This is a genomic window from Micromonospora sp. NPDC005806 (genome assembly GCF_042871425.1).
Classification (GTDB): Bacteria; Actinomycetota; Actinomycetes; order Mycobacteriales; family Micromonosporaceae; genus Micromonospora.
Window position 1 is genome coordinate 57,135 of record NZ_JBIAIL010000025.1, and the last position, 46,581, is coordinate 103,715.

The window sequence follows — 46,581 nt, forward strand, 5'->3', positions numbered from 1 at the left end:
TGATGGAGTATGCCCACCGCCACCCGGAGCACTTCGCCGCCCGGACCGCCGGGCTGGTGTTCGTCTCGACCACCGCCGAGGGGCACACCCACACCGTCTACGGGCTCTCGCCCCGCATCGCCCGGCTGATCCGGCTGGCCGAGACCACCGGCGCCGGGGTGCTCGCCCGGTGCGGCTCCTGGCGTCCGCCGCGCGCCCTGCTCCGCGCGCTGCGCCCGAGCATCCGCTGGATGCTCTTCGGGGACCGCTGCGACCCGGCCGACATCCGGCTGGTCACCTCGGCGGTGGCCCACGCCTCGCTCCGCTCGATCGGCGGGTTCCGCGCCTCGATCGGCGCCCAGCACCGGCTGGACACCCTGGCCGCGGTCGGCCACCTGCCGGCCGCCGCGCTGGTCGGCGAACGGGACCGGCTCACCCCGCCGCCCTGCGCCCAGTCGATCGCCGCGGCGCTGCCCACCACCGAGCTGACCGTCTGCCCGGGCGCCGGGCACATGCTCATGATGGAACGCCCGGACGAGGTGAACGTGGCCCTCGCCGCGGTGCTCGACCAGGCGCTGGCCCGGCCGGCCGCCCCGTGCGGAGCGGAGAACCGGTCGGCAGCGACGGCGGGAACGCCCGGACAAGGGGTGGGAACGGCCGGATAACGGGCAACCGGCACGGGCGGGCCACGGGCACCGGCATGGCCCCGAGAGGGGCCGGGGCGGCGGCCCGTACCCTCATTCAGCCCGTCGTGCCCGCCACGTGACCCTCAGGAGCCTCCGCGTTGAGCGACCAGACCACCCTGGACCGGGAGATCGCCGTCGAACAGCGGCATCTCGACCGGGTGTACGCCCGGCTCGCGGAGCTGCGTCGCGCGGCCGCCGAGGCCGAGCGGGAGGGCTACCGGCTGGCCCGGGTGGGCAACTTCGGCGCGCTGGTGGAGCGGGACGCGATGGTCTTCCACGCGGCCCAGCGGCGGCACGTGCTGGACGCGGAACACGAGGGGCTGGTCTTCGGCCGGCTCGACCTGCGGACCGGGCAGGTGCTGCACGTGGGGCGGCTCGGGGTGCGCGGCGAGAACGCCGAGACCCTGGTGGTGGACTGGCGGGCGCCAGCCGCCGCGGCGTTCTACCAGGCCACCCCGGCGGAGCCGATGGGCGTGGTGCGCCGGCGCACCATCCAGTCGTCGGCGGAGCAGGTCACCCGGATCGAGGACGACCTGCTGGACCCGGAGTCGGCGCCGCCGGACCTGGCGGTGGTCGGCGACGGCGCGCTGCTGGCCACCCTGTCCCGGGCCACCGGCCGGGGCATGCGGGACATCGTCGCCACCATCCAGCGGGAGCAGGACGAGGCGATCCGCTCTCCCGGCAACGGCGTCACGATCGTCTCGGGCGGCCCGGGCACCGGCAAGACGGCGGTGGCGCTGCACCGGGCGGCGTACCTGCTCTACTCCGACCGGGCCCGCTACGCCGGCGGCGGCATCCTGGTGGTCGGCCCGTCCGGGGTGTTCGTCGAGTACATCGCCTCGGTGCTGCCCTCGCTGGGCGAGGAGACGGCCACCCTGCACTCGCTCGGCTCGCTCTTCCCGGGTATGTCGGCGACCCGCACCGATCGGCCGGAGGTGGCGGCGGTGAAGGGCTCCCTGCGGATGCGCCGGGTGCTCGAGCGCGCGGTCCGGGACGCGGCGCCGGACGCCCCCACCGAGCTGCGCCTGCTCTACCGGGGTGAGCTGCTCCGGCTGGGGCGGGACGAGCTGGACGCGATCCGGGACCGGGCGCTGCGCCGCGGGGCGCGCCGCAACGAGGTGCGCCGGGCTGGCTTCGACGCCGTGCTGGCCGCCCTGTACGCGCAGGCCCGCACGCTGCGGATCGGCCGGCTGCCGGAGCAGCCCGCTTTCGAGGACGAGATCATCGACCGGCCGGAGTTCCGGGAGTTCCTGAAGGGGTGGTGGCCGCGGCTGCACCCCCGGCACGTGCTCGGCTGGTTGGCCCGCCCCGAGCGGCTACGCCGGTACGCCGGCGGCGTGCTGTCCGGAGCGGAGATCCGGCTGCTGTCCGAGGCGTACCGGAGCCTGGACGGCGACGGGCTGACCATCGCCGACATCGCGCTGCTGGACGAGTTGGACGCGCTGCTCGGCAAGCCGGTCCGGCGGCCGAAGCCGAAGCGCGACCCGTTCCAGCTCGCCGGGGGCGTCCGGGAGCTGAGCACGTTCGCCGATCGACAGCGGGCGGCCCGGGCCGCCGCCCGGGAGCGGCCGGAGGACTACCGCGACTACGCCCACGTGGTGGTCGACGAGGCGCAGGACGTCTCGCCGATGCAGTGGCGGATGATCGGCCGGCGGGGTCGGCTGGCCTCCTGGACCGTGGTGGGCGACCCTGCGCAGACCGCCTGGACGGGCGACCCGGAGGAGCTGACCCGGGCCCGTGACCAGGCGTTGGGACGGCATCGCCGGTACCGCTACGAGCTGACCACCAACTACCGGAACTCGGCGGAGATCTTCGCGGTGGCGGCGGCCGAGATCCGCCGCCTCGACCCGGACCTGCCGCTGCCCACCGCGGTGCGCTCCACCGGCGTCGATCCCGTCGAGCTGACCGTGCCCGCCGCCGAACTGGCGCCGGCCACCGTGGCGGCGTCCCGTGCGCTGCTGGCCGAGGTCGAGGGGACGGTAGGTGTGATCACGCCGGTGCCGCGCCGGGACGAGGTGGCCGGCTGGCTGGGCGCCCTGGGCGGCTCCCGGCTCCAGGTGGTGACCAGCCTCCAGGCCAAGGGCCTGGAGTACGACGGCGTGGTGCTGGTCGCCCCCAGCGAGATCCGCGCCGACCCGGGTTCGGGCGTACGGACGCTCTACGTGGCGCTGTCCCGGGCCACCCAGCGCCTCACCACGCTGGACCCGGCCGGCTGACGACGGCTCCGGGCCGCTCACTTGCACACATAGCGATGTGAGCATAGATTGAGCCCAGCCGGGGCGGGGAACGAGAGGGTGTGGGCGTGGGCGCAGGTCATGACCACAGCGGCACGGTGGCCAACGCCGCGCAGCGCCACCGGGGTCGACTCTGGGCCGCGCTCGGGCTGCTCACCGCCCTGATGCTGGTCGAGGCGGTGGCCGCGTTCGCCACCGGGTCACTGGCCCTGCTCTCCGACGCCGGGCACATGTTCACCGACGTGCTCGGCATCGGGATGGCCCTCGCCGCGATCACCGCCACCCGCCGCGCGAACACCGACCCGCAGCACACCTTCGGGCTCTACCGGCTGGAGGTGCTGGCCGCCCTCGCCAACGCGGTGCTGCTCGGCGCGGTCGCCGTCTACGTGCTCGTCGAGGCGGTGCGCCGGTTCGGCGAACCGCCGGAGGTCCTCGCCGGACCGATGCTGGCCGTGGCGGTGCTCGGCCTGCTCGCCAATCTCGCCGCGTTCGCGCTGCTGCGCAGCGGGGCGCAGGAGAGCATCAACCTGCGCGGGGCGTACCTGGAGGTGCTCGGCGACCTGCTGGGCTCGCTCGGCGTGATCGGCGCCGCCCTGGTCATCGCGCTCACCGACTGGTGGTGGGCGGACCCGCTGGTCGCGGTCGCGATCGGGCTGTTCATCCTGCCGCGCACCTGGCGACTTGGCCGGGCCGCCGTCCGCATCCTGGTGCAGGCCGCCCCGGAGCACCTCCAGGTGACCGCGGTGCACGACCGGCTGGCCGCGGTGCCCGGCGTCGCCGAGGTGCACGACCTGCACGTCTGGACGCTCACCTCCGGGATGGAGGTGGCCTCGGCGCACCTGACCATGGCCGCCGGCGCGGAGGTCGGCGAGGTGCTGGCCGCCGCCCGGGCCGCCCTGCACGAGGACTTCCGGATCGACCACGCCACGTTGCAGATCGAACCCGGGGCGTCCGCCGGGGCGTGCGGGTCAGTCGAGTGGTAATTAGGACAGGCTTAAATTCGAGTGGCTATTGTGCACTTATGCCGGTTTTAGTCCGACTGTCCGTCCCCGCCGCCGGGGCCGGGTCGGCGCACCGCCGGTAGGCTCGTTCGCGGCCCCCGCCGGGCGGCGCCCTCCGGCGCCTGCGGTGGCCGTCGCCTAATCGCCGCACCACGGCGAGCCGGGGAACCACGCACCTGGGGTGCATCCGCGTCAGCGGTAGGGATCTTCCGTCCCGAACCCGTCAGCTAACCCGGTCGGCGGTTGACGGAAGGACACGTGAATGCCACCAGTGGCACCTGTACGACGGACGGCCGCCCGGTTGGCGGCCCTGCTCGTCGCGACGCTCGCCCTCGGCGTCGCGACCGGGCCGGTCTCCCCCCCCTCGGCGGCCTCCCCGACCGGCCTGCTCGCCGCACCCGGCGGCGACGACGAGGGCGGCACCCCGGCGCTTCGTGCCCAGCTCGACGCGGCCAGCAAGGGCTGGCTGGAGGCGCGGACCGCGTTGAACCGCTCGGTGAGCCGGCAGAAGCAGCTCACCGCCGACCTCGCCACCATCAAGGCCGAGCTGGGCACCCGCGACGCCAAGGTCGGCGAGATCGCCGGGGTCGCGTACCGGACGGGACGGCTCGGCACGGCCGCGGCGCTGCTCGGTAGCAGCAGCCCGGACGGCTTCATGGACCGCGCCGCCGCACTGCAGCAGGTCGCCGCGCACGAGGACCGGGCGCTGCGCGACCTGCTGGACACCCAGGACCAGGCCACCCGCACCCAGGCCGCGCTCAACCGGGAGATCCAGGAGCAGCGCAAGCAGGTCGCGGTGATGGCCAAGCGCAAGCAGCAGGCGGAGCACGCGCTCGAGGTGGCCAACAACCGGGCGCCCAGCGCCGGCGGCGGCACCGTGCAGGGCACCTCCCGGGCGACCGCCACACCGGCGCCGCGCAACGCCGACGGCTCCTGGCCGCCGGAGTCGTGCAGCGTGAACGACCCGACGCCGGCTGACGGCTGCATCACCCCGCGCACGCTGCACGCCCTCCAGCAGGCCAAGGCGGCCGGGTTCACCCGGTACGTCTCGTGCTACCGGCCCAGTGGCTCCGGCGAGCACCCGAAGGGCCGGGCCTGCGACTTCGCGGCGCAGAAGGACGGCTTCGGCGGCGTGGCCACCGGCGGCGACAAGACGTACGGCAACAACCTGGCGGCGTACTTCATCCGCAACGCCGACGCGCTCGCCGTGCTCTACGTCATCTGGTACAGGCAGATCTGGCTGCCGAGCAGCGGGTGGAAGGCGTACAGCGGCGGGAACGGCGACCCGTCCAGCGACCACACCAACCACGTGCACCTGTCGGTCTACTGAGTCCTGGGGTGGCCCTCCCCCGGCGGGCCACCCCCGACCGGGCACGCCGACCGTCCGGCGCCGCTACGCCCCACGACGTACGCCGGATGTCGTCCCGCGCCCCACGACGGCGGGCCGACGGCGGACCAGCATCGGTGGCATGAGCCGACTCTCCCCCACCGGACGCAAGGCCCTGCTCACCCTGCACCTGGTCACCTCGCTGGGCTGGCTCGGCGCTGACCTGGTGCTGCTCACCCTGGGTGTCGCCGGGCTGCGCGGGGCCGACCCCGAGTCGGTCTACCCGACCGCCGGGCTGCTGGTCACCTACCTCTTCGCCCCGCTGAGCGTGGCGGTGTGGCTGGTCGGGGTGGCGAGCGCGCTGCTCACCCCGTGGGGTCTGCTGCGCTGGCGCTGGGTGCTGGTGAAGTTCGCGATCACCACCGTGATGCTCGGACTGGTCCTGCTGCTGCTCACCCCGACCGTGCGCCGGCTCGGCGACCTGGCGCCGGACCTCACCGCCCGGGACCGGCTGGACCTGGTCATCCCGCCCGCGGTCTCCAGCACCCTGTTGATCATCGCCACCGTGCTCTCCACGTACAAGCCGTGGGGACGGCTGCGGCGGGCGACCGCGCCGGCGAGCCGGCGGGCGGTGCCGGCCGGCCGGCGGGCCTGACTCAGGCCGCCCGCCCCTCCAGGGTCGCGCCGAGGCGGCTGGCCAGCCCGAGGTGGGCCGCCCGGGCCTGCCGGAAGGCGTACCCGAACAGGGGCGCCGGGGCGGAGAGGGTGATCTCGACGTCGATCCGCACCACGCCGTCCGGCTCATCCCGCAGCCGGGTGTGGTTGCGCACGGTGGTGGCCGGCTGCTGCCGGGCCACGGTCACCACCTCGTCCTCGGTGGCGACCAGCACGTCGGCCTGGTAGGTGACCGGAAAATGCAGCGGGCCGAGCTCCAGCCGGTCGGTGATCGCGTAGCTGGCCAGGGCGCCGGGGCGGGGCGGCAGCTCGCGGACCCGGACGATCAGCGGGTGCAGCTCGCCCTGCCGGTTCAGGTCACCGAGCAGGGCCAGCGCCTGCGCCCGGGTGCAGCGGGCCTGCACCGTGTAGCTGAAGCTGTCGCTGTTGAGCAAGCGGTGCCCCCTCGCCGTCGACGGTCCGGACGATCGTCCCGTACCGGGGCCTGGCTGGCAACGGTCGAAGGTCCCCCGCCGCGCGCTCGAGCATGACGCCGGGCCGGCGGGGAGGCCGGGCGACGTGGAGCTCTCCGGCCTGGGCGAGCGAGCGCGGGGTCAGGCGCCGGGGAGCAACTCGGAGCCGCTGTCGGCGAAGTAGGGATCGGGAGCGCCGAAGAGGCCGAGCAGACCGGTCACCCAGAGCTGCCGGTGTACGAAGCGGCTCGGCTCGGTGACCACCAGCTTGACGCCGCTGACCTCGGCGGTCTGGAAGCCGGCCACCATCGCGCTGATGCCGACCGAGTCGATGAAGTGGACCAGCCGCATGTTCAGCTCGATCCGGGACGGACGGCCCTTCGCGAGCACCTCGGCGATCGCCTCACGCACCTCGTACGCGGTGTCGACGTCGATCTCGCCCCGCGGAGCGATCTGGACGACACCACCCGACAGAACCGACTTCACGATCGACAGGCTCACGCGAGCACCTCCACTCGCCCTTGCGGGCGCCTCATCAGTACGCGGGCCGCGACCGAGAGTATTCCTCCGACGCCTTCGGTCGCCACCCCTCGGGATGAGCAATTCGCGGACTGGGCACACCTGGGCATCCCACTCCGGACCCGATGATTCCTGATTTCCCTGGGACAACTCTCTGGAGATTCAACGACCGACGGTGCCGGCCGATCCGCCGACCCAGGGTAGCGGGCCGCCGCCCGTCTGGCCCGCACCCGGCGATCCCGGCGCGTTCGGGCGGTTCCTCCCCCCGTACGCCGGGCGGGGGCGGCCGGCCCGCCGGGGTGGTTTGCGCCGACTCCCGGGCGGGCACAGCCCGGTGAGCGAACCGTCACACGCCGGATGACCACCGGAGTCCGATGTGACCCCCGGGACTTCGGCACCCCGAGGAGGTAACACGATGTTCGGAACCACCCTGCTGGACCGCCGGAGCAAGCCCGAGCGGATCGCGGACCAGGCGTGGGAGCAGCTGCTCTCCGCCGTCAGTTCCGCCGGGGACAGCGTCCGGGACGTCGCCCGCTCCGCCCGCCGCAACGGCTCGGGGCTGGCCGACGATGCCACCGACCTGGTCGGCACCGCCGCCGACGAGGCCCGCCGCCGGGCCAGCCTCGCCGTCGACGCGCTCGCCGGCCGCCGGCCGGCCCTGCCCTGGAGCATGCTGATCGCCGCGGCGTTGGCCGGCGCGGCGCTCGGCTGGGCCGCCGGCACCGCCGCCCGGGCCGCCGGGAGCCGCCTGCGCGAGCTGGACGAGATCGAGTTCGTGGACGTGGACCGGCCGGACTCCCCGGTCGGCCTGGACGACTGATCAACACCGAACCCACGCGGCGGCGTTCCCGAGCCGGGGCGCCGCCGCGTGGTTCGGTGCGGCTCAGAACGCGGTGACGTTCGCCGGCGCCCGCTCGGCCCGGCTGAGCGCCCGCAGCACGGCCGGCTGCCCGTGCCGGCGTACGGCGAGGCGGGCGAGCAGGGCCAGCACCGGATCCAGCGCCTCGGCGGGCAGTTCCGGGGTGGGCACGCCGACGCTCACCGCGAGGTCGTCTGAGTGCACGGCGAGCTCCATCAGCCGAGTGGTGAGGTAGTCCTCCAGGGCCAGCGACCACGGCCCCCGGGCCAGGTGCACGACCCGGCCGTCCGGCTCGGCCGGCAGCGCGGCGGACAGGTCGTCGACCGCCGCGCCGGCCGCGGCGAGCAGCGCCGCGGGGCCGTCGGCGGCGATCCGCTCCCCGGAGCGGCGGATGCCCACGTTCACCTCGTCGTCGACCGGGGCGCCGAGCCAGGTGCCCCGGGCGTAGTGGTCGAGCAGGCCGACCGGCTCGCCCGGCGGGACCGGCTCGGCGAGCACCCCGGGCACGGCGAGGATCTGGGACGCCAGGTGGCCGGCGAGCCCACCGACCCGGAACTCCGCGAGGGCGCTGGCCGCGTCCCACTCCTTCGCCACCGCCGGGTCGGCAAGCAGCGTCACCGCCGAGCGAGCGGCGGTCAGGTAGGCGATCCTGATCGGATGCATCGGGCGTACCCCTCTCGTCGCGGGTGCGGTAGGCCGAGCCTACTCACCAAGATCGACCCCGCCGGTACCCCACCCGGATCGGGTGACGGCACGTCACCCGGGGCGCGGACAGGATCGGTGGTGCGGGTGTCCGCGCCGGCCGCCGACGCCCGCGCCGCGAACCGATCCGGGAGGGAGCCACCGATGGCCACCGCGACCATCACGCGTACCGACCAGGACATCCAGTCCGACGTGCTCGACGAGCTGACCTGGGAGCCCCGGGTACGTCCCAACGAGATCGGGGTGACCGTCACCGAGGGAGTGGTGACGTTGACCGGCTCGGTGGACAGTTACGCCAAGAAGTGGGCCGCCGAACGGGCCGCGCACCGGGTGTCCCGGGTCCGGGCGGTCGCCAACGACCTCGCCGTCCGGATCGCCACCTCGGCCGAGAAGAGCGACCCCGAGATCGCCACCGCCGCCAGCCGGGCCCTGGAATGGGACGCGTTCGTGCCGATCGAGGCGCTGAACGTGACCGTCGCCGACGGCTGGGTCACCCTGCACGGCGAGGTCGAGTGGGAGTACCAGCGCCGGGCCGCCGAGCGGGCGGTCGGTCGGCTCACCGGCGTACGCGGGGTGAGTAACGGGATCACCGTCCGGCCGGGCATCAGCGCCGACGCGCGCGGGCTGGCCGAGCGGATCGTGGACGCGCTGGCCCGCAACGGCGCCACCGAGGCGGAGGGGATCAGCGTCCGGGTGCACGGCGACACGGCGGTGCTCGCGGGCCTGGTGCACTCGATCCCGGAGCGCGAGGAGATCGAGCGGGTCGTCTGGTCCGCGCCCGGCATCCGCGAGGTGCACAACCATGTGACAGTGGGGCGTTGAGTCGAACCACCCCGGGCGGGTGATCCCCGCTCACCCGGCCGCGGACGAGGGTGGGAACCATGACTGATCCGAACGGGCTGACCACACCCGGGCGTCCCGCGCCCGGGTCCACCCTGACGGCGACCCGGATCGGCCGGTGACGGCCCGATGACGACGCCACTTCAGGTCACCACCGCCCGGTTGCGGATCCCGGTGACCGAGACGGACCACGCCCGCGGGCCGGTCGACGCGCCGGTGACCATCGTCGAGTACGGCGACTACCAGTGCCGGTTCTGCGGGGCCGCGTACGCGAACCTGGCCGAGCTGCTGCGCCAGCGGGCCGACACCGTCCGGCTGGTCTACCGGCACTTCCCCATCGCCAACGTGCACCCGTACGCGGAGAGCGCGGCCGAAGCCGCCGAGGCCGCCGGCCGGCAGAGCCGGTTCTGGGAGATGCACGACTGGCTCTACCAGCACCAGGACCAGCTCGACCCGGTGCACCTTTCGCTCGGCGTCGAGCAGCTCGGACTGCCGCCCGACGAGATCGGCGCGGAGGTCGGGCGGCACGCGCACGCCGACCGGGTCCGGCGCGACTTCGTCGGCGGCATCCGCAGCGGGGTCAACGGCACCCCGACCCTCTTCGTCAACGACGTCCGCCACGAGGGCGGCTACGACCTGGCCGACCTGCTGGCCGCCGTCGACGCCGCCGCGAACGCCTGACCCGACGCGGCAGAGCCGTCAGATCAACCCTGATGGACGGCAGAGCCGTCAGATCAACCCTGGTGGACGGCAGAGCCGTCAGATCAACCGGAGCTCACGGGCCCGCCGGACCGCTTCGCGCCGGCGGGTCGCGTCGAGCTTGCGGTAGATGTTGCGGACGTGGGTCTTCACCGTGTTGACCGACAGGGACAGCTCGCTGGCGATCTCCACGTTGGACAGGATGCTCTGCAGATAGCGCAGGATGGTCAGCTCCCGCTCGGTGAGCGGCTCGTCGAGCGCCCGTTCCGGCCCGCCCGGCCGCTCCGGCGGCTCGTCGGCGCGCCGCTCGTCCGCCCCCCGCACCAGGTCGCTCACCGTCGCCCAGTGCGCCGTACCGGAGTCCAGGTGGGTCGCGAGCAGGTCGCGTGCCCCCGGGTCGGCGCGGGTGAAGACCCGCCGGTAGCCCTCCGGCCCGGCCAGGTCGAGCACCTGCTCCAGGACCCGCCCGGCCCGCCGGTCGTCGCCGCCCTCGCGGGCCAGCACCGCGTCGAGGAGGCCGGCGGCGAGCCGTACCGGCAGCGGCCAGGAGCGGGCCGTAGGCCCCGCCCAGTCGGGCAGCGCCCGCCCGGCGGCCCGCGGGTCACCGGCCCGCAGCTCCACCCGGGCCAGCGCCACCCCCAGGGCCGCCGCCGGCCCGCCGGAACTGGTCGGCCGATCCGGCGCACCGGGCCCGGCCTCCCCGTCCGGGCCCGGCCCGCCACCCCGCCCCGGCTCGTCCACCCAGGAGGCCGGTGGCTCCGCCGGGCCGGCCTCGCCCGCCGTCGGGGCGGCGCGCAATGCGTCGGTGAGCCGGGCGCGGGCGGTGTCCGCGTCGCCGACCGCCGCGCGGAGCTGCGCCTCGCCGGCGATGAGCCAGGCGGCCAGCTCCGGCCCGGGCGCGGTCTCCCGGGCCTCGGCGACGGCCCGCAGGGCCGCGGCCGGCTCGCCACCCGCCGCCAGCAGCTCGGCCCGGCAGAGCGCGGCCAGCGCGGCCGCCACCGGGTCCGCGGTGGCCGGGCCGGCGAGCGTCAGGTGCGCTGCGGCCTCCGTCGGCTCGTCCCGGTGCCAGGCCACCAGGGCCAGCGCCAGGTACGCGTATCCGCAGTCCACCCGGCAGGACCAGCCCTGGCAGGGCGGCATGCCCAGCGCCTCCCGGGCGGTCCGCTCGGCCGCCCGCAGCTCGCCCCGGACCACGTCCAGCAGCGCCGACCGGCTCGCGCAGACCAGTTCCGTCCGCGGCCGGCCCGCCTCCCGGGCGGCGGTGAGCGCCTCGGCGAACCGCTCCCCGGCGACCGACAGCTCCCCCTCGGCCAGCGCGGCCAGGCCGAGCGCGGTGCCGGCGACCGCCCGGGCGTCGGCATCCTCCCCGGCCCCGGCGCGCGGGTCGTCGCCCGGCCCGGCCGGGGTGGGGCGGGTGGCGAGCAGCCGGGCCGCGGCCCGGCGTACCGCCCCGTGGTCGTCGCCGAGCCGGGCCAGGGTGAGTTCCAGCGCGGTGGCCAGCCGGCGGAAGCGGTCCCGGCGTGGCGCGGGCAGGTCGCGGGCGTACCCGACGGCGCGCCGCAGATGCCCGGCGGCGGCCTCGGCGTCGCCCGCGTACGCCCGCTCCGCGGCGCAGGCCAGCGCCAGCTCCGGGTCCCGGCCGACCGCCTCGTCGGGCGGCGCGGCCGGCGGTTGGCCGACCGAGACCTCCCGCTCGTACGGCACCAGCTCCGGCCACCGGGCGATCAGCAACTCGGTGGCCCGGTCCCACTCGCCGCCGGCCAGCGCGTGCCGCAGCGCCTCCGCCGGCCGGCCGTTGCCCGCGTACCAGCCGGCGGCCCGCAGGTGCAGGTCGCGCAGCTCCTCGGTGGGCAGCCGGCCCAGCTCGTCGCGGAGCAGGTCGGCGAGCAGCGGGTGGCACCGGTACCAGGGCGGGCTCCCGCCGTCGTGCTGGAGGAAGCCGCCGGCCCGGGCCAGGTCGGCCAGCATCTGGCCGGCATCGGCCCGCCCGGTCACCGCCTCCGCCAGGTCGGCGCAGACGGCCGCGGCGACGGCGCTGCGCCGCAGCACGTCCCGGGCGTCCGGAGCCAGCGGGGCGAGCACCTCGTCACGCAGGTAGCCGGCCACGTCCGGCTGGTCACCGCCGAACCGCACGACCGCCCGGGCCGGGTCCGCCTCGGCGCGCAGCGCCAGCGCGGCGAAACGCAGGCCCGCCGGCCAGCCGCCGGTGCGGTCCCGCAGCCGCGGCACCGCCGCGGCGGGCAGCGGCACCGCGTGCGCCACCAGCAGGTCGGCGACCTCGTCGTCGGTGAAGGCCAGTTCGGCCGGGCCGATCTCGGTCAGCTCCCCGGCCAGCCGCCAGCGGTGCAGGGCCAGCGGCGGCTCGGTGCGCGCCCCGGCGACCAGGCGCAGCCGCCCGTCCGTGTGCCGGAGCAGGAACTCCAGCCCGGTCAGCGCGGCCGGGTCGGTGATCCGGTGCAGGTCGTCCAGGACCAGCAGCACCGGACGGTCCCGGGCGGCGAGCGCCGCCGCGAGCAGTTCGAGCTGGTCGGGCCGGGGCGGCGCGTCCGGCACGGGCGGCGGGGTTCCGCCGTCCGGTCCGCCCGCCACGGCGGCTCGCAGCGCCGCCGCCAGGTACGACCAGAGCCGCTCACCGGTGTCGCCGTCCTCCACCGCCACCCAGGCCGGCGGCGGCTCGGCCCGGGCGGCGCGCGCCCAGGTGGCGAGCAGGGTGGTCTTGCCCCAACCGGCCGGCCCGGAGACCAGGGTCACCGGGCCGGCCACCCCGCGGTCCAGCCGGTCCAGCAGCCGGGGCCGGACCAGCACCGGCTCGGGCGGCGCGGGCGCGGCCAGCCGGGACGCCAGCAGCGTCGGCCCGGCCGGCACCACCGGGATCCTGCCCCCCGTCCCCGCGCCGCCCGCCGTCCCACCGCCGGGCGCGGTGACGCCGAGCCCGGCACCGCCAGCAGGCGCGGTGACGTCGGACGGTGTCTCGGCGACCTCGACGCGGTCGGACTCCTCCGGCATGCGGCCCTCCCCCGTGGCGTCCGCTCCCCCGGCGGTGCGGGCAGCGGTTACCCGGCCCGGGCCGGTTCACCCCTTCGGGGCGAACCCGCTTCACCCGGGCGGGCCGGACGCTGGAGGCACGCGGGCGGCCGGCCGCGCGTGACCGGCCGCCCGGCGACCCGCGACGACGGGAGGGGCAGGTGACACGGATGGGACGGCTGACCGGTGGCGCGACCACCCTCGCGGTGGTCGCCGGGGCGACCGCCGGGCGTGCCCTCGTACGCCGGTGGCGGCGCCGGCCCCGCGCGGCCGGCGACCCGCGGCCCGGGCGCTGGCAGGTGGTGACCGTGGCCGGCCGGCCCGAGGAGGTGCTCCCGCCCGGGCGGTGGCCGGAGCCGCTGCGCCGGCTCGACGGCGTGGTGGAGCTGTACGCCCGGCTGGCCCCCGGCGGGCGCGGCACCGAGTTGGCGGCCCGGCCGCTCGGCGGCGAGCCGAAGCTGCCCGGGATGGCCGCCCACCTGGTCGGGGACGACCCGGGCCGGTTCCTCCGGCAGGTGTTGCGCGAGGCCAAGCAGCTCGCCGAGACCGGGGAGGTGCTCCGCGCCGACCGCTCCCGGCTGGACCGCCCGGGGGTGTCCGGGTGAGGGCGCTCTGCTGGGAGGGCGCCGACGAGCTGGCGGTGCGCCAGGTGCCCGACCCGGAACTGCGCAACGCGCAGGACATGATCGTCCGGGTACGGCGCAGCGTCACCTGCGGGGCGGACCTGCCGCTGCTGGCCGGGCGGATCCCGCACCTGGCCGCCGGGGACGTGCTCGGGCACGAGTTCCTCGGTGAGGTGGTCGAGGTCGGCCCGGAGGTACGCCGGCACCGCATCGCCGATCGGGTGGTGGTCTGCGCCGCGGTCGCCTGCGGTGTCTGCTGGTTCTGCCGGCAGGGCCTCTTCGCCTGCTGCGACAACGGCACCGCCGACGGTGCGGCGGCCGAGGTGGCGTGGGGTCAGCCCACCGCCGGCTGCTACGGCCACCCCGCCCCGATGGGCGGCTTCGCCGGCAGCCACGCCGAGTACGTGCGGGTGCCGTACGCCGACGTCGGTGCGTTCAGTGTGCCGGAGGCGGTCAGCGACGACCGGGCCGTCTTCGCCTCGGACGCCGCGCCGACCGGCTGGATGGGCGCCGAGCTGGGCGACGTGACGCGCGGCGACGTGGTGGCGGTCTGGGGTGCGGGGGCGGTCGGCCAGCTCACCGCCGGCGCCGCCCTGCTGCGCGGCGCGCACCGGGTGGTGATCGTCGACGACCACGACGACCGACTGCGGATGGCCGAGCGGCACGTCGGCGCGGAACCGCTCAACTACCGGTACGTGGACGTCCCCGCCGAGCTGCGGGAACGCAGCGGCGGAAGGGGCCCCGACGTGTGCGTGGAGGCGGTCGGCATGGCGGCCGGGCCGCCAGGGCTGCTCGGCCGGCTCGGCGGCGGCGCGGAGCGGCCGCTGGCGCTGCGCGAGGCGGTGCACGCCTGCCGCAAGGGTGGCACCGTGGTGGTCCTCGGCACCTGGACCGGCTTCGTCGACACGTTCCCGCTCGGCGCGGTGATGAACAAGGGGCTGACCGTGCGCAGCGCCCGGCAGCACGGGCAGCGCTGGATCCCGATGCTGCTGGACCGGATGGCCCGCGACGAGCTGCGGACCGAGCACCTGGCCACCCACCGGCTGCCGCTGGAGCGGGGCCCGGACGGCTACACGCTCTTCCGCGACCGCGCCGACGGCTGCGTCCGGGCGGTCTTCTCCCCGTGATCGGCGCGGCCGGGAGTGGCACACTCGGCGGATGCGCGACGACCGCCCGTACGATCTCGTCCTCTTCGGCGCCACCGGGTTCACCGGCGGCCTCACCGCCGAATACCTGGCCCGGCGCGCCCCGGACGGGCTGCGCTGGGCGCTGGCCGGGCGCAACCCGGGCAAGCTGGCCGCGGTGCGGGACCGGCTCGCCGCGCTCGACCCGGGCCTGGCCGAGCTGCCGCTGCTGACCGCGGACGCCACCGACCCGGCGTCGCTGCGCGTGGTCGCGGAGAGCGCCCGGGTCGTCGCCACCACCGTCGGCCCGTACATCCACCACGGGGAGCCGCTGGTCGCGGCCTGCGCCGCCGCCGGCACCGACTACGTCGACATCACCGGCGAGCCGGAGTTCGTCGACCTGACGTACGTGCGGCACCACGCGGAGGCGGTGCGCACCGGGGCGCGCCTGGTGCACGCCTGCGGCTTCGACTCGATCCCGCACGACCTGGGCGCCTGGTTCACCGTGCGGCAGCTCCCCACCGACGGGCCGGTCACGGTGGACGGTTACGTCCGGGCCGGCGGGCGCTTCTCCGCCGGGACCTACCACTCGGCGCTCACCGCGTTCTCCCGCACCGCGGAGATGAACCGGGCGGCGAAGGCGCGCAAGGCGGTCGAACCGCGGCCGGAGGGGCGCCGGGTCCGGGCCGTGCCGGGGAAGGTAGGCCGGGTGAAGGAGCTCGGCCTGTGGGCGGTGCCGCTGCCCACCATCGACCCGCAGGTCGTCCGCCGCTCGGCGGCCGCCCGCCCGGAGTACGGCCCGGACTTCCGCTACCGCCACTTCGCCGCGGTGAAGCGACTGCCGACCATCCTCGCCGCCGGGGTGGGATTGGCCGGCCTGGTCGGGCTGGTGAAGCTACCGCCGACCCGGCGCTGGCTGCTCGGCCGGCTCTCCTCCGGGCAGGGCCCGAGCGCCGAGCAGCGGGCGAAGTCCTGGTTCCGGGTCCGGTTCGTCGGCACCGGCGGTGGCCGGCGGGTGCTCACCGAGGTGGCCGGCGGCGACCCCGGGTACGACGAGACCGCCAAGATGCTCGCCGAGTCCGCCCTCTGCCTGGCGTACGACGACCTGCCGCCCACCGCCGGGCAGGTGACCACGGTGACGGCGATGGGTGACGCCCTGCTGGACCGGCTGGTCCAGGCCGGCATCACGTTCCGGGTGGTCGACGCTTGACCCTCGACCGACTTGAGGGCCCAGGATCCGACGTCGTGGAGAGCGAACTGCGCAGCATCGGCGAGCTGGCCCGGAGCAGCGGGCTGACGGTCAGCGCGCTGCGGTTCTACGACCGGTCCGGCGTGCTCGTCCCGGCCCGGGTCGACCCGGCCACCGGCTACCGCTGGTACACCGACGACCAGGTCGCCCCGGCGCGCCTGGTCGCCGGGCTGCGCCGGGTCGGCATGCCGCTGGCCGGGATCGCCGAGGCGCTGCGGCACCGGCACCAGCCGGCCGTGGTGCACCGGCTGCTGGACGCGCACCTGCGCCGGCTGGAGGACGGCCTCGCCGACGCCCGCCGTGAACTCTCCCGGATCCGCACCCTGATCGACCCGGAGGAGATCCCGTTGACCACCCGCCTCGTGCTGTCCCGCGTCGACCTGGCCGCCGCCGTCGACGCCGTCCGGTTCGCCGTCGGCACCGACCCCGAGCTGCCGGTGCTGGCCGGCGTGCTGCTGGACGTCGAGCCGGACGGCGTACGGCTGGTCGCCACCGACCGGCACCGGCTGGCCGTGGCCCGGGTCACCGGGAAGATCGACGGCCCGGCCGTGCGCGCACTGCTCCCGGTGGACGTGGTGGACGCGCTGCGCGCCCTGCTGGACACCGGCGCCGGGATCACCCCGGAGGCGCACCTCACCGTCGGCCCGGACCGGGTCGAGGTCTCGGTCGCCGGCCGCGTCGTGGCCACCGCCGTGCCGTCCTACGACTTCCCGGACTACCGCCGACTGCTGCACGGGCAGGTCACCGGCGCGCCCACGTTCCGGATCCCGGTCGACGTGGTCGCGCTGCGCGCCGCGCTCACCGCCGGCGGCGCACCGATGCTGGTCCGCGAGCACGACGGGGTACGCGCCGAGGTGGCCGTGCTCGGTCTGGACGAGCGGGGCGGGGTGCGGGTGGTCGGGCCGGACGAGACGGCCGGGCCGGACGCGGTGCGGGTGGGCGTGAACCGGGAGTACCTGCTCGACGCGTTGGACGCCGGGGACCGGGGTCAGCTGGTGCTGGAGCTGGACGGCCCGATCGCCCCGCTGGCCGTGCGCCGCCCGGACGACGAGGACGTCTTCTCCATCCTCATGCCGGTCCGGCTCTGACCGGCCGTGCGGGTGCCGGGCGGGCGGGACGGGCCGCGACGGTAGCATCTGAGGGTCCCACCTGACTGCCTGGACGGAGGCGTACGGAGCAGCATGCTCGACATGGAGTTGATCCGGAAGGATCGCGAGGCGGTGGCGACCGCGCTGGCGAAGCGTCTGGATCCCGCCGAGGTCAACCGGGCGCTGGACGAGATCCAGCGGCTCGACCAGGAACGTCGCGCCCTGATCACGGAGATCGACGCCGAGCGGCAGCGCCGCAAGGCGGAGGCGCGGGCGTACGCGGAGGCGAAGCGGTCCGGCGCCACGCCGGAGCCGGTCGCGCCGGAGGCCGAGCGCAAGCAGCTCGCGGAGCTGGAGTCCCAGCTCGACGAGGTGCAGTCCCGGCTGCGCTCCGCCATGAGCGAGCTGCCCAACCTGCCCGCCGACGATGTGGTCGCCGGTGGCAAGGAGGCGAACCAGGTCGTCAAGACCTTCGGCGCGCCGCCGGACATCGAGAAGATCCGGGACCACGTGGAGCTGTCCCGCGCGCTCGGCCTGGTCGACCACGAGCGGGGCGTCAAGCTCGGCGGCTCCGGCTTCTGGATGTACACCGGCATGGGTGCCCGGCTGGAGTGGGCGCTGGTCAACTGGCTGATCGAGCAGAACATCACGGCCGGGTACGAGTTCCTGCTCCCGCCGCACCTGCTGCTCGACTCCGCCGGTTTCGCCGCCGGGCAGTTCCCGAAGTTCTACGACGACGTCTACCACCTGGACAAGCAGTCCGCCCCGCGCGGCCAGTTCCTGCTGCCCACCGCGGAGACGGCGATCCTCGGCGCGTTCCAGGACGAGATCCTGGAGACCGCGAAGCTGCCGCTGAAGGCGTTCGCGTACACCCCGTGCTACCGGCGTGAGGCCGCCGGCTCGCACTCGGACGAGCGCGGCACGGTGCGCGGCCACCAGTTCAACAAGGTGGAGATCTTCCAGTTCACCCTGCCCGAGCAGGCGGACGCCGCGCTGGCGGCGATGGTCGCCCACGTGGAGGGCCTGGTCGAGAAGTTGGGGCTGCACTACCAGACCAGCCTGCTCGCGGCCGGCGACGCCAGCGCCGCCATGAAGAAGACCCTCGACGTCGAGGTCTGGATGCCGAGTACCGGCAAGTACAAGGAGGTGTCGTCGGTCTCCTGGGGCGGCGACTACCAGGCCCGCCGGGCGGCCATCCGCTACCGCGAGCCGGGCGGCAAGCAGACCCGCTTCGTGCACACCCTGAACGGCTCGGCGCTGGCCACCAGCCGGCTCTTCCCGGCCATCCTGGAGCAGTTCCAGCAGGCCGACGGCTCGGTGCTGGTGCCGGAGGTGCTCCGCGACAAGCTGGGCGCCGACCTGCTCACCCCGATCCGCTGACCGGTCGACCCGCGACGGCGGGGGTCGGGCACCGCCCGGCCCCCGCCGTTCGTCGGGCGTCCGCGTCTCCGCTGACGTCGGCTACTCGGCCTTGACCAGCCGCAGCGCGAGTTCGGGACAGACCTTGACCGCCTTGAGCGCGCCCTGGCGCAGCCAGGTGGGCACCGGGGTGGCGGGGAAGGCGGGGTATCCGTTGCCGTCGAGCCGGATGAAGTCCGGCACCACGTGGGCGCAGAGCCCGTGACCGTCGCAGCGGGACCAGTCCAGGGTGAGCTTCTGCGGGTTGGCGTCGGGTGCCCCGGGCAGGCCCAGCACGCCCGTCACCCGCTTGCCGCAGCCCTCGCCGGTGGCGTGCAGCCGAAGGTCCTCGGCGAACACCTCCACGGCGGAGAGGGCGAAACGCGCGGTGCCGTCCGGGTGGCTGCACGCCCCGCGCCCCTTCACGTTCCCGGCCGCGGCCCGGACCACCTCGATCGGGGCGCTGCCGGAGACCGCGAGGTCGACGGCGCGGGCCAGGTCGGGCAGGCCCATCTTGCACGGCCCGCACTGCCCGGCGGACTCGCCGGCCAGGTATCGGACCACCTGGGCGGCCTCGCCGAGCGGGCAGGTGTCCCCGCTGAGCGGGACGATGATCCCGGCGCCGAGGGTGCCGCCGACGGCGGCGAGGCCCGTGCGCGACACCTCGGCCCGGTCCGCCGCCTCCGGGGTGATCCACTTGCCGTGGTAGCCGCCCATCAGGATCCCCGGCCCGTCGGGCACCTCGCACAGTTCGAGGATCTCCCGCAGCGGGGTGCCGGCGGCGCACTCCACCACCGCCGGGCGCTTCGCCGCCCCGGTGACGGTGAGCAGCACGGTCCCCGGCTCGTCGTCGGTGCCGAGCGCGGCGTACTCGTACGGGCCGATGCGGGCGGCGACGGCCAGCTGGGCGAACGTCTCGGCGTTGGAGAGCAGGGTGGGCAGCCCGTTGACACCCGAGTCGCTGGAGCGCCTCTTGGTGCCGGGCGGGATGTGCGGCAGACCGTTGATGCCGTTGACCAGCGCGCCGCCCTCGCCGGAGATGAACCGGTGCGGCACGGTGACGATGCTGGTCGGTACCGGCATCCGCCGCTCCTGCAGCGCCTCGGTGAGCGACGGCCGGCCGACGTCGTCGTCGGCCACGCCGATCACGATCTCCTCGGCATCCAGCGCGTACGCGGCCAGCGCCGCGCCGTCGAGGATGAGGTGCGGGGCGCGGGTGAGCAGCACCTTGTCCTTCCAGCTCGCCGGCTCGCCCTCGGTGGCATTGACCACCACCACGGCGGAGAGGTCCTGCCGCTCGCCGGACTCCAGCACCGCGCGCAGCTTGCGGGCGAACGGGAAACCCGCCCCGCCCTTGCCCTTGAGGTCGATCGCCTCGGCGAGCCGGAGCAGCGCGGCCGGTTCCATCGGCCCGATCGGCCCGTGCACGTGCTCGTGGGCCGTCAGGTCGAGCCGGCCGAAGTCGGCGAAGCCGGCGGTGAGCCGCGGCTCGCCGACGCACGCCACCGGCGGCACGGTCGTCCGGATCACTTCGCCTCACCGCGCAGCCCGGCCCAGTACGCCCCGTCCACCGCGTCGGCGTTGGCCCGCCGCCGCCGGGTGGACCGGCTCTCCCCGGACGCCCGCAGCGCCCGGCGGGAGGCCAGGTCGACCAGGGTCGGGGTGTCGTCCACGAACGCCGCCTCGGGGGCGTACCGGGCCGGCGGACGCCAGTAGTCCGGTTCCTCCGGCACGTCCTCCTCGACGCTGTGCCGCCCGCCGCCGCTGGGCGGCCCCGCCGAGATCCGGCTGCCCGACACGGGCCCGCCGGAGATCGGGCCGGCCGAGACCGGTTCGCCGGAGACCGGCCGGGTCCCCCACCGGCGCGGGCTGTCCCACGGCTCCTCCGGCTCGTCGGCCCGCCGGGGCGGGGACGAGTAGCGGGCGGCGGCGTCCTCGGCGGACCGGAACCGGCGGGTGGTCCGCTCCTCCTCGTCCCGGTAGCGGCGGGCCGGCCGCTCGGCGTCGCGGCGGCGGCCCGCCGGAACCGGCTCCTCCCCGCGCCGGCGGCGGGCGGCCGCCGCCCGGACCGGCTCGCGCAGCGACCCGGGCTCCGGCACCACCGGTACGGCGAACCGCTCCGGGTCGCGGCGGCGGGCGGTGCCGGCCGGCGCGGTCCAGGTGGTGGAGGACTCCACCCAACTGCCCTCCCGGCCCCGGGCCGGCTTGCTCTCCTCCTTGCCGGCGGCCCGCGTGCGGGTCAGGCCGGCGAGCCGGCCCGTGCTCTCCGGCCGGCCGGTCATCGCCTGGTTCAGGGCGGCGGCCTGGTGCTGCTCCCGGCTGCGCCTGCCGAGGTGGACGGAGAGGCGGACCAGCAGCGCCACCAGCACCAGCAGAACGCAGGCGAGGTAGCTGACCACCACCCAGGTGTTCGCGGCCCGGCCGGCGTTCAGCCCGTGGACCAGCGCGAACGGCCAGGAGACATACGCCATCGAGTGCAGGGCCCGCCAGAACCACTTGGGACCGACGCCGGCGAAGCGCACCCGGATCAGACCGGTCCAGAGCACGCTCACCATGAGGAAGGAGGCGACCGTGCCCAGCCCGACGTAGAGGCCGCTGCCGCCGATGAACGGCACGATCGCGTCGGTCGGCCCGGCCCGGCCGATCGAGATCTTCGTGATGATGTGGACGACCAACCCCGCCACACCGAGGATGCCGGTGGCCCGGTGCGCCGACTGGAGCAGCACCCGGTGCCGGATGAGCAGCACCAGCCGGTCCGTGGCGAGCAGCCCCAACATCACGGTGAGGCTGAGGGAAACCAGGGCGACCACCCCGGCGAAGAACTCGGTGAAGAAGAATCCGTACGCGTACATGGCGCTGCCCGCGCCGGCCAGCTCGATGCCGGCCCACCCGATGGCGAGCGCGGACCCGCCGAGCGCGACCACGGCGGGCTTCGACATGGTCCGGGCGCCACGGCTGCTGCTGGTGGTCCGGACCGTCAACGGCTTCTCGTGCTGCTGTGCCCGGGCCATCTGCTCCTCGATCGTCTCGCGGCGGCGCCCCCACCGACCGCACCCTGCTCCCTCCTCCGGTACGGACGGACGGCGCGCACGGATCAGGGGCGGTGGCGAATTTCTCGACCGGTCCGTCGAACCGGCCGGCGGCCGCACCCCTCCTTTCACGCGCCGAGCAGCCAGCCGTTCTCCTCGGCGGCCCGGACCGCGTCGGCCCGGTTGCGGGCTCCGGTCTTGCCGATCGCCGAGGAGAGGTGGTTGCGGACCGTCCCCTCGGAGAGGTGCAGCGTCGCGGCCAGGTCGGCGACCGTCCCGCCGCCCCGGGCGGTACGCAGCACCTCGGTCTCCCGCTCGGTGAGCGGGCTCGGCCCGGTGGCCAGGGTCTCCGCCGCCAGGGTCGGATCGACCACCCGCAACCCGGCGTGCACCCGGCGCACCGCGTCGGCGAGCTGCCGGGCCGGGGTGTCCTTGACCACGAACCCGTTCGCGCCCGCCTCCATCGCCTGGCGCAGGAAGCCGGGGCGGCCGAAGGTGGTCACCACCAGCACTCGGCAGGCGGGCACCGCGGCCCGCAGCGCGGCGGTGGCCGCGATCCCGTCCAGGCCGGGCATCTCCACGTCCAGCAGCGCCACGTCGGGCCGGGTCCGGCGGGCCTCGGGGACCACCTCGTCGCCCCGGCCCACCTCGGCGACGACGGTGAGGTCCGGCTCCAGCGACAGCAGCGCGGCAAGGGCCCCCCGGACCAGCGCCTGGTCGTCGGCGAGCAGCAGCCTGATCGGTTCGCTCATCCGGTCATCCTCCGTCCCGCTCGCCGGCCCCGGCCGGCAGGGCCACCCGGAGCAGGAAGCCTCGGCCGCCGGGACGACGGACGACGGTGACGGTGGCGTCCAGCCGCCGGGCCCGCTCGCGCAACCCGACCAGGCCGTGCCCCGCCGCGTCCGGCTCGCCGGCCGGCCCCCGGCCGTCGTCACGGATTTCCACCGCCGCGGGGTTCACCCGGATCTCGCAGCGTCGCGCCCCGCTGTGCCGGACCACGTTGGTCACGCCCTCGCGGACCGTCCAGCCGAACAGCTCGTCCCGCTCCGCCGGCAGCGACGGCGCCGACTCCGGCAGCTCCGCGGCGATGCCCGCGGCGGCCAACGCCGAGCGGGCGCCGGCCAGCTCCGTCGCCAGGTTCACCCCCCGGTACGCCCCGACGGTGCCGCGCACGTCGGCCAGGGCCAGCCGGGCCAGCCGCTCCACATCCGCGATCTCGGTGGCCGCGCGGGCCGGGTCCAGCTCCAGCAGCCGCCCGGCCAGCTCGGCCTTGACCGCCACCACGGTCAGCGAGTGCCCGAGGATGTCGTGCAGGTCCCGGGCGGTGCGGGCGCGTTCCTCGGCCACCGCCAGCCGGCCGATCTCCTGCTGGGCGGCCTGGAGTTCGGCGTTGCGCTGGGCCAGCCGGGTCACCCCGAACATCGCGAAGGAGGCGAGCACCACCGCGAAGACCACGGTGCCCTCGGGCTCCCAGGCGGGCACCAGCGCGGCGGTGACCGGCGGGGCCAGCGCGGCGAGGACGACCACCACCATCGCCTCGCGGGTGGGCAGCAGGAACACCGCCGCGGCGGCGACGAAGACCAGTGTGGTCAGCCAGCTCCCGTCGGTGCCCGGGATGCCGGCGAGCCCGAGCCCGAGCAGCGCCGCCAGGGCGGTCCAGGCCCGGTCACGCGGGATGCCGCGGTGCGCCTGCCGGCGGCCGCGCGCCCACTGGAAGACCGCGACGTAGAGCACGCCGAAGGCGAGCAGGGTGGCGGCGCCGACCACCCGCCGCCAGAGCTCGGCCTGGTGCAGGGCGGTGAGCAGCGGGATGTTGAGGAAAAAGAGCCAGACGGCGGCGAGCAGCCAGCCGGTGACCCGCCAATGGGTCACCGGCCGCTGGGTACGCTCCGACGGCACGGCCACGACGAACACGCTAGCCTCCGCCGCCGCGGGTCAGACGCGGGTGGTGTCGCGGCGGAACAGCCGGGCCGCGCCGAGGCCGAAGAAGGCGGTCCAGGCGGCGATGTTGCCGACCGCCACCCAGTCCATCCCGTTGCCTGTCAACGGGGACCGGGCGAGCTGGCCGACGCCGTACACCGGGGTGAACTTGGCGATCTGCTGCATCACGTGGGGCAGCATGTCGAGCGGGAAGAACAGGCCGCCGAACATGGCCAGGATCGCCAGCACCGGGCCCATGAACTGCATGACGTTCTCGGCCGGGGCGAGGTAGCCGACGAAGAGGCCGAGCGCGGCGAAGACCAGCGAGCCGAGCCACGCGGTCAGCCCGGACTCGATCCAGACGTGCACCGGCAGCCGGACTCCGGAGGCGGCGCCGACGGCGAACTCGACCAGCACGCCGAGCAGGCCGAGCACCATCGCGGCGGCGACCTTTGTGGTCACGTACGCGGCCGGGCGCAGCGGGGTGAGCCGCAGCTGCCGGCTCCAGCCCAGCGCCCGCTCGGTGGCGACCGCCGCCCCGGCACTGGTGGTGGCGACCATCGCCGCGTATACGGCGAGGCTGATCATGATCCAACCGGTGACCGGCATGCCGTTGTCCAGGTGCTGACCGCGCTGCGGCAGGCCGAAGAGGAGGAAGAAGACCGCCGGCATGATCAGGATGAACACCAGGGTCCGGCGGTTGCGCAGCACCCGGCGGATCTCGATGCCGAGCACGGCGGCGGAGAACCCGCCCAGGGCGGGCGGCCGGCGGTCGTCGGCCCGGGTGGACGAGGCGGTGGTGGGCGAGGCGGTGACGGTCATCTCAGGCTCCGGTCTCAGCGGGTCGGCGGTCAGGCGGCGGTGGTCAGGGCGAGGAAGGCGTCCTCGAGGTTGCGCGAGGTGATCTCCAGGTCCCGGGCGTCGGTCCGGGTCAGCAGGTGCCGGGCCACGAGGTCCGAGTTCTCGGTGTGGACCAGGATCGCGTCGCCGCGTACCTCGACCGCCTGCACACCCGGGAGCGCGGCCAGCGCGGCCTGGTCGGCGCCGGGCAGGGTGGCCCGGACGAGCCGGCCGGCGGCCAGGTTCTTGATCTCGGCGGTGGTGCCGTCGGCGACCACCCGGCCCTGGCGGACCAGCACGATCCGATCCGCGTACGCGTCGGCCTCGTCCAGGTAGTGGGTGGCGAAGAGGACGGTCCGGCCGGAGCGGGCGTCGGCCCGGATCGCCTGCCAGAAGTCCCGCCGGCCCTCGACGTCCATCCCGGTGGTCGGCTCGTCCAGCACCATCAGGTCCGGGTCCGGCAGCAGCGCCAGGGCGAACCGCAGCCGCTGCTGCTGGCCGCCGGAGCACTTGCCCACCGACCGGTCGGCGATGTCGGCGATGCCGGCCCGTTCCAGCACCTCGGCCACCGGCCGGGTGTAGCCGTAGAAGTGCGCGGTCATCCGTACCGTCTCGGCGACGGTGAGGTCCTTGAGCAGTCCGCCGGTCTGCATCACGGCGGCGACCCGGCCGAGCCGGACGGCGTCGGCCGGCGTGCCGCCGAAGAGCCGGACCGTGCCGGCGTCCGGGCGGGCCAGGCCGAGCAGCATGTCCACCGTGGTGGTCTTGCCGGCGCCGTTGGGGCCGAGGAAGGCGACCACCTCGCCCGGCTCGATCCGGAGGCTGAGTCCGTCGACGGCGGTCACCGGGCCGAAGGTCTTGGTGATTCCGGCCAGTTCGACGGCCGGTGCGGTGTCGGTCATGACAAGAATATTGCGGCCGGCGGGGCCAGGTGCCGCGGAGCGCGCGTCACCTTTGGACCATGACATTTGTCAGGCCCGCCCCGGGCCGGCCGGGCGGGTCGGTCAGTGCCCCTCGCGGGCCCGGCGGGGCAGCAGGAACGCGCCGAGGAGGGTGACCAGCAGCAGGCCCAGCTCCGCGACGAGGGTGACCCGCACCGCGTGCGACACGCCGTGACCGATTCCGTCGAAGAAGACGGTGCCGAGCAGGGCGACGCCGAGCGCTCCGCCGAACGCCACGCACACCGAACTGGCGCTGGCGTCGCTGGCCACCATTCCCACCGGACCGAACGCGCTGCGGGTCACCGACGGACTGCTCGCCATCCTCCGCGCCGGCGGCGTGCCGCCGCAGCAGGCCGCGTGGTTCCTCGACCGGCTCTTCCTCTACATCGCCGGGGACGCCTACGAAGGCGCCCTCTACGCGGAGAAGGTCCGCGCCGCGGGGCAGGACCAGGAGACCTGGTGGGCGCGGATGCGCGAGCAGCTCAGCGGGTACTACGGGAGCCTGCCGGCGAACCGCTACCCACACCTGCGGGAGCACCTGGACGCGCTGCTCGCCGGCGACGGCGACACCCGCTTCGACTTCGGCCTCGACCTGCTGATCCAGGGCGTCGCCGGGTACGTGCCACGCCGGGAGTGACGGCGGCCGGGCCGGGTAACCGCCCAGAGTCCGCGCACCGCGACACCGGGAGGCCACCATGGCGGCACCGACGGGACGGGTCGACACGATCGTGCTGATTCACGGGCTCTGGATGACTTCGCGCAGCTGGGAACACTGGGTCGACCGGTACCAGGCACGGGGCTTCCAGGTGCTCACCCCGGCCTGGCCCGGGATGGACCGCGAGGTCGAGGAACTGCGGGCGGACCCGACGCCGATCGCCGGGCAGCGGATCGCCGACATGGTCGACCACTACGCGGCGATCATCCGGGACCTGCCCCGACCGCCGATCATCATGGGGCACTCGTTCGGCGGCCTGATCACGCAACTGCTGCTCGACCGGAGGCTGGGCGCCGCCGGGGTCGGCGTGCACCCCGCCCCGGTCAAGGGCGTGCTGCGGCTGCCGCTCACCACGCTGCGCTCCGCGTTCTCGATCCTGCAGAATCCGGCGAACCGGCACCGCGCGGTGCCGTTCAGCAAGGAGGACTTCCGGTACGCCTTCGGCAACACGCTCAGCCCCGAGGACTCCGACGCGGCCTGGGAGCGGTACGCCGTACCCGGCGCCGGCCACGTCCTGTTCGAGGCGGCGTTCGCCAACCTGAACCCGGACGCGGCCACCGAGGTGGACAAGAGACGGGACGACCGGGCACCGCTGCTGCTGACGGCCGGGGGCGCCGACCACGTGGTGCCCCCGTCGGTGGTGGTCGCCAACGCCAATCTCTACCGGAGTTCGACCGCGCTAACCGGGTTCCGCTGCAACCCCCACCGGTCACACTTCGTGGGCGGCGAGCCGGGCTGGGAGGAGGAGGCCGACTTCGCGCTGGAGTGGGCGGTCGAGGCGGCGAACGAGTTCTCGCCGACGGTGGTCAGCGAGGCACCCGGCCGATGATCGCAGGTTGATATCGGTGGCATGGCGGGCCGGCGTCGGGGTATGCCCGGCGTATGAGGGCGAGCTTCCGGCTTGGCCGGATCGCGGGCGTACCCGTCGGGGTCAACTGGAGCGTCCTGGTCATCTTCGTGCTGATCGCCTGGGCGCTCTCCGCCAGCCTGTTCCCACGCTCCTACCCCGGTCACTCCGCCTTCGCCTACCTGGTGGCGGGGTTGAGCGCGGCGGTGGTGTTCTTCTTCGGCCTGCTCGCCCACGAGGTGGCGCACGCGGTGATCGCCAAACGCAACGGGATCGAGGTCGAGGGGATCACGCTCTGGCTCTTCGGCGGCGTCTCCGAGCTCAAGGGCGAGGCGCGGGATCCGGGCGCCGAGTTGCGGATCGCCGGGATCGGGCCACTGGTGAGCCTGCTGCTCGGGCTCTTCTTCGCCGCGATCGCCGTGGTGATCTCTCTCTCGGGTGGGCACGGTCTGCTGCTCGGCGCGCTGTCCTGGCTGGCCGGCATCAACGTGCTGCTGGCGATCTTCAACGTGCTGCCGGCCGCGCCGCTGGACGGCGGGCGGCTGCTGCGCGCGGTGGTGTGGAAGGCCACCGGCGACCGGACCAAGGCGTCGGTGGTGGCCGCCCGCGCCGGGTGGGGGCTGGGCATCCTGCTGATCGGCCTCGGGCTCTGGCGGTTCCTGGCGGGGGCGGGCATCGGCGGGCTCTGGCTGGCGTTGATCGGCTGGTTCCTGATCGGCGCGGCGGGGATGGAGGAGCGCCAGGCGAAGATGGGCAGCGCCCTGCGCGGCATACGCGTGTCCGAGGTGATGACCCCGCAGCCGCAGACCGCCTCCAACGAGATGACCGTCGCCGACTTCGTGGACCACTACCTCTTCGCGTACCGGCACTCGGCGCTGCCGCTGACCGAGGACGGGCGGCCGGTCGGGCTGGTCACCCTCGACCGGGTACGCGGCATCCCGGCCGATCGCCGCGCCGCCACCACCCTCGGCGAGGTGTCCTGCCGGGCCGACGAGCTGGTGCTCGCCTCCCCGGACGAACAGCTCACCGACCTGCTCCCCCGGCTCAACCAGTGCGCCGACGGCCGGGCCCTCGTGGTGACCGACCAGCGGCTGGTCGGGATCGTCTCGCCCAGCGACATCAGCCGGGCGGTGCAGCGCGGCAGCATGCGCGACCAGATGGCCCGGCGTTAGCCCGGCGAGGAGGACAGCCGGGCGGTGAGGTCCGGCACGCCGGGACCGGTCAACTCGCCGACGGCCGCGTACCGCCCGGTGAGCAGGAGCAGGAGTGCCCCGATCGGCCCCTCCACCCCGAGGCCGCGCCCGACCGACCAGTCGTGGTCGACGGCGGTGAGCGCGAAGCCGTCGAGCCGGCGGCGGGCGTGGAACGGCCAGCCCATGGTCCAGACCCGGGTAGCGGCGGTGGCGGCGGCCACGGTCGGCATCGGACGGCTCCGGCCGAGCGGCACGACGATGTCCTGGCCGTGCACGAGGATGTCCAGCAGCGGCTCCAGGTCGCTCACCAGCGGCGCCGTACGGCGGGAGCCGACCATGCCGCGCAGGCGGGTGGCGTACCGCTCGACGGGCAGCCGGGCCTCGCGCAGCGCGCTGTCGCGGACCATGCGGTCGAAGTCGCCGTGGGCGCGCAGCATCGCCACGGCCGCGGGCAGGATGCCGGTGTGGGCGAGCGTGAGGTGCGCGGCGACCTCGCGGACCCGCCAGCCGGTGCAGAGGGAGGGGACCTCCCACTCCTGCGGCGCCAGGTCGTCGAGCAGGTCGGCGAGGCTCGCGCGCTCGTCGTCGATGGTCCGCCAGATGTCGTCACGGTTCATGTCCGCCCCCTGGCCGGCGACTTGATTTGGTACGATTCTCTGACCAATATTCGTCAGAATATCTGACCGAGTCAAGGGGTGTCATGGGCGCGGGACCCGCCGACGACGAGCTGAACCTCGGGCTGCTCTGCTTCATCGCGTACCGGGCCGTGGAGACCCGGGTGTTCGACGCCGTCGCCGCCGCCGGCTTCGACGACGTGACCGTGGCGCAGGGCCGCGTGTTCGCCCGGATCGGCCCGGCGGGCACCCGGGTCACCGAGCTGGCCGAGCAGGCCCGGATCACCAAGCAGACCGCCGCCTTCCTCGTCGACCAGCTCGAACGCGGCGGCTACGTCCGCCGGCTGCCCGACCCGTCCGACGCCCGCGCCCGGCTGGTGACCATCACCGAGCGCGGCGAGGCCGCCGTCGCGGTGGCGAGGGCCGCCGAGGCGGAGGTCGAGGCCGAGTGGACCCGGCACCTCGGCCGGCAGACCACGAGCCAGCTTCGCCGTGCCCTCAGCCGGCTCCAGGAGATCACCGACCCGTACCGGTGACGGATCTCGGCGGAAGCGCGCGACCCATTAGGCGCGGGGGAAGTACCGGTCCAGCTCCTCGGTGCGGAACTTCCCGGCCGGGTCGAACTCACGCAGCAGGGCGCGGAAGTCGTCGTACCGCAGGTAGGTCGCGGCCGGATTGCGGAGGAAGAGCTTGCCCCAGTGCGGGCGCGGCGCGAAGGGTGCCAGCCGCTCCTCCACCTCGGCCAGCACCGGCGTCACCGCCGCCGGGTCCCCGATCCAGGTGAAGTGGATCGCCACGCTGTCCCGCTCGTGGTTCGGGCTGAGCCACAGCCCGTCCGCCGCGACCGTCCGCAGCTCGCAGACCTGGAGGACGGCGGCGATCCGCGTGGCGGCCGGATCCAACGCGGCAAGCGCCGCACCAGCCGCGGTGCGGGGCAGGTGCCACTCGGACTGGAGTTCGTCGCCGCTGCTCGGGGTGAAGCCGAGCCGGAAGTGCGGCAGCCGCTCGTGCCACGGCCCGGGCTCGCCGAGCTGGGCGGTGCAGTTCACCGCCGGCAGGCCGAGCACCGGGTGGCACGCCACCTCGGCGGCGGTGGTGCCGAGCCAGTCCGCCAGGGGCGGCGGCTGGTCGGCCCGCTGCTTCAGCCACACCTGGTCGAGCCGGGACGACCGCCAGCCGGTGAAGGCGCTCACGCTGTACGCCGCGTCGAACGCGGCGTCGAGGGCGTCGCGGGGCAGGCCGAGCCGGACGTACTGCCGGACGCCGAACGTGGGCACCACGTCCAGGGTGACCCGGGTGACCACGCCCAGCGCGCCGAGGTTGACCACCATCCCGGCGAACCGCGGATCGGCGCGGTCCACGGTGAGCAGGTCGCCGTCGGCGGTGACCAGCTCCAGGGCGGCCACGGCGGTGGCCAGGTTGCCGTTGGTCGGGCCCGAGCCATGGGTGGCGGTGGCGACCGCCCCGGCCACCGAGATGTGCGGCAGCGACGCCAGGTTGGTCACCGCGTACCCCTCGGCGTGCAGCCAAGTGGCGAGGTCGCCGTAGCGCAGGCCGGCGGCGACGGTGACGGTGCCCCGGTCCCGGTCCAGCGCCACCGTGGGCGGCAGCCCGGCCACCGAGACCAACTCGCCGGTGGTGTCGCCGAGCCGGTTGAACGAATGCCCGGTGCCCACCGCCCGCACCCGGTCGGTCCGGGCCACCAGCCCACGCAGTTCATCCACCGTGGACGGTCGGTGGCGCCGCGCGGCGCGGTAACGGACGTTGCCCGCCCAGTTCCGGTCTGCGACGGAGGCCGGTTCGCGGCGGTCGGCGGCGGGCGGCCGGGCGGGGATCGGGGCGGCGCCGTCGGTCACGCGGAGGTCGTCCGATCGGTCGGCGTGTCACTGTCGGTCAGGGCGGCGCTGAGGGCGTCGAGCGCCACGTCCACCTGGCCGGTGTTGTACCCCCGCAGCGCGACCAGCAGACCGGCGGCCCGGGCCTGCTCGATCTCGGCCCGGGCGGCCCGGCGCTGCGCCGTTCCGCCCTGGGCGAGGGCGTCCTGAGCGTGGCGCACCAGTCGGTCCACCTCGCGAACGTCGTAGCCGCGCAGCCCGATGGTGAAGTCGAGGTCCACCCCGCTGAGCGGGGTACGCGCGTCGATGAACCGGCCGCCCGACCATTGGGTCAGCGCCGTCGCCACCTCGTCCGGGCTCTCCCGCACCTGGGTGAGATCGAGCAGTTCCACGGCGGGACGGCCGTCGTACGGATGCCGGACGGTGGCGGGCAGACCCGACGGCAGGCCGGGTCCGGGCACCCCGACCAGCCGGCCCGCGTCGTCGATGGCGAGCGCGTCGAACTGCTCCCACCGGTACGTCCCGCGCAGCCTCGGCCGGCGCACCTCCAGCCCGTCGGCACCGATCACGAAGCGGAACGGCCGCAACGCGCCGACCAGCACCTTGACGCCGATCAGGACGGCGCCGACCGCGACCAGCCGGCGCAGCAGCCCCTCGCCGGCGACGGCGAGGACCATCACGCCACCCGCCACGCAGACGATGGCCAGTGGCAACGCTCCCCGACTCCGGTGCAGCTCCACGTTCCACCCCCGTACCTCGACGCCATGGTCCGGGTGCATCATCCGTCAACCTGTCAAGCGACGGTTGCCCCGGCCCAACGCGGGGAACCCTGAACGGATGAGCAGCTACCGCGACCCGACCCTCCGCGGCGACGTCCACCCGTCGGAGGAGGAGATCGATCCGACCGGCGTGGGCCTCGACCCGGACGGGGCGCCGTCGACGCACGCCACCCCGCCGACGCCCGCCCCGACCCCCACCCCGGAGCCCGAGCCGGGTCCACCTCCGGGACCCGGTCCGGCGCCCCGGGCGTACTCGATCGTCACCCGCCACCTGGACGGGTCCACGGAGGTGGTGACCGACCTGGACGGGGACGGCGTCGCGGACGTGGTCCACGTCGACCTCGACGGCGACGGCGTCCCGGACGTCACGTACCTGGACAGCGACCACGACGGCCGGTTGGACACGGTGCGGCACAACTTCGACGGTCCGGCCCGCTGAGCGCGGACAGGTCGAGCACCTGGAGGTGGTCCTCGGGACTCGGTGTATGCCTTGACAGACATATGATGCTGGAGGCATATTTGAGTGGTGTCCGTCGACGCCTTCGCCGTTCTGGCCGAGCCCACCCGACGCCGCATCCTTGACCGGCTGCGCCGGGCGGAGAGCAGCGTCGGGGATCTGGTGGACGCGCTGGGGATGAGCCAACCTGCCGTCTCCAAGCACCTGAAGGTGCTCCGCGAGGCCGGCTTCGTCACCTGCCGCATCGCGGCCCAGCAGCGGATCTACCGGATCGACACCCGCGGGCTGCGGGCCGTGGACGACTGGCTCGGGCCCTACCGGCGGATGTGGGCGGAGCACCTCGACGCCTTGGAGCGCCACCTCGACAGTCAGGAGTGACCGATGGACCGCGACAACTTCCGACCCGGCCCGCTCGCCGAGGTCGCCCGCGTACCGGCCGACGACCGGTGGGACCTGGTGTTCGTCCGGGACCTGCGGCACCCGCCGGAGAAGGTGTGGGCCGCGCTGACCGAGCCGGACCAGCTCGCCCGCTGGGCGCCCTTCCTGACCAGCCGCGACCTCGGCACGCCGGGCGACGCCACGCTCAGCACCGTCGACGGCGACCAGACCTGGCCCGAAACGGCGACCGTGTTGCGGGCCGAGCGACCGTCGCTGCTGGAGTACACCTGGGGCGACGGGCTGCTGCGCTGGGAGCTGAGCCCGACGGGGACCGGCACCCGGCTGACCCTGCGACACCGGATCGACAAGCCCGAGCTCGCCCCGATGATGGCGGCCGGCTGGCACCTCTGCCTGGATGTCGCCGGCCACCTGCTCGACGGCGACCCGGTCGGCCCGATCCGCGGGGGCGAGGCGAAGGCCTTCGGCTGGGACGAGCTGCGCGACGCGTACGCGGAACGCCTGGACCAGGCCTGAGCGGCGGCGCGGGGTCCACCTCGGCGGACCCCGCGGCCCGGGCTCAGGCCGTGCGGGCCGGCACGTCCGGCAGGGTGATCGCGGTGGCCGCCTTGCGGATCGGCTCGGTGACCCGGCGGATCATGCCCTCCCGGCCGGGCAGGTGCGGCATGAGCCGCAGCATCAGGGTCTGGAACCGGATCTGCGCGGCCGAGCCGAGCACCATGCCCTTCAGGTTCCGCTCGGCGAGCTGCTGGTTCGCGGCGACGAACGGGCGCATCCGGCGCTCGTACGCGGCGAACCCGGCAGCCGGGTCGCCACCCGCCTCGGCCAGCGACGCGGCCAGCACGTAAGCCCCGACGAGGCTGAGGCTGGTGCCCTGCCCGGACGCCGGCGAGGCCCCGTAGCCGGCATCGCCGACCAACCCGATCCGGCCGGTCGACCAGCGGTCCATCCGCACCTGGCTCATCGAGTCGAAGTAGAAGTCCGGCGCGTCCGCCATCGCGGCCAGCAGCTCCGGCACCCGCCAGCCGGCCCCGGCGAACGACCGGGCCAGCGCGGCCCGCTGCGCGGCCACGTCGCGGTGGTCGGGCTCCTCGGCCGGCGACGGGAAGAGGAAGAGCGCCCGGGCGTCCGGCGCGCCGGCGGTCCGGTAGACGCCGACCGTGCGCCCCGGAGCCGGGTGCATCAGCTCGACGCGCTCCTCGGCGTACTCGGCCGGCACCGTGAAGATGGCAATGTGGTGCCCGAGCGGGCGCAGGTGCGCCGACCCGGGACCGAACGCCAGCCGGCGCACCGTCGAGTGCAGGCCGTCGGCGCCGATCACCAGGTCGAAGCGGCGGCTCGGCCCCCGCTCGAAGGCGACCTCCACGCCGTCGGCGGACGGGTTCAGCGCGGCGATCGAGTCGTCGAAGAGGTATTCGACGTCCTGCGTGGCGTCGATGAGGATGCGGGCCAGGTCACCGCGCATGATCTCGGCGTCGTCCCCCTCCCGGCCGCCGAAGAGCGCGGCGTCCATGGTGGCGAGCTGCCGCCCACCGCCGTCCACGAAGCGGGCCAGCCGCATCCCGGTGTCGTGTCGGGCCACCTGCTCGCGCAGGCCCATCCGCTCCACAACGGTCAGGGCCGCGCCCCGGATGTCCACCTTGTAGCCCCCGGAACGGGGGGCCGGGGCCCGCTCGACGACGGTCGGACGGAAGCCGTGGCGGCGCAGCCACCAGGCGAGCGCGGGTCCGGCGACGCCGCCGCCGGAGATCAGCACATCGGTCATGCCGCAGACGGTACAGGCGTGTTAGACATTTGTGCAAGACGGTTGTTCAAGAAGTTCGCTACGCTGTCGGCATGGGAAATCGGGAGGACCTGCTCGCCGGGGCCAAGCGCTGCCTGATGGAGAAGGGCTACGCGGCCACCACCGCGCGCGACGTCGCCACCGCCGCCGGCACCAGCCTGGCCGCCATCGGCTACCACTTCCGCACCACGAAGGCGCTGCTCAACGAGGCCCTCTTCGAGGCCATGGCGGAGTGGGGCGAGGAACTGGACCGCGCCCTGGCCCACGACGCCGGTCCGGACGCCACACCGGAGCAGCGGTTCGAGGCGGCCTGGACGCGGATCATCGAGTCCTTCGCGCGGCTGCGACCGCTCTGGGCCATTCAGTTCGAGCTGATCGCCCAGATGGACCGGGCCCCGGAGCTGCGCGAGGCGTTCGCCGGCGTCACCCGGCAGGCCCGGCTCGGCCTCGCCGAGGTCTTCCACCGGCTCGACCCGGACGCCGACGAGCCCACCGCGCTCGCGGTCGGCTCCTTCTACCAGTCGCTGCTCGGTGGAGTGGCGGCCCAGTGGCTGGTCGACCCGGAGACGGCGCCGACGGCGAAGGAGCTGACCCTGGCGCTGCGGACCGTGACGGCGGAGTTCCACGCCGGCCAGGGCTGACCGCGGTCAGCCTCGCGGTCCCCCGGTCCTGCAGGGTCGGGCGGCCAAGGTGGCGGTCATCTTCGGCGGCAGCGCCGGGGGGCGGAAGCTGTTGCCGGCGTACGCCTGCCCGACGTGACCGCGGGTCAGGCCGCGGCGGGGTCGGTGCTCCCGTGGCGGAGGAACGGCGTGGCGGCCCGGCCGATGAACGTGAAGGTCTCCCGGGCGGCATCGGTCGCCTCGCGCAGCTCCTCGGGCGACCATTCGCGAGCAGCGACGGCGCGGCGGAAGTCGCGCCAGTCGCGCCCCGGCACCCGGCCGCTGCGGCGGAAGAACCCCGTCGCCGCCCCCTCGGCCAGTCCGAGGCACCGTTCCACGGTGGGGGCGATGACGCTGCCGCCCAGGGCGCTGCCGAGCAGGACGTACCGCCCGCCCACGGCGCGGGCCGGGGTGTCGAACCGGACACCCGGCGGTTCGTCGGAGGAGGGTGCGTCGGGCACTACGGCCGAGTCGGCGGCGAGGGCGGCCAGGTCGGCCCGGAGCAGCTCGGCCGCCTCGCCGAGCCGGGCGTCGAGCCGCAGCCCCGACCAGTCGGCGGCGGCGAGCTGCCGCTCCAGCGGCGCCCAGGAGGCGAGCATCGCGGACAGGACGGCCACCAGGTCCGCCCGCTCGCGGATCCGGCCGGGCAGGGCCAGGTGGCGCTCCAGGGCGAGGTGGTGCTCGCGGGTGCCGGTGCGCAGCGCGGCCAGCATGGGCGACACCCCCTCCCGGCGGGCGGGCTGAGCCGGTTTCGACATCCGGCAAGTATGCCTGCCGGCGCGGCGCGGTTTTCGCGACGCACTCCCGTCGATCGTACGGATCGGCCGCGCCGTATCACATCCATCGGCGTCGCGCCCGCCCCGCCGGTCACCAACGATCCATATTCGGCGATTTATCGCCGCAGCCCGGAGAAATGCGGAACCGTGCCCGCGATACGGGCCTGACGAGCCGCCGACATCGGGGACGAAAATCTCCGACCATGACGGTTCTCTATCACCGGCGTCGCAATCGGGGACGAACGGTGACAGCGGATCCGCCACCTGATGGGCCTCGCCAGGCGGGATGAACGGCGCATACCGTACGTGATCGTCTCGCTGGACTCCGGCGGCGAGCACGTCCCGCGTGCGTGCGGACGACCGAATTCGACAACGGTGGGCCGGAGATTTTTGTGGGCAGATCCACATTCCCCGCAGTACCGACTGGATTTGCACCGATGACGTCGGTAAGTTTCTCGGCCGGCCCGTGTGGCCCAATGAATGTGACCGATGTTGATATCGACGGACGAGACGCGAAGATGGTCACCGATGGCGCGATCCGCCAGCGGTTTCCGTCGGAGAGGGGATCGTGTCCGCGCTCGCAGTGAAGTCGCTCTACAAAATATTCGGCAATCGAGCTGACGAAGCGGTAAGACGCCTGGCGAACGGCGCACCCCGCGCCGAGGCCCTGGCCGGGCTGCCGGCCACGGCCGCCGTGATCGACGCGAACTTCGAGGTACGCCCCGGCGAGATCTTCGTCGTGATGGGCCTCTCCGGCTCCGGCAAGTCGACCCTCATCCGGATGCTCAACGGCCTGCTGCGCCCCACCAGGGGCAGCGTGCGGATCGACGGGGTCGAGCTGACCACACTCAAGCCCGCCGCGCTGCGCAAGCTGCGGCGGGAGAAGATCAGCATGGTCTTCCAGCACTTCGCGCTCATGCCACACCGGACGGTGCTGGAGAACGCCGGGTACGCGCTGGAGGTCGCCGGCCTGCCCAAGGCCGAGCGACGCGAGCGGGCCATGGACGCCCTGCGGATGGTGGGCCTCGAGGAGTGGGCGGACAAGCTCCCCCACGACCTCTCCGGCGGCATGCGGCAGCGGGTCGGGCTGGCCCGCGCGCTCGCGGCCGGCACCGACATCCTGCTGATGGACGAGGCGTTCTCGGCGCTGGACCCGCTCATCCGCCGGGAGATCCAGGACCAGCTCCTGGAACTCCAGGCCGAGCTGGGCAAGACCATCATCTTCATCACCCACGACCTCAACGAGGCCATGCGGCTCGGTGACCGGATCGCGGTGATGCGGGACGGCCGGATCGTCCAGATCGGCACGGCCGAGGAGATCCTCACCGACCCGGCCAACGGGTACGTGGCGCAGTTCGTCGCCGACGTCGACCGGACCAGGATCCTCACCGCCGCGTCGGTGATGGAGAAGCCGCAGCACGTGCTGGACGTGAACGCCGGTCCCCGGGTGGCCGCCAAGGCGTTGCGGGAGAGCCAGACCTCGGTGGTCTACGTGACCGGGCCGATGAAGAAATTCCTCGGCACGGTCACCGAGGACGAGGTGCTGCGCGCGCTCCGCGAGGGCCGGCAGAGCCTCGACGGGTACGTCTCGACCGAGCGGGTCCGCACGGTCACCGAGGACACCGCCGTGGCCGACCTCTTCGCCGAATGTGCGGAGAGCCAGCATCCGGTGGCCGTCCTGGACGAGCGGGGCCGGCTGACCGGCGTGATCCCCCGGATCACCCTGCTCAGCGCGCTGGCCGCCGCCACCCCGGACGAGGTGCCCGCGGTGGACGAACCGGTCGACGAGCCGGCCCCGGACGGGGCCGAACTGGTCGCCACGAAGGGAGAGTCGGCATGAGCCTCACGCAGTCGCCGGTCGACAGCTGGCTGCCCCGGGTGCCGCTGGGCGCCTGGACCGAGTCCGCCGTCGACTGGGCCACCGGCACCCTCGGCCCGTTCTTCGACGCGGTCGCCGCCGTGGTCGACGCGCTGGTCCGGCCGCTCAGCGACCTGCTCACCGGCGTACCGGCGGTGGCGGTCGTGCTGGTCCTCGCCGCGCTCGGCTGGTGGCTGCGCGGCTGGAAGTTCGGCCTCGGCACCGCGGTCGGCCTCGGCCTGGTGGCCGGGATGCCGTACTGGGAGGAGACCATGAGCACGCTCGCCCAGGTGCTCGTGGCCAGCGTGCTCGCCCTGCTGCTGGCGATCCCGCTGGGCGTCTTCGTCGCCGAGAACAAGCGGGCGTCCGCGGTGGCCCGGCCGGTGCTGGACCTGATGCAGACCATGCCGGCGTTCGTCTACCTCATCCCGGCGATCTTCTTCTTCGGCATCGGCACCGTGCCGGGCGTGCTGGCCACCCTGGTGTTCAGCATGCCGCCCGGCGTACGCCTGACCGAGCTCGGCCTGCGCCAGGTCGACAAGGAGATCGTCCAGGCCGCGGAGTCGTTCGGCGCGCCACCGTGGATGGTGCTGCTCCGGACCAAGCTGCCGCTGGCTCTGCCCACGATCATGACCGGGGTCAACCAGGTGATCATGCTGGCCCTGTCCATGGTGGTCATCGCCGGCATGGTCGGCGCCGGCGGCCTCGGCGACGTGATCATGTTCGCGCTCTCCCAGGTCGAGGTGGGCAGCGGCTTCGAGGGCGGCATCGCCGTCGTGGTCCTCGCCGTGGTGCTCGACCGACTGACCGATTCCGTCGGCGACCGGTTCCCCTCCGCGCGGGCGCAGCGCCTCGCGCGGCAGGCGGCCTGACCGTCGCCCTCCGCCGGCACCCCTGTTCCCGCGTACGCGGGTCCGCCGGCTCGAATCAGGAAGGACAACCCTGTGTTCACGACCCTGAAGCGCGTCCTCGCGCTCGCGGTGACCGCCACCCTGGCCCTGGGCGGCGCCGCCGCCTGCGGCGGAAAGTCGGACGGTTCGTCCGGTCGCGGCAAGAAGATCACCATCGGCTACATGGCCTGGGACGAGGCGATCGCCGCCTCTCACCTGTGGCAGCACATCCTGGAGGAGAAGGGCTACCGGGTCCAGCTCAAGAACCTGGAGGCCGGTCTCGTCTACGGCGGTCTCGCCGGCGGCGACATCGACCTCTTCCTGGACGGCTGGCTGCCCCAGACGCACGCCTCCTACGTGGAGAAGTACGGCGACAAGCTGGAGAAGCTCGGCGTCTGGCACGACGACGCCAGCCTGAGCATCGCCGTGCCGAAGTACGTCGATGGCGTCGACTCGCTGGAGGACCTGGCCGGCAAGGCCGGCACCTTCGGTGGGCAGATGATCGGCATCGAGCCGGGCGCCGGCCTCACCAAGGCCACCCAGGAGAAGGTGCTTCCCGGCTACGGTCTGGACGGCACGATGAAGCTGAAGACCTCCTCCACCCCGGCAATGCTCGCCGCGCTCGACGGGGCGATCGCCGACAAGAAGCCGATCGTGGTCACCCTCTGGCACCCGCACTGGGCCTACGCCAAGTACGAGCTGAAGGACCTCGCCGACCCGAAGGGCACCCTCGGCCAGGCCGAGCAGATCAACACCTTCGCCCGGAAGGGCTTCAGCACGGACTTCCCCGAGGTCGCCTCGATGCTGAAGAAGTTCAAGATGGACGGTGAGCAGCTCGGTTCCCTGGAGGACCTGATGTTCAACACCCACAAGGGTGCCGAGGAGAAGGCCGTCGAGGAGTGGCTGAAGGCCAACCCCGACTACCTGAAGACGCTCTCCTGAGCGCCTCCTGACCACGAGGGGCCCCGCCGGTTCGGCGGGGCCCCTCGTCGTCGGTGTTGCGGCCGCTCATCGGCCCGGCCTTCAGACGTGGCGGCGGACCAGGCTCGCGGCGAGGCTCACCACCGTGCTCCCCGCCGCCATCCCGATCAGCACCAGCACGGCGCCCACCGCCCACAGGCCGCTGGCGTCGATCGACGCGGCGTGCGCGGCCCAGGCGACGGTGAACGCCACCGTCATCACCGGCGCCACCAGCCAGGGGCTGAGCCACCAGCCGCCGAGGACGGCGATCACGGCCAGGGTGAGCACGCAGCCGGCCACCTGCCACACCGCATAGGGGCCGCTGGTCGCGCCGGTCTCCGGATCGACCGTGTAGCCGGACTCCCAGCCCAGCCAGGCGAACCAGGCGCCAACCGTCGCCGCGGCCAGGATCAGGCCGCCGAGGAGAGTACGCATACCCGTCGTCATGGCCACTGATCCTGCCGGTCCCGGCGGCGGCGCGGATGAGCTGCCGTACTCAGGTGTAGGTGACCGGACCGATCAGGAATCAAGAAGCACCGGCCACGGCGCCGCAACTAGCGTGACCGGCATGGACATCACCATCAACCAGACCTTCCTGCCGCACGACGACCCGGACGCGGCCCTGGCCTTCTACCGCGACACCCTCGGCTTCGAGGTCCGCAACGACGTCGGATACCAGGGCATGCGCTGGATCACGGTCGGCCCACCCAACCAGCCCGGCACGTCCATCGTGCTGCATCCGCCGGCCGCCACCCCCGGCATCACCGACGACGAGCGCCGCATCATCGCCGAGATGATGGCCAAGGGCACCTACGCCAGCATCATCCTGGCCACCGCCGACCTCGACGGCACCTTCGAGCGGCTGCAGGCCGGCGACGCCGAGGTCGTCCAGGAGCCGACCGACCAGCCGTACGGCGTGCGCGACTGCGCCTTCCGCGACCCCGCCGGCAACATGGTCCGCATCCAGGAGGTGCACTGAGATGGCCGCCATCGAGTCCGTCACCCTGGAGGTGCCCGACCTCGCGGCCGCCGACGCCTTCTACGCAGCGGCGTTCGGGTTGGACACTGTGGTGGGCGTCCGCGCCTCCGAGGCGCCGACGACCGGCTTCCGTGGGTTCACCCTGTCGCTCGTGGTGTCCCAGCCGAGCACCGTCGACAGCCTCATCGGCACCGCCCTCGGCAACGGCGCCACCACGCTGAAGCCGGTCAAGAAGAGCTTCTGGGGCTACGGCGGCGTCGTGCAGGCCCCGGACGGGGCGATCTGGAAGGTCGCCACGTCGGCGAAGAAGGAAACCGGCCCGGCCACCCGGCGGGTCGACGACGTCGTGCTGCTGCTGGGCGTCGCGGACGTCAAGGCAAGCAAGCAGTTCTACGTCGACCGCGGCCTGGCCGTGGCGAAGAGCTTCGGCAGCAAGTACGTCGAGTTTGAGACGGCGGGGTCGCCCGTCAAGCTGGCGCTCTACAGCCGCCGTGCCGCCGCCAAGGACGCCGGCGTCTCCCCGGACGGCACCGGATCGCACCGGATCGCAATCGCCGGCGATGCCGGGCCCTTCACCGATCCCGACGGGTTCGCGTGGGAGGCCGCGTCGGTTCGAGCCGGTTGATCTGCTTCTCGGCCGGCGCGACCGGGCAGACAGGGGGCCGTCGCCGCGACGGCGGCGGCCCCGCCGAACAGATGGGGACACCGCACCTCGCGGTCGATGGTGCACTCGCTCGGCGATCATCATCGATCCGACGGACAGGACCGCCTGCCGTTGGGGCAGGCACGTTGTCGCCGATGCCGCGAGCAGCTCGTTCCGTCGTGTCGGGCCCGTTGCTCATGCCGTCTCTCGGGCCGAGCCGGCAACTACAACGGGTCCTGGTCGCTCGTCTGGGACGGCGGTTCACCGCACAGCCGGATTCATACGAAGCGGTTCACGGGTTCCGGCGTGGTCGTGGTGCTCGTTCCCGCGCTGGTCTCCCACGCGATCCGCAACGATGACGCCGAGTACCTGCACCTGGTGGCGATCTCGGACGCTCCGTATCTGGTCGACACGCCCGACGCTCATCGGCGGGCCGTTTCCGATGTTTGACTTCCCCGCCTTCTGCCACATCAACGAGTACCAGAATCGCGGCTATCGCAATCTGCGGCAGATGCTGCTGTTGTCGGAACCGCTGACACTCTGGGCGCCATCAAGCGTGCTGCTAGGCGAGTCGAACGTGGCGGTGGATGACATTCTGTGGCTGCTCGACTCGGGGAGAATCAGGATCGTCGGGCGCGAGCGCTGGCTGACGTCCGAATCCTTCCGGAATGCGCACCCGTTTGGCCCGTCGGCGCGGTGGGTGCCGCGCATCGATGACGAAATCAAGAGGCTGCTCGACGAGGACAAGAGCAGGCCGCCTCGTGAGCGTCGGGTGATCGAGGCGCCTCCGGAGGATGGCTACGAGTGGGCCGACTCCCACATGGATCAGCATCGGGAGGCGATCAGGCGACTGTATGAGGTGTACCGGCGCACGCCACGACAGATACCAGGCGGCACCATGGATACCATCGCCCGCAACCTGACCAAGCGAACGATCGCGCACAGCGAGGTCGCGATAGTCGTCAAGACGATGCTCCGGGACGCGCGCAACCATGGAATGGCATTCAAGATCTCTGACGCCGACATCGCGATGCACCTCAGTCGGGTCGACCTCGGCTTCATGCAGATCCTCGCCGATCAGGCCGGCGTCCCGAGTCTCGTTCGCCCGCGAGGCGAGGTCCAGTCGATAGCGGCGCCGATGGGCGAGTTGGCGCTGCAGACCATCGAGGTGCTGCGCCGTCTCGACGAGTTCGCCGGAGGACGGGCGCCTGATCTCCGGCGGTTCCTCGACGGCTCGGGGCGGGCGGACCTGCTGAAATGGATGCGCAGGACATGCGACAGTCTCAAGCTCATAGCGCCCGCCGAGCTGGACGGCGCCGTCCTACACCACCTGCGCCACCAACTGGAGCACGAGAAGTTCCACGACTCGATCTTGGCCGCATGGCGACGGAGCCGGCTGGATGCCGCGGCGGGCGTGATGGGAGCGGTGACGTCCATCGCGGATGCCGCCTTCGGCGCACCGTCACTCTGGGCAGCCGGAGGCTTCGGCGCAATCGTCTTCTCGGGAACGCGCACCATTCTGCGCAACCTGGGCTACATACCGGCGGACTTCGACGGCCCGCAATGGCCTTTCCTGTACGCGCTCGGGGCCAAGACGACGCGGCGGCGTCGGGACCGCCTGCTGCAGTTCCTGAAACTGCTCGGCAAGGGCTGAGCACGTGCGCGGCCAGGTCACGGGCGTGGCCCCTGCCGCCGGCGAGGTCGGTGACCGCGCCTTGCGCAGCAAGGTAGCCTGGTCGCGGCGGCCGAACTCAAGCAGCGGCAGCAGCATCAGGTACTGGTCGGTTTTGCCGAGCGGCTGGAACCAGGTTAGCCGCGTTGACCTCGACGGGCCGGTGAAACTCAGCGGCATCAGTCATCGCGCGGCGCCCTTCGAGCACGCACTCTCCTCGGCACGTCCGGACGGCAACCAGGCCGGCTCGGCGTGACGCTACGTAGCGCCCGGATCGCGACAGATCAGGTCCGGGTATACCTCCGACGGCCCGGGCTCGATCGTGTCGACGCCGGCGAGCACGGCGTTGCGGAGGTTGTCGGAGGCGACGACCTTGATGGCGTCGGCGGCCTCGCCGCGATGCGCGGATTGCGCGGGCGCGTCTTCGCGGACTTGTCGCGAGGCCGGCCGCCCACCATGCAGGTTCACGGAACGTGCAGCTGCGACGAACCGGCGGGCCGCAACGTCATGGAACCTGACGGCCCTGTGTACCGGTGTGCGGCCGGCCGGAACCCAGGTGAGTCGAGTTTAAGAAAATTAAGGTCAGCTTCTTGAGAGATGAAGATATTCAAGGTACAACTTTAGATATGACAGAGCGGGCGATGGACTGGCAAGAACTCACGAACCTGACCCGGGGCCAGCCGTTCGTCGTCGAGCGGGTGCGCCTGGCCAGCGGCGTGGCGATCGAGGGGGAGTTCGAGCCCCCGCAACTGGGTCAGCTCAGCCTTGAAGACCAGGTGTTCGTCACGGCGTTCGTCCGGTGCCACGGTTCCATCAAGGAGATGGAGCGGATCTTCGGGGTGAGCTACCCGACGATCAAGTCGCGACTCAACCGGATCGCCCAGATGCTCGACTTCGTCGAGACCGATCCGGCGCCGTCGCGGGCCGACATCATCGACCGGCTGCGCCGTGGCGAGATCAACGCCCAGCAGGCATTGCGCGAGTTGGAGGGTCGCACATGATGCCGCAACTGTTGACCGTACGGGTGAAGCGCCCGAACGGTCGCCCTATCCGGATCTGGGTTCCGGTGCTCCCCGTACTGCTTGTCTTGTCGCCGGTGGTGGTCCTGGCGGTAGTCGTCGCAGCGGTCGCGTGCCTGGTGTACCGGATCAGTCTGCTGCGGGCACTCGGCACGGGGTGGCGGATCATGTCCGGTCTCCCCGGCACCCGGCTCGACGTCGAGCACGGGCGCACCGCCGTACTCGTGAACATCAGGTAGAGGCACGGAAAAGGAGAGGTACACAGTGAACGAACAGCGCAAAGAGATCCTGCAGATGCTCGCCGACGGGAAGATCACTACGGACGAGGCGGATCAACTCATCGCCGCCCTCGAGCGCGACCAGCCGGTACCGGTGGCCTCGGAGTCGGACGTACGGCCGAAGGGAAAGCCGAAGTATCTGCGGGTGATGGTGGACGCGAACGACGACGGCATTCCGAGCCGGGTCAACATCCGGGTGCCGCTGCAACTGCTCCGGGCCGGTGTGCGGCTCGCCGCGTTGATTCCGCCGCAGGCGCTCGGCGAGGCCAACGCGGAGCTCACCAGGTCGGGCGTGCCGTTCGACCTGACCCAGCTCAAGCCCGAGCAGCTCGAGGCGCTCGTCGAGCACCTGGACGACATGACGGTCGAGGTCGACCAGCCCGACACCAAGGTCCGCGTCTTCTGCGAGTAGGAACCGTCCGGATTATCGGACGGGCCCCCGAGAAGGTGCTGGAACACCTTCCCGAGGTCGCGCCCGCAACAGCAGAGCGACGATTGAACTGCCAACCTGAAGTCTAGTCGATACGAACGTACGGACCAGGGGCCACCGGACAAGTGGTCCCTGCGTCATATATCCATAGTGGTTCTCGGCGGCGGTGCGATCGTTGATGACGGCGACGAGGCGGGCGGCGGCGCGACCGGTCTGGGTCGCCGCCGGCCGCGGTGTTGGCTCGCTGCAGGCGATGCTCGCACCGGCGCAGCGGTCGGCAACGGCTAACGCTGAGCGCCGCCGATAGGCCGTGAAGCCGGCGACTACCAAGGAGATCAGCCGATTCGAGTCCCAGAGGTAGTTCGGACATATGTGGGGCGGCGGGACTCGAACCCGCGACCGACGGATTATGAGATCAAACTGCCCGTACCCCCAACCTGGGCACACGGCGGCTCAGCAGCGGAAACACCTCTTGACGTCTCACACCACTCCCCCGCTGCCCGTCGACCTCTTGCGGACCAGATGCGGACCGTCGCGGAGGCGCGGTCACCCTCGGGGCGCTGAGGACCTTCCGCCCTTGCGTTTCTACTGGGCGGGGCCAAACAATCTTGCCGTGCCCGATGGCCTAGGTCCGTTTGTATGCATCCTGATTCTGCTGTGCGTGTGGTCAAGCGTGATCAGCGCACTGCTCGGCCGCCTGAACTCGTGGGAGGCAGTACCAGGGGCGTCGCCGTGGCGGTTCTGGGGACCGGGCATCCTGGCGTGGTCATGGCCCATCGTCGTGGTCGCGTGCTTCCTCCTGGGGTTCATCACGCCTTGGGCCGTCTACCTCCTGGTCCTGGCTCCACTGACGCTCTTGGCCGCAACCGCACTGACTTTGGTGGAGTTCCGACGTCGGCATGCCGAGGACCTTGTGGCGGAGACGCCTCGGCGCGTGAAGGAATGACACCAGCTCGGCAAGTTGGCGCAGTGCCGCCAACAGAGAATTTCCTCCGGCCGTGCCGGGGGTTTAGAAGAAGATCGCGGATGGCTCGTCCGGCGCCTGTGCACCTGGTTAGCCGGTCCGCCGGTGTCGGGCAGCGTCGGCGTTAGCGGGTCGGCTTGGCTGTACGGATGGCTGTACGCCAACCACGTCACTGTCGCTGGCTCAATGCCCACCATCGCGGGTGGCGTTGCTGGCGTTCTGGCGGCTCGGGTCCGGTGATGTTCTCGGGCGGGTACCAGACGCCCCGCCAGACCGGGACCCCAAGCGACCAACCACCGGGCACGCTGCCGGGCTGGAAGTCGGTCAGGTCTGGATCCTCGACAACCCTCGTTATGGGTGGCACCTGCTGTCCGTACTGGTGTCTGACGATCTCCAGACAGTCATCGAGGTCTTGGCCGGTCACACCGACCACCGGCGGCCAGCCGCCCGGGTAGATCACGGAGATGTCGAAGTGGAGCCAGTATCTGTTCATCTCTCCCGGCCACCTTCCGCCACCGCTAGGACGGTACCGTCAGGCCGGAGAGGTGCTGCTCGTCGGGCGGGGCGTCAGTTTGGAAGAGCGCGCTCACCCGGCCGTGATGTCCGAAAAGCCTGCTCGCGGCGGCCGACCCAGTGACGTCTAGTGCCCGCTGGTGACCGCCCGGCCCTGCAGCTACTGGCCCGCGGACGGCCCAGGGTAGTCCGACCGTTCGGCGTTATTGACCTTGCGCCCCACCCATGCGCGGGTCGGCCGGCCTATTGTGTCGTCGTGCCTGGACCCGACGATGCCACTGACACGAACGTCCCGGTGCGTTCGCGACGCCGACGCATCTGGCTGCTGTCGGTTGTCGCCGTTGCCGCCTGCTGTTTCGGCGTGCTCAAGTTGAGAGACGCCACTGGGACCGAGGCGCAAGGCTATGTGTCTCAGATCAGCGTGCGCGGTTACGAGCGAGTGCACGACTACATCGATCCTGGTACGGCACCCGCCGAGCAGCGCGCCGCAGTCGCGATCTTCGTCGGACCTCCGGATGACAACGCCCTCACCCGCGTGTCCGGACCAGGGCTCGTTGTCAGCACTCCAGCAAAGGATCTGGGCTTCCCTGACTTCGAAATGATCGGCAACGGCAGGTGGCACGGCTGTTTCGTGCACGTCAACCGCTGGAAGACGAGTCATCCACCCATGTCGTACTACCAACTGACGACCGAGAATCTGACCGCGTTCCGGGCGGGACGGCTGTCCGTGCTATCCATCGCTGTTGGATGTGGCGGTGGGTAATCGCGCGCTTCCGGACGGCCTCGCGATTCCTTGCCTCGCCTGCCTGTTGAAGCGGATCTCCTCGTCGGGCAGTCGCCAGACCGTCCAGCCTCCCCGGACGGGGACCCGGTGGAGCGCCCTACCGGACGAACGACCTGGTCCCCGTCCGGGGAGGCTGGTAGCCCTCGTGGTGCTCGGCGAGGAGATCCGCGGCGGCATCTCTGAGGAGGGTCGGGGTTCGGGGCGGAGCCCCGAGGTCTTCCGATCCTGTGACTCGCAAGTGTGGCCGGCCGGCCCGGCCGATGCCGGCCGGAGGTCGCCAGCAGGCCGGGGCCGGGCCGGCGCGGGCCCCCGGGGGGGGCCCCCGGGA

53 protein-coding genes and 1 riboswitch (1 of these 54 cut by a window edge) are annotated in these 46,581 nt (G+C 73.4%); of the genes, 34 read left to right on the top strand and 19 right to left on the bottom strand.

Translation table 11 applies throughout. The annotated features are described in order from the left end of the window. From ACFYOS_RS23770 to ACFYOS_RS23790, 5 genes are all read left to right on the top strand, one after another. Positions 1-644 carry the 3' portion of an alpha/beta fold hydrolase gene (locus ACFYOS_RS23770; RefSeq protein ID WP_387145517.1) on the top strand. Its footprint begins 334 nt before the window's first position, so the window shows 644 of its 978 coding nt (coding positions 335-978); the start codon falls outside the window, past its left edge; it ends in the stop codon at positions 642-644. Between the two features lie 119 nt (positions 645-763). Further along, positions 764-2,881 carry a HelD family protein gene (locus tag ACFYOS_RS23775; RefSeq protein WP_387145520.1) on the top strand — a complete coding sequence of 706 codons (2,118 nt, stop codon included), beginning with the start codon at positions 764-766 and terminating at the stop codon, positions 2,879-2,881. A gap of 86 nt (positions 2,882-2,967) precedes the next feature. Further along, positions 2,968-3,882, top strand: coding sequence for a cation diffusion facilitator family transporter (locus tag ACFYOS_RS23780; RefSeq protein WP_387145523.1), 915 nt, complete (start codon positions 2,968-2,970; stop codon positions 3,880-3,882). Positions 3,883-4,025: 143 nt separating this feature from the next. Beyond that, positions 4,026-4,158: riboswitch (cyclic di-AMP (ydaO/yuaA leader) on the top strand. Positions 4,159-4,162: 4 nt separating this feature from the next. After that, a complete protein-coding gene (locus tag ACFYOS_RS23785) occupies positions 4,163-5,230 on the top strand; it encodes a coiled-coil domain-containing protein (protein WP_387145526.1) in 1,068 nt (355 codons plus the stop codon). Between the two features lie 139 nt (positions 5,231-5,369). Then, positions 5,370-5,882: a DUF2269 domain-containing protein gene (locus ACFYOS_RS23790; protein WP_387145529.1), complete on the top strand. Its 513-nt coding sequence runs from the start codon at positions 5,370-5,372 to the stop codon at positions 5,880-5,882. Position 5,883: 1 nt separating this feature from the next. Here ACFYOS_RS23790 and ACFYOS_RS23795 read toward each other — a convergent pair whose 3' ends face one another. Both ACFYOS_RS23795 and ACFYOS_RS23800 read right to left on the bottom strand, forming a co-directional pair. Further along, the gene (locus tag ACFYOS_RS23795; protein ID WP_387145532.1) at positions 5,884-6,336 is read right to left on the bottom strand and encodes an SRPBCC family protein; all 453 of its coding nucleotides are present in this window, start codon (positions 6,334-6,336) and stop codon (positions 5,884-5,886) included. Between the two features lie 159 nt (positions 6,337-6,495). Continuing rightward, complete coding sequence (locus ACFYOS_RS23800) at positions 6,496-6,855, bottom strand: STAS domain-containing protein (RefSeq protein WP_387145535.1); 360 nt, start codon at positions 6,853-6,855, stop codon at positions 6,496-6,498. A 433-nt stretch (positions 6,856-7,288) separates the two neighbouring features. Between ACFYOS_RS23800 and ACFYOS_RS23805 the strand changes: the two genes are divergently transcribed. Beyond that, the gene (locus ACFYOS_RS23805) at positions 7,289-7,693 is read left to right on the top strand and encodes a hypothetical protein (RefSeq protein ID WP_387145538.1); all 405 of its coding nucleotides are present in this window, start codon (positions 7,289-7,291) and stop codon (positions 7,691-7,693) included. Between the two features lie 63 nt (positions 7,694-7,756). On the opposite strand, the gene ACFYOS_RS23810 is transcribed toward ACFYOS_RS23805, so the two are convergent. Continuing rightward, positions 7,757-8,395, bottom strand: coding sequence for a maleylpyruvate isomerase N-terminal domain-containing protein (locus ACFYOS_RS23810; protein ID WP_387145541.1), 639 nt, complete (start codon positions 8,393-8,395; stop codon positions 7,757-7,759). 183 nt (positions 8,396-8,578) lie between these two features. Between ACFYOS_RS23810 and ACFYOS_RS23815 the strand changes: the two genes are divergently transcribed. Beyond that, positions 8,579-9,256 (top strand): BON domain-containing protein, encoded by a 678-nt coding sequence (locus ACFYOS_RS23815; RefSeq protein WP_387145544.1) that lies wholly within the window; start codon positions 8,579-8,581, stop codon positions 9,254-9,256. A 147-nt stretch (positions 9,257-9,403) separates the two neighbouring features. Beyond that, positions 9,404-9,955 (top strand): DsbA family protein, encoded by a 552-nt coding sequence (locus ACFYOS_RS23820; protein WP_387145547.1) that lies wholly within the window; start codon positions 9,404-9,406, stop codon positions 9,953-9,955. A 78-nt stretch (positions 9,956-10,033) separates the two neighbouring features. Here ACFYOS_RS23820 and ACFYOS_RS23825 read toward each other — a convergent pair whose 3' ends face one another. Continuing rightward, on the bottom strand, positions 10,034-12,979 hold the full coding sequence (locus tag ACFYOS_RS23825; protein ID WP_387145550.1) for a LuxR C-terminal-related transcriptional regulator: 2,946 nt from the start codon (positions 12,977-12,979) through the stop codon (positions 10,034-10,036). Between the two features lie 188 nt (positions 12,980-13,167). On the opposite strand from ACFYOS_RS23825, the gene ACFYOS_RS23830 reads away from it, so the two are divergent. The 5 genes from ACFYOS_RS23830 (at position 13,168) to serS (ending at position 18,461) form a co-directional block, all read left to right on the top strand. Next, on the top strand, positions 13,168-13,602 hold the full coding sequence (locus ACFYOS_RS23830; RefSeq protein WP_387145553.1) for a hypothetical protein: 435 nt from the start codon (positions 13,168-13,170) through the stop codon (positions 13,600-13,602). Beyond that, positions 13,599-14,747: an alcohol dehydrogenase catalytic domain-containing protein gene (locus ACFYOS_RS23835; protein ID WP_387145556.1), complete on the top strand. Its 1,149-nt coding sequence runs from the start codon at positions 13,599-13,601 to the stop codon at positions 14,745-14,747. Before ACFYOS_RS23830 ends, ACFYOS_RS23835 begins: the two co-directional genes overlap by 4 nt. Before the next feature lie 31 nt (positions 14,748-14,778). Next, positions 14,779-15,954, top strand: a complete 1,176-nt coding sequence (locus ACFYOS_RS23840; RefSeq protein WP_387145559.1) for a saccharopine dehydrogenase family protein — start codon at positions 14,779-14,781, stop codon at positions 15,952-15,954. 47 nt (positions 15,955-16,001) lie between these two features. Next, positions 16,002-17,081, top strand: a complete 1,080-nt coding sequence (locus ACFYOS_RS23845) for a MerR family transcriptional regulator (protein ID WP_387145673.1) — start codon at positions 16,002-16,004, stop codon at positions 17,079-17,081. A 93-nt stretch (positions 17,082-17,174) separates the two neighbouring features. Then, entirely contained in the window at positions 17,175-18,461 is a 1,287-nt protein-coding gene (gene serS, locus ACFYOS_RS23850; protein WP_387145562.1) for a serine--tRNA ligase, read from the top strand. An 81-nt stretch (positions 18,462-18,542) separates the two neighbouring features. On the opposite strand, the gene ACFYOS_RS23855 is transcribed toward serS, so the two are convergent. From ACFYOS_RS23855 to ACFYOS_RS23885, 7 genes are all read right to left on the bottom strand, one after another. Next, the gene (locus ACFYOS_RS23855) at positions 18,543-20,009 is read right to left on the bottom strand and encodes an NADH-ubiquinone oxidoreductase-F iron-sulfur binding region domain-containing protein (RefSeq protein WP_387145565.1); all 1,467 of its coding nucleotides are present in this window, start codon (positions 20,007-20,009) and stop codon (positions 18,543-18,545) included. Further along, positions 20,006-21,490 carry a hypothetical protein gene (locus ACFYOS_RS23860; RefSeq protein ID WP_387145568.1) on the bottom strand — a complete coding sequence of 495 codons (1,485 nt, stop codon included), beginning with the start codon at positions 21,488-21,490 and terminating at the stop codon, positions 20,006-20,008. Before ACFYOS_RS23860 ends, ACFYOS_RS23855 begins: the two co-directional genes overlap by 4 nt. A 146-nt stretch (positions 21,491-21,636) precedes the next feature. After that, positions 21,637-22,260, bottom strand: coding sequence for a response regulator (locus tag ACFYOS_RS23865; RefSeq protein ID WP_387145571.1), 624 nt, complete (start codon positions 22,258-22,260; stop codon positions 21,637-21,639). Between the two features lie 4 nt (positions 22,261-22,264). After that, complete coding sequence (locus ACFYOS_RS23870) at positions 22,265-23,413, bottom strand: sensor histidine kinase (RefSeq protein ID WP_387145574.1); 1,149 nt, start codon at positions 23,411-23,413, stop codon at positions 22,265-22,267. Positions 23,414-23,443: 30 nt separating this feature from the next. After that, the gene (locus ACFYOS_RS23875) at positions 23,444-24,250 is read right to left on the bottom strand and encodes an ABC transporter permease (RefSeq protein ID WP_387145577.1); all 807 of its coding nucleotides are present in this window, start codon (positions 24,248-24,250) and stop codon (positions 23,444-23,446) included. A 29-nt stretch (positions 24,251-24,279) separates the two neighbouring features. Next, entirely contained in the window at positions 24,280-25,170 is an 891-nt protein-coding gene (locus ACFYOS_RS23880) for an ABC transporter ATP-binding protein (protein ID WP_387145579.1), read from the bottom strand. A 102-nt stretch (positions 25,171-25,272) separates the two neighbouring features. Then, entirely contained in the window at positions 25,273-25,512 is a 240-nt protein-coding gene (locus tag ACFYOS_RS23885) for a hypothetical protein (RefSeq protein ID WP_387145680.1), read from the bottom strand. Between ACFYOS_RS23885 and ACFYOS_RS23890 the strand changes: the two genes are divergently transcribed. The 3 genes from ACFYOS_RS23890 to ACFYOS_RS23900 are packed head-to-tail and all read left to right on the top strand — an operon-like array spanning position 25,406 to position 27,943. Next, positions 25,406-25,846: a TetR/AcrR family transcriptional regulator C-terminal domain-containing protein gene (locus ACFYOS_RS23890; RefSeq protein ID WP_387145582.1), complete on the top strand. Its 441-nt coding sequence runs from the start codon at positions 25,406-25,408 to the stop codon at positions 25,844-25,846. The genes ACFYOS_RS23885 and ACFYOS_RS23890 overlap by 107 nt on opposite strands. A gap of 58 nt (positions 25,847-25,904) precedes the next feature. After that, positions 25,905-26,753 (top strand): alpha/beta hydrolase, encoded by an 849-nt coding sequence (locus tag ACFYOS_RS23895; RefSeq protein WP_387145585.1) that lies wholly within the window; start codon positions 25,905-25,907, stop codon positions 26,751-26,753. Between the two features lie 53 nt (positions 26,754-26,806). Then, complete coding sequence (locus ACFYOS_RS23900; protein WP_387145587.1) at positions 26,807-27,943, top strand: site-2 protease family protein; 1,137 nt, start codon at positions 26,807-26,809, stop codon at positions 27,941-27,943. On the opposite strand, the gene ACFYOS_RS23905 is transcribed toward ACFYOS_RS23900, so the two are convergent. Then, positions 27,940-28,581: a maleylpyruvate isomerase family mycothiol-dependent enzyme gene (locus ACFYOS_RS23905; RefSeq protein WP_387145590.1), complete on the bottom strand. Its 642-nt coding sequence runs from the start codon at positions 28,579-28,581 to the stop codon at positions 27,940-27,942. The two genes, ACFYOS_RS23900 and ACFYOS_RS23905, sit on opposite strands and share 4 nt — an antisense overlap. A gap of 83 nt (positions 28,582-28,664) precedes the next feature. On the opposite strand from ACFYOS_RS23905, the gene ACFYOS_RS23910 reads away from it, so the two are divergent. Further along, a complete protein-coding gene (locus tag ACFYOS_RS23910) occupies positions 28,665-29,114 on the top strand; it encodes a MarR family winged helix-turn-helix transcriptional regulator (protein WP_387145593.1) in 450 nt (149 codons plus the stop codon). A gap of 27 nt (positions 29,115-29,141) precedes the next feature. Here ACFYOS_RS23910 and ACFYOS_RS23915 read toward each other — a convergent pair whose 3' ends face one another. Together ACFYOS_RS23915 and ACFYOS_RS23920 are read right to left on the bottom strand one after the other, a co-directional pair. After that, a complete protein-coding gene (locus tag ACFYOS_RS23915; protein ID WP_387145676.1) occupies positions 29,142-30,413 on the bottom strand; it encodes an FAD-binding protein in 1,272 nt (423 codons plus the stop codon). A gap of 17 nt (positions 30,414-30,430) precedes the next feature. Beyond that, positions 30,431-31,195, bottom strand: a complete 765-nt coding sequence (locus ACFYOS_RS23920; protein ID WP_387145596.1) for a hypothetical protein — start codon at positions 31,193-31,195, stop codon at positions 30,431-30,433. Between the two features lie 55 nt (positions 31,196-31,250). Between ACFYOS_RS23920 and ACFYOS_RS23925 the strand changes: the two genes are divergently transcribed. The 3 genes from ACFYOS_RS23925 (at position 31,251) to ACFYOS_RS23935 (ending at position 32,561) form a co-directional block, all read left to right on the top strand. Then, positions 31,251-31,631 (top strand): hypothetical protein, encoded by a 381-nt coding sequence (locus ACFYOS_RS23925; RefSeq protein WP_387145599.1) that lies wholly within the window; start codon positions 31,251-31,253, stop codon positions 31,629-31,631. Positions 31,632-31,718: 87 nt separating this feature from the next. Beyond that, positions 31,719-32,027, top strand: a complete 309-nt coding sequence (locus ACFYOS_RS23930; RefSeq protein ID WP_387145602.1) for an ArsR/SmtB family transcription factor — start codon at positions 31,719-31,721, stop codon at positions 32,025-32,027. Between the two features lie 3 nt (positions 32,028-32,030). Continuing rightward, the gene (locus ACFYOS_RS23935; RefSeq protein ID WP_387145605.1) at positions 32,031-32,561 is read left to right on the top strand and encodes an SRPBCC family protein; all 531 of its coding nucleotides are present in this window, start codon (positions 32,031-32,033) and stop codon (positions 32,559-32,561) included. A gap of 43 nt (positions 32,562-32,604) precedes the next feature. Here the strand turns inward: ACFYOS_RS23935 and ACFYOS_RS23940 are convergent, their stop codons facing one another. Further along, the gene (locus ACFYOS_RS23940; RefSeq protein ID WP_387145609.1) at positions 32,605-33,810 is read right to left on the bottom strand and encodes an FAD-dependent monooxygenase; all 1,206 of its coding nucleotides are present in this window, start codon (positions 33,808-33,810) and stop codon (positions 32,605-32,607) included. 71 nt (positions 33,811-33,881) lie between these two features. Here ACFYOS_RS23940 and ACFYOS_RS23945 point away from each other — a divergent pair, with 71 nt between their 5' ends. Continuing rightward, positions 33,882-34,469 (top strand): TetR/AcrR family transcriptional regulator, encoded by a 588-nt coding sequence (locus tag ACFYOS_RS23945; RefSeq protein WP_387145611.1) that lies wholly within the window; start codon positions 33,882-33,884, stop codon positions 34,467-34,469. A 125-nt stretch (positions 34,470-34,594) separates the two neighbouring features. On the opposite strand, the gene ACFYOS_RS23950 is transcribed toward ACFYOS_RS23945, so the two are convergent. Then, complete coding sequence (locus ACFYOS_RS23950) at positions 34,595-35,245, bottom strand: biliverdin-producing heme oxygenase (protein WP_387145614.1); 651 nt, start codon at positions 35,243-35,245, stop codon at positions 34,595-34,597. 583 nt (positions 35,246-35,828) lie between these two features. Between ACFYOS_RS23950 and ACFYOS_RS23955 the strand changes: the two genes are divergently transcribed. From ACFYOS_RS23955 to ACFYOS_RS23965, 3 genes are all read left to right on the top strand, one after another. After that, the gene (locus tag ACFYOS_RS23955) at positions 35,829-37,103 is read left to right on the top strand and encodes a glycine betaine/L-proline ABC transporter ATP-binding protein (RefSeq protein ID WP_387145678.1); all 1,275 of its coding nucleotides are present in this window, start codon (positions 35,829-35,831) and stop codon (positions 37,101-37,103) included. Next, the gene (locus tag ACFYOS_RS23960; protein WP_387145617.1) at positions 37,100-37,993 is read left to right on the top strand and encodes an ABC transporter permease; all 894 of its coding nucleotides are present in this window, start codon (positions 37,100-37,102) and stop codon (positions 37,991-37,993) included. Before ACFYOS_RS23955 ends, ACFYOS_RS23960 begins: the two co-directional genes overlap by 4 nt. Before the next feature lie 72 nt (positions 37,994-38,065). Next, positions 38,066-38,953: a glycine betaine ABC transporter substrate-binding protein gene (locus tag ACFYOS_RS23965; RefSeq protein WP_387145620.1), complete on the top strand. Its 888-nt coding sequence runs from the start codon at positions 38,066-38,068 to the stop codon at positions 38,951-38,953. Between the two features lie 81 nt (positions 38,954-39,034). Here the strand turns inward: ACFYOS_RS23965 and ACFYOS_RS23970 are convergent, their stop codons facing one another. Continuing rightward, on the bottom strand, positions 39,035-39,418 hold the full coding sequence (locus ACFYOS_RS23970; protein ID WP_387145623.1) for a hypothetical protein: 384 nt from the start codon (positions 39,416-39,418) through the stop codon (positions 39,035-39,037). A 121-nt stretch (positions 39,419-39,539) separates the two neighbouring features. On the opposite strand from ACFYOS_RS23970, the gene ACFYOS_RS23975 reads away from it, so the two are divergent. The 5 genes from ACFYOS_RS23975 to ACFYOS_RS23995 all read left to right on the top strand — a co-directional run bounded on the left by ACFYOS_RS23975 (position 39,540) and on the right by ACFYOS_RS23995 (position 42,521). Further along, positions 39,540-39,950 carry a VOC family protein gene (locus ACFYOS_RS23975; RefSeq protein ID WP_387145626.1) on the top strand — a complete coding sequence of 137 codons (411 nt, stop codon included), beginning with the start codon at positions 39,540-39,542 and terminating at the stop codon, positions 39,948-39,950. 1 nt (position 39,951) lies between these two features. Next, positions 39,952-40,575, top strand: a complete 624-nt coding sequence (locus ACFYOS_RS23980; RefSeq protein WP_387145629.1) for a glyoxalase — start codon at positions 39,952-39,954, stop codon at positions 40,573-40,575. A 324-nt stretch (positions 40,576-40,899) separates the two neighbouring features. Next, positions 40,900-41,043 (top strand): hypothetical protein, encoded by a 144-nt coding sequence (locus tag ACFYOS_RS23985; RefSeq protein ID WP_387145631.1) that lies wholly within the window; start codon positions 40,900-40,902, stop codon positions 41,041-41,043. Then, complete coding sequence (locus tag ACFYOS_RS23990; RefSeq protein WP_387145634.1) at positions 41,036-42,247, top strand: hypothetical protein; 1,212 nt, start codon at positions 41,036-41,038, stop codon at positions 42,245-42,247. The genes ACFYOS_RS23985 and ACFYOS_RS23990 overlap by 8 nt, the downstream gene beginning before the upstream one ends. Positions 42,248-42,251: 4 nt before the next feature. Then, positions 42,252-42,521 (top strand): hypothetical protein, encoded by a 270-nt coding sequence (locus tag ACFYOS_RS23995; protein ID WP_387145638.1) that lies wholly within the window; start codon positions 42,252-42,254, stop codon positions 42,519-42,521. Positions 42,522-42,523: 2 nt separating this feature from the next. On the opposite strand, the gene ACFYOS_RS24000 is transcribed toward ACFYOS_RS23995, so the two are convergent. Further along, positions 42,524-42,733, bottom strand: coding sequence for a hypothetical protein (locus ACFYOS_RS24000; RefSeq protein WP_387145641.1), 210 nt, complete (start codon positions 42,731-42,733; stop codon positions 42,524-42,526). A 122-nt stretch (positions 42,734-42,855) separates the two neighbouring features. On the opposite strand from ACFYOS_RS24000, the gene ACFYOS_RS24005 reads away from it, so the two are divergent. The 4 genes from ACFYOS_RS24005 (at position 42,856) to ACFYOS_RS24020 (ending at position 44,938) form a co-directional block, all read left to right on the top strand. Further along, positions 42,856-43,266 (top strand): DUF2089 domain-containing protein, encoded by a 411-nt coding sequence (locus tag ACFYOS_RS24005; RefSeq protein WP_387145644.1) that lies wholly within the window; start codon positions 42,856-42,858, stop codon positions 43,264-43,266. Next, on the top strand, positions 43,266-43,523 hold the full coding sequence (locus tag ACFYOS_RS24010) for a hypothetical protein (RefSeq protein ID WP_387145647.1): 258 nt from the start codon (positions 43,266-43,268) through the stop codon (positions 43,521-43,523). The genes ACFYOS_RS24005 and ACFYOS_RS24010 overlap by 1 nt, the downstream gene beginning before the upstream one ends. Before the next feature lie 25 nt (positions 43,524-43,548). Beyond that, the gene (locus ACFYOS_RS24015) at positions 43,549-43,974 is read left to right on the top strand and encodes a hypothetical protein (protein WP_387145650.1); all 426 of its coding nucleotides are present in this window, start codon (positions 43,549-43,551) and stop codon (positions 43,972-43,974) included. A 595-nt stretch (positions 43,975-44,569) separates the two neighbouring features. Beyond that, entirely contained in the window at positions 44,570-44,938 is a 369-nt protein-coding gene (locus tag ACFYOS_RS24020; RefSeq protein ID WP_387145653.1) for a hypothetical protein, read from the top strand. Positions 44,939-45,125: 187 nt separating this feature from the next. Here ACFYOS_RS24020 and ACFYOS_RS24025 read toward each other — a convergent pair whose 3' ends face one another. Further along, entirely contained in the window at positions 45,126-45,449 is a 324-nt protein-coding gene (locus ACFYOS_RS24025) for a hypothetical protein (RefSeq protein WP_387145657.1), read from the bottom strand. Positions 45,450-45,725: 276 nt separating this feature from the next. Here ACFYOS_RS24025 and ACFYOS_RS24030 point away from each other — a divergent pair, with 276 nt between their 5' ends. Beyond that, entirely contained in the window at positions 45,726-46,232 is a 507-nt protein-coding gene (locus ACFYOS_RS24030; RefSeq protein WP_387145660.1) for a hypothetical protein, read from the top strand. Positions 46,233-46,581 lie beyond the last annotated feature (349 nt).

Bases quoted from the DNA above. Each gene is read 5' to 3' on its own strand.
- ACFYOS_RS23865 (WP_387145571.1), bottom strand. From the start codon at position 22,260: ATGAGCGAACCGATCAGGCTGCTGCTCGCCGACGACCAGGCGCTGGTC.
- ACFYOS_RS23935 (WP_387145605.1), top strand. From the start codon at position 32,031: ATGGACCGCGACAACTTCCGACCCGGCCCGCTCGCCGAGGTCGCCCGC.
- ACFYOS_RS23805 (WP_387145538.1), top strand. From the start codon at position 7,289: ATGTTCGGAACCACCCTGCTGGACCGCCGGAGCAAGCCCGAGCGGATC.
- ACFYOS_RS23910 (WP_387145593.1), top strand. From the start codon at position 28,665: ATGGGCGCGGGACCCGCCGACGACGAGCTGAACCTCGGGCTGCTCTGC.
- ACFYOS_RS23825 (WP_387145550.1), bottom strand. From the start codon at position 12,979: ATGCCGGAGGAGTCCGACCGCGTCGAGGTCGCCGAGACACCGTCCGAC.
- ACFYOS_RS23830 (WP_387145553.1), top strand. From the start codon at position 13,168: ATGGGACGGCTGACCGGTGGCGCGACCACCCTCGCGGTGGTCGCCGGG.
- ACFYOS_RS23975 (WP_387145626.1), top strand. From the start codon at position 39,540: ATGGACATCACCATCAACCAGACCTTCCTGCCGCACGACGACCCGGAC.
- ACFYOS_RS24025 (WP_387145657.1), bottom strand. From the start codon at position 45,449: ATGAACAGATACTGGCTCCACTTCGACATCTCCGTGATCTACCCGGGC.
- ACFYOS_RS23970 (WP_387145623.1), bottom strand. From the start codon at position 39,418: ATGACGACGGGTATGCGTACTCTCCTCGGCGGCCTGATCCTGGCCGCG.
- ACFYOS_RS23860 (WP_387145568.1), bottom strand. From the start codon at position 21,490: ATGGCCCGGGCACAGCAGCACGAGAAGCCGTTGACGGTCCGGACCACC.
- serS (WP_387145562.1), top strand. From the start codon at position 17,175: ATGCTCGACATGGAGTTGATCCGGAAGGATCGCGAGGCGGTGGCGACC.
- ACFYOS_RS23925 (WP_387145599.1), top strand. From the start codon at position 31,251: ATGAGCAGCTACCGCGACCCGACCCTCCGCGGCGACGTCCACCCGTCG.
- ACFYOS_RS23905 (WP_387145590.1), bottom strand. From the start codon at position 28,581: ATGAACCGTGACGACATCTGGCGGACCATCGACGACGAGCGCGCGAGC.
- ACFYOS_RS23895 (WP_387145585.1), top strand. From the start codon at position 25,905: ATGGCGGCACCGACGGGACGGGTCGACACGATCGTGCTGATTCACGGG.
- ACFYOS_RS23790 (WP_387145529.1), top strand. From the start codon at position 5,370: ATGAGCCGACTCTCCCCCACCGGACGCAAGGCCCTGCTCACCCTGCAC.
- ACFYOS_RS23950 (WP_387145614.1), bottom strand. From the start codon at position 35,245: ATGTCGAAACCGGCTCAGCCCGCCCGCCGGGAGGGGGTGTCGCCCATG.
- ACFYOS_RS23880 (WP_387145579.1), bottom strand. From the start codon at position 25,170: ATGACCGACACCGCACCGGCCGTCGAACTGGCCGGAATCACCAAGACC.
- ACFYOS_RS23900 (WP_387145587.1), top strand. From the start codon at position 26,807: ATGAGGGCGAGCTTCCGGCTTGGCCGGATCGCGGGCGTACCCGTCGGG.
- ACFYOS_RS23815 (WP_387145544.1), top strand. From the start codon at position 8,579: ATGGCCACCGCGACCATCACGCGTACCGACCAGGACATCCAGTCCGAC.
- ACFYOS_RS23990 (WP_387145634.1), top strand. From the start codon at position 41,036: ATGTTTGACTTCCCCGCCTTCTGCCACATCAACGAGTACCAGAATCGC.
- ACFYOS_RS23980 (WP_387145629.1), top strand. From the start codon at position 39,952: ATGGCCGCCATCGAGTCCGTCACCCTGGAGGTGCCCGACCTCGCGGCC.
- ACFYOS_RS23810 (WP_387145541.1), bottom strand. From the start codon at position 8,395: ATGCATCCGATCAGGATCGCCTACCTGACCGCCGCTCGCTCGGCGGTG.
- ACFYOS_RS23960 (WP_387145617.1), top strand. From the start codon at position 37,100: ATGAGCCTCACGCAGTCGCCGGTCGACAGCTGGCTGCCCCGGGTGCCG.
- ACFYOS_RS23945 (WP_387145611.1), top strand. From the start codon at position 33,882: ATGGGAAATCGGGAGGACCTGCTCGCCGGGGCCAAGCGCTGCCTGATG.
- ACFYOS_RS23785 (WP_387145526.1), top strand. From the start codon at position 4,163: ATGCCACCAGTGGCACCTGTACGACGGACGGCCGCCCGGTTGGCGGCC.
- ACFYOS_RS23940 (WP_387145609.1), bottom strand. From the start codon at position 33,810: ATGACCGATGTGCTGATCTCCGGCGGCGGCGTCGCCGGACCCGCGCTC.
- ACFYOS_RS24010 (WP_387145647.1), top strand. From the start codon at position 43,266: ATGCCGCAACTGTTGACCGTACGGGTGAAGCGCCCGAACGGTCGCCCT.
- ACFYOS_RS23875 (WP_387145577.1), bottom strand. From the start codon at position 24,250: ATGACCGTCACCGCCTCGCCCACCACCGCCTCGTCCACCCGGGCCGAC.
- ACFYOS_RS23820 (WP_387145547.1), top strand. From the start codon at position 9,404: ATGACGACGCCACTTCAGGTCACCACCGCCCGGTTGCGGATCCCGGTG.
- ACFYOS_RS23920 (WP_387145596.1), bottom strand. From the start codon at position 31,195: ATGATGCACCCGGACCATGGCGTCGAGGTACGGGGGTGGAACGTGGAG.
- ACFYOS_RS23840 (WP_387145559.1), top strand. From the start codon at position 14,779: ATGCGCGACGACCGCCCGTACGATCTCGTCCTCTTCGGCGCCACCGGG.